General features: G+C 60.8%; 59 protein-coding genes (2 of these 59 running past the window's edge). 15 read left to right on the forward strand and 44 right to left on the reverse strand.

Going from position 1 to position 54,816, the window contains the following annotated elements; all coding sequences use genetic code 11:
• The 13 genes from argB to KI612_RS03605 form a co-directional block, all read right to left on the reverse strand.
• Positions 1-204, reverse strand: partial view of an acetylglutamate kinase gene (gene argB, locus KI612_RS03545; protein ID WP_226442463.1) — the 5' end (the start) only. The gene continues 684 nt to the left of window position 1, outside the view; the window shows 204 of its 888 coding nt (coding positions 1-204); its start codon is at positions 202-204; its stop codon lies beyond the left edge, outside the window.
• 84 nt (positions 205-288) lie between these two features.
• Positions 289-705, reverse strand: a complete 417-nt coding sequence (locus KI612_RS03550; protein WP_226442464.1) for an Hsp20/alpha crystallin family protein — start codon at positions 703-705, stop codon at positions 289-291.
• Positions 706-800: 95 nt separating this feature from the next.
• A complete protein-coding gene (gene nudB, locus KI612_RS03555; protein ID WP_226442465.1) occupies positions 801-1,247 on the reverse strand; it encodes a dihydroneopterin triphosphate diphosphatase in 447 nt (148 codons plus the stop codon).
• Entirely contained in the window at positions 1,244-1,669 is a 426-nt protein-coding gene (locus tag KI612_RS03560) for a barstar family protein (RefSeq protein WP_226442466.1), read from the reverse strand. Before KI612_RS03560 ends, nudB begins: the two co-directional genes overlap by 4 nt.
• A 3-nt stretch (positions 1,670-1,672) precedes the next feature.
• On the reverse strand, positions 1,673-2,035 hold the full coding sequence (locus tag KI612_RS03565) for a ribonuclease domain-containing protein (protein ID WP_226442467.1): 363 nt from the start codon (positions 2,033-2,035) through the stop codon (positions 1,673-1,675).
• Positions 2,036-2,041: 6 nt separating this feature from the next.
• Positions 2,042-3,841, reverse strand: a complete 1,800-nt coding sequence (gene aspS, locus KI612_RS03570; protein ID WP_226442468.1) for an aspartate--tRNA ligase — start codon at positions 3,839-3,841, stop codon at positions 2,042-2,044.
• Between the two features lie 21 nt (positions 3,842-3,862).
• Positions 3,863-4,477, reverse strand: a complete 615-nt coding sequence (locus tag KI612_RS03575; RefSeq protein ID WP_226444129.1) for a DUF502 domain-containing protein — start codon at positions 4,475-4,477, stop codon at positions 3,863-3,865.
• Positions 4,477-4,731: an FmdB family zinc ribbon protein gene (locus KI612_RS03580; protein ID WP_226442469.1), complete on the reverse strand. Its 255-nt coding sequence runs from the start codon at positions 4,729-4,731 to the stop codon at positions 4,477-4,479. The genes KI612_RS03575 and KI612_RS03580 overlap by 1 nt, the downstream gene beginning before the upstream one ends.
• Positions 4,732-4,801: 70 nt before the next feature.
• Positions 4,802-5,653, reverse strand: a complete 852-nt coding sequence (locus tag KI612_RS03585; RefSeq protein WP_226442470.1) for a prepilin peptidase — start codon at positions 5,651-5,653, stop codon at positions 4,802-4,804.
• A complete protein-coding gene (locus KI612_RS03590; RefSeq protein ID WP_226442471.1) occupies positions 5,653-6,879 on the reverse strand; it encodes a type II secretion system F family protein in 1,227 nt (408 codons plus the stop codon). The genes KI612_RS03585 and KI612_RS03590 overlap by 1 nt, the downstream gene beginning before the upstream one ends.
• Positions 6,880-6,894: 15 nt before the next feature.
• Positions 6,895-8,610 (reverse strand): type IV-A pilus assembly ATPase PilB, encoded by a 1,716-nt coding sequence (pilB, locus tag KI612_RS03595; protein ID WP_226442472.1) that lies wholly within the window; start codon positions 8,608-8,610, stop codon positions 6,895-6,897.
• 87 nt (positions 8,611-8,697) lie between these two features.
• Complete coding sequence (locus KI612_RS03600; protein ID WP_226442473.1) at positions 8,698-9,960, reverse strand: HlyC/CorC family transporter; 1,263 nt, start codon at positions 9,958-9,960, stop codon at positions 8,698-8,700.
• A gap of 5 nt (positions 9,961-9,965) precedes the next feature.
• Positions 9,966-10,805, reverse strand: a complete 840-nt coding sequence (locus KI612_RS03605) for a cytochrome C assembly family protein (protein WP_226442474.1) — start codon at positions 10,803-10,805, stop codon at positions 9,966-9,968.
• A gap of 29 nt (positions 10,806-10,834) precedes the next feature.
• On the opposite strand from KI612_RS03605, the gene ffh reads away from it, so the two are divergent.
• Positions 10,835-12,193, forward strand: coding sequence for a signal recognition particle protein (gene ffh / locus KI612_RS03610; RefSeq protein WP_226442475.1), 1,359 nt, complete (start codon positions 10,835-10,837; stop codon positions 12,191-12,193).
• Here the strand turns inward: ffh and KI612_RS03615 are convergent, their stop codons facing one another.
• Together KI612_RS03615 and KI612_RS03620 are read right to left on the reverse strand one after the other, a co-directional pair.
• On the reverse strand, positions 12,194-12,781 hold the full coding sequence (locus KI612_RS03615; RefSeq protein WP_226444131.1) for a lytic transglycosylase domain-containing protein: 588 nt from the start codon (positions 12,779-12,781) through the stop codon (positions 12,194-12,196).
• 11 nt (positions 12,782-12,792) lie between these two features.
• Positions 12,793-14,523, reverse strand: coding sequence for a proline--tRNA ligase (locus KI612_RS03620; protein ID WP_226442476.1), 1,731 nt, complete (start codon positions 14,521-14,523; stop codon positions 12,793-12,795).
• A 111-nt stretch (positions 14,524-14,634) separates the two neighbouring features.
• Between KI612_RS03620 and KI612_RS03625 the strand changes: the two genes are divergently transcribed.
• From KI612_RS03625 to coq7, 3 genes are read left to right on the forward strand one after another with little or no spacing between them, the layout of a single operon-like run.
• Complete coding sequence (locus KI612_RS03625; protein ID WP_226442477.1) at positions 14,635-15,189, forward strand: RNA pyrophosphohydrolase; 555 nt, start codon at positions 14,635-14,637, stop codon at positions 15,187-15,189.
• A complete protein-coding gene (locus tag KI612_RS03630; RefSeq protein WP_226442478.1) occupies positions 15,183-15,707 on the forward strand; it encodes a CNP1-like family protein in 525 nt (174 codons plus the stop codon). The genes KI612_RS03625 and KI612_RS03630 overlap by 7 nt, the downstream gene beginning before the upstream one ends.
• Positions 15,708-15,710: 3 nt before the next feature.
• Complete coding sequence (gene coq7, locus KI612_RS03635) at positions 15,711-16,334, forward strand: 2-polyprenyl-3-methyl-6-methoxy-1,4-benzoquinone monooxygenase (protein WP_226442479.1); 624 nt, start codon at positions 15,711-15,713, stop codon at positions 16,332-16,334.
• A gap of 4 nt (positions 16,335-16,338) precedes the next feature.
• On the opposite strand, the gene KI612_RS03640 is transcribed toward coq7, so the two are convergent.
• Positions 16,339-16,767, reverse strand: a complete 429-nt coding sequence (locus KI612_RS03640) for an OsmC family protein (RefSeq protein ID WP_226442480.1) — start codon at positions 16,765-16,767, stop codon at positions 16,339-16,341.
• 504 nt (positions 16,768-17,271) lie between these two features.
• On the opposite strand from KI612_RS03640, the gene rplM reads away from it, so the two are divergent.
• From rplM to erpA, 5 genes are all read left to right on the forward strand, one after another.
• Positions 17,272-17,700: a 50S ribosomal protein L13 gene (gene rplM, locus KI612_RS03645; protein ID WP_117607868.1), complete on the forward strand. Its 429-nt coding sequence runs from the start codon at positions 17,272-17,274 to the stop codon at positions 17,698-17,700.
• A 9-nt stretch (positions 17,701-17,709) separates the two neighbouring features.
• Positions 17,710-18,102 carry a 30S ribosomal protein S9 gene (gene rpsI / locus KI612_RS03650; RefSeq protein ID WP_226442481.1) on the forward strand — a complete coding sequence of 131 codons (393 nt, stop codon included), beginning with the start codon at positions 17,710-17,712 and terminating at the stop codon, positions 18,100-18,102.
• Between the two features lie 183 nt (positions 18,103-18,285).
• Positions 18,286-19,020 (forward strand): DUF6776 family protein, encoded by a 735-nt coding sequence (locus KI612_RS03655; protein ID WP_226442482.1) that lies wholly within the window; start codon positions 18,286-18,288, stop codon positions 19,018-19,020.
• Between the two features lie 11 nt (positions 19,021-19,031).
• Positions 19,032-19,433, forward strand: coding sequence for a bactofilin family protein (locus tag KI612_RS03660; RefSeq protein WP_226442483.1), 402 nt, complete (start codon positions 19,032-19,034; stop codon positions 19,431-19,433).
• Between the two features lie 63 nt (positions 19,434-19,496).
• Positions 19,497-19,847, forward strand: coding sequence for an iron-sulfur cluster insertion protein ErpA (erpA, locus tag KI612_RS03665; RefSeq protein ID WP_226442484.1), 351 nt, complete (start codon positions 19,497-19,499; stop codon positions 19,845-19,847).
• A gap of 1 nt (position 19,848) precedes the next feature.
• Here the strand turns inward: erpA and KI612_RS03670 are convergent, their stop codons facing one another.
• The 9 genes from KI612_RS03670 to KI612_RS03710 are packed head-to-tail and all read right to left on the reverse strand — an operon-like array spanning position 19,849 to position 27,053.
• Positions 19,849-20,175 carry a hypothetical protein gene (locus KI612_RS03670; RefSeq protein ID WP_226442485.1) on the reverse strand — a complete coding sequence of 109 codons (327 nt, stop codon included), beginning with the start codon at positions 20,173-20,175 and terminating at the stop codon, positions 19,849-19,851.
• A 3-nt stretch (positions 20,176-20,178) separates the two neighbouring features.
• Complete coding sequence (locus KI612_RS03675) at positions 20,179-20,994, reverse strand: M23 family metallopeptidase (protein ID WP_226442486.1); 816 nt, start codon at positions 20,992-20,994, stop codon at positions 20,179-20,181.
• Complete coding sequence (locus KI612_RS03680; protein ID WP_226442487.1) at positions 20,991-21,518, reverse strand: protein disulfide oxidoreductase; 528 nt, start codon at positions 21,516-21,518, stop codon at positions 20,991-20,993. The genes KI612_RS03675 and KI612_RS03680 overlap by 4 nt, the downstream gene beginning before the upstream one ends.
• Before the next feature lie 6 nt (positions 21,519-21,524).
• The gene (gene ypfJ, locus KI612_RS03685) at positions 21,525-22,391 is read right to left on the reverse strand and encodes a KPN_02809 family neutral zinc metallopeptidase (RefSeq protein WP_226442488.1); all 867 of its coding nucleotides are present in this window, start codon (positions 22,389-22,391) and stop codon (positions 21,525-21,527) included.
• An 18-nt stretch (positions 22,392-22,409) separates the two neighbouring features.
• Positions 22,410-23,039 (reverse strand): flavin reductase family protein, encoded by a 630-nt coding sequence (locus KI612_RS03690; protein WP_226442489.1) that lies wholly within the window; start codon positions 23,037-23,039, stop codon positions 22,410-22,412.
• Positions 23,040-23,050: 11 nt separating this feature from the next.
• The gene (gene pyrF, locus KI612_RS03695) at positions 23,051-23,863 is read right to left on the reverse strand and encodes an orotidine-5'-phosphate decarboxylase (protein WP_226442490.1); all 813 of its coding nucleotides are present in this window, start codon (positions 23,861-23,863) and stop codon (positions 23,051-23,053) included.
• Positions 23,860-25,041: an Eco57I restriction-modification methylase domain-containing protein gene (locus tag KI612_RS03700; protein ID WP_226442491.1), complete on the reverse strand. Its 1,182-nt coding sequence runs from the start codon at positions 25,039-25,041 to the stop codon at positions 23,860-23,862. Before KI612_RS03700 ends, pyrF begins: the two co-directional genes overlap by 4 nt.
• The gene (locus KI612_RS03705; RefSeq protein WP_226442492.1) at positions 25,038-25,244 is read right to left on the reverse strand and encodes a hypothetical protein; all 207 of its coding nucleotides are present in this window, start codon (positions 25,242-25,244) and stop codon (positions 25,038-25,040) included. Before KI612_RS03705 ends, KI612_RS03700 begins: the two co-directional genes overlap by 4 nt.
• 3 nt (positions 25,245-25,247) lie before the next feature.
• Positions 25,248-27,053 (reverse strand): glutamine--tRNA ligase/YqeY domain fusion protein, encoded by a 1,806-nt coding sequence (locus KI612_RS03710; RefSeq protein WP_226442493.1) that lies wholly within the window; start codon positions 27,051-27,053, stop codon positions 25,248-25,250.
• 250 nt (positions 27,054-27,303) lie between these two features.
• On the opposite strand from KI612_RS03710, the gene KI612_RS03715 reads away from it, so the two are divergent.
• A complete protein-coding gene (locus KI612_RS03715) occupies positions 27,304-27,579 on the forward strand; it encodes a hypothetical protein (RefSeq protein ID WP_226442494.1) in 276 nt (91 codons plus the stop codon).
• A 49-nt stretch (positions 27,580-27,628) separates the two neighbouring features.
• Here KI612_RS03715 and KI612_RS03720 read toward each other — a convergent pair whose 3' ends face one another.
• The 5 genes from KI612_RS03720 to trhA form a co-directional block, all read right to left on the reverse strand.
• A complete protein-coding gene (locus KI612_RS03720) occupies positions 27,629-28,066 on the reverse strand; it encodes an ankyrin repeat domain-containing protein (protein ID WP_226442495.1) in 438 nt (145 codons plus the stop codon).
• Positions 28,063-29,685 (reverse strand): nitroreductase family protein, encoded by a 1,623-nt coding sequence (locus tag KI612_RS03725; RefSeq protein ID WP_226442496.1) that lies wholly within the window; start codon positions 29,683-29,685, stop codon positions 28,063-28,065. Before KI612_RS03725 ends, KI612_RS03720 begins: the two co-directional genes overlap by 4 nt.
• Positions 29,686-29,856: 171 nt before the next feature.
• Complete coding sequence (locus KI612_RS03730; protein ID WP_226442497.1) at positions 29,857-30,117, reverse strand: hypothetical protein; 261 nt, start codon at positions 30,115-30,117, stop codon at positions 29,857-29,859.
• Between the two features lie 173 nt (positions 30,118-30,290).
• The gene (locus KI612_RS03735) at positions 30,291-30,908 is read right to left on the reverse strand and encodes a DUF1294 domain-containing protein (protein WP_226442498.1); all 618 of its coding nucleotides are present in this window, start codon (positions 30,906-30,908) and stop codon (positions 30,291-30,293) included.
• A 40-nt stretch (positions 30,909-30,948) separates the two neighbouring features.
• Positions 30,949-31,566 carry a PAQR family membrane homeostasis protein TrhA gene (gene trhA, locus KI612_RS03740; protein ID WP_226442499.1) on the reverse strand — a complete coding sequence of 206 codons (618 nt, stop codon included), beginning with the start codon at positions 31,564-31,566 and terminating at the stop codon, positions 30,949-30,951.
• Between the two features lie 272 nt (positions 31,567-31,838).
• Between trhA and hrpA the strand changes: the two genes are divergently transcribed.
• The 3 genes from hrpA to KI612_RS03755 are packed head-to-tail and all read left to right on the forward strand — an operon-like array spanning position 31,839 to position 37,205.
• On the forward strand, positions 31,839-35,717 hold the full coding sequence (gene hrpA, locus KI612_RS03745; RefSeq protein ID WP_226444133.1) for an ATP-dependent RNA helicase HrpA: 3,879 nt from the start codon (positions 31,839-31,841) through the stop codon (positions 35,715-35,717).
• Entirely contained in the window at positions 35,710-36,444 is a 735-nt protein-coding gene (locus KI612_RS03750) for an EI24 domain-containing protein (RefSeq protein ID WP_226442500.1), read from the forward strand. Before hrpA ends, KI612_RS03750 begins: the two co-directional genes overlap by 8 nt.
• Positions 36,441-37,205 carry a competence/damage-inducible protein A gene (locus tag KI612_RS03755; protein ID WP_226442501.1) on the forward strand — a complete coding sequence of 255 codons (765 nt, stop codon included), beginning with the start codon at positions 36,441-36,443 and terminating at the stop codon, positions 37,203-37,205. Before KI612_RS03750 ends, KI612_RS03755 begins: the two co-directional genes overlap by 4 nt.
• Positions 37,206-37,277: 72 nt before the next feature.
• Here the strand turns inward: KI612_RS03755 and KI612_RS03760 are convergent, their stop codons facing one another.
• The 5 genes from KI612_RS03760 to KI612_RS03780 all read right to left on the reverse strand — a co-directional run bounded on the left by KI612_RS03760 (position 37,278) and on the right by KI612_RS03780 (position 40,932).
• On the reverse strand, positions 37,278-37,844 hold the full coding sequence (locus tag KI612_RS03760; protein ID WP_226442502.1) for a phasin family protein: 567 nt from the start codon (positions 37,842-37,844) through the stop codon (positions 37,278-37,280).
• 76 nt (positions 37,845-37,920) lie between these two features.
• The gene (locus tag KI612_RS03765) at positions 37,921-38,481 is read right to left on the reverse strand and encodes a phasin family protein (protein ID WP_226442503.1); all 561 of its coding nucleotides are present in this window, start codon (positions 38,479-38,481) and stop codon (positions 37,921-37,923) included.
• Positions 38,482-38,706: 225 nt separating this feature from the next.
• Positions 38,707-39,309, reverse strand: coding sequence for a lipopolysaccharide transport periplasmic protein LptA (gene lptA / locus KI612_RS03770; protein WP_226442504.1), 603 nt, complete (start codon positions 39,307-39,309; stop codon positions 38,707-38,709).
• On the reverse strand, positions 39,306-39,896 hold the full coding sequence (gene lptC, locus KI612_RS03775) for an LPS export ABC transporter periplasmic protein LptC (protein ID WP_226442505.1): 591 nt from the start codon (positions 39,894-39,896) through the stop codon (positions 39,306-39,308). Before lptC ends, lptA begins: the two co-directional genes overlap by 4 nt.
• 37 nt (positions 39,897-39,933) lie before the next feature.
• A complete protein-coding gene (locus KI612_RS03780) occupies positions 39,934-40,932 on the reverse strand; it encodes a KpsF/GutQ family sugar-phosphate isomerase (RefSeq protein WP_226442506.1) in 999 nt (332 codons plus the stop codon).
• A gap of 52 nt (positions 40,933-40,984) precedes the next feature.
• On the opposite strand from KI612_RS03780, the gene KI612_RS03785 reads away from it, so the two are divergent.
• Positions 40,985-42,964 carry a monovalent cation:proton antiporter family protein gene (locus tag KI612_RS03785; protein WP_226442507.1) on the forward strand — a complete coding sequence of 660 codons (1,980 nt, stop codon included), beginning with the start codon at positions 40,985-40,987 and terminating at the stop codon, positions 42,962-42,964.
• Positions 42,965-42,976: 12 nt separating this feature from the next.
• On the opposite strand, the gene KI612_RS03790 is transcribed toward KI612_RS03785, so the two are convergent.
• The 9 genes from KI612_RS03790 to KI612_RS03830 all read right to left on the reverse strand — a co-directional run bounded on the left by KI612_RS03790 (position 42,977) and on the right by KI612_RS03830 (position 54,165).
• A complete protein-coding gene (locus tag KI612_RS03790; RefSeq protein ID WP_226442508.1) occupies positions 42,977-43,615 on the reverse strand; it encodes a prepilin-type N-terminal cleavage/methylation domain-containing protein in 639 nt (212 codons plus the stop codon).
• A 111-nt stretch (positions 43,616-43,726) separates the two neighbouring features.
• A complete protein-coding gene (locus KI612_RS03795) occupies positions 43,727-44,473 on the reverse strand; it encodes a type II secretion system protein (protein ID WP_226442509.1) in 747 nt (248 codons plus the stop codon).
• 9 nt (positions 44,474-44,482) lie between these two features.
• The gene (locus KI612_RS03800; RefSeq protein ID WP_226442510.1) at positions 44,483-46,648 is read right to left on the reverse strand and encodes a hypothetical protein; all 2,166 of its coding nucleotides are present in this window, start codon (positions 46,646-46,648) and stop codon (positions 44,483-44,485) included.
• 437 nt (positions 46,649-47,085) lie between these two features.
• Positions 47,086-47,457, reverse strand: coding sequence for a hypothetical protein (locus KI612_RS03805; RefSeq protein ID WP_226442511.1), 372 nt, complete (start codon positions 47,455-47,457; stop codon positions 47,086-47,088).
• Positions 47,454-48,008, reverse strand: coding sequence for a hypothetical protein (locus tag KI612_RS03810; protein ID WP_226442512.1), 555 nt, complete (start codon positions 48,006-48,008; stop codon positions 47,454-47,456). Before KI612_RS03810 ends, KI612_RS03805 begins: the two co-directional genes overlap by 4 nt.
• 38 nt (positions 48,009-48,046) lie before the next feature.
• Entirely contained in the window at positions 48,047-49,558 is a 1,512-nt protein-coding gene (locus KI612_RS03815; RefSeq protein WP_226442513.1) for a hypothetical protein, read from the reverse strand.
• Entirely contained in the window at positions 49,555-50,754 is a 1,200-nt protein-coding gene (locus KI612_RS03820) for a type II secretion system F family protein (RefSeq protein ID WP_226442514.1), read from the reverse strand. Before KI612_RS03820 ends, KI612_RS03815 begins: the two co-directional genes overlap by 4 nt.
• A gap of 2 nt (positions 50,755-50,756) precedes the next feature.
• Positions 50,757-52,508 (reverse strand): GspE/PulE family protein, encoded by a 1,752-nt coding sequence (locus tag KI612_RS03825; RefSeq protein ID WP_226442515.1) that lies wholly within the window; start codon positions 52,506-52,508, stop codon positions 50,757-50,759.
• Positions 52,471-54,165 (reverse strand): pilus (MSHA type) biogenesis protein MshL, encoded by a 1,695-nt coding sequence (locus KI612_RS03830; RefSeq protein ID WP_226442516.1) that lies wholly within the window; start codon positions 54,163-54,165, stop codon positions 52,471-52,473. The genes KI612_RS03825 and KI612_RS03830 overlap by 38 nt, the downstream gene beginning before the upstream one ends.
• Before the next feature lie 430 nt (positions 54,166-54,595).
• Between KI612_RS03830 and KI612_RS03835 the strand changes: the two genes are divergently transcribed.
• Positions 54,596-54,816, forward strand: partial view of an ISL3 family transposase gene (locus tag KI612_RS03835; RefSeq protein WP_226441412.1) — the start only. 991 nt of this gene lie beyond the right edge of the window; 221 of the gene's 1,212 nt are visible here — the first part of the coding sequence; the start codon lies at positions 54,596-54,598; its stop codon lies off the right edge, out of view.

Here is a 54,816-nt window from a genome sequence, read left to right on the forward strand (position 1 = left end):
GCCGCCATGCACGACAACGATGTTGAAGCCGACCAGCTCGAGCAGCACGACGTCACGCGCGAAGCAGCTCTTCAGGTGTTCGTCGGTCATCGCGTTGCCGCCGTATTTGACGACGATGGTCTTGCCGTGGAAACGCTTGATGTAAGGCAGTGCTTCGGCCAGAACGGCGGCCTTGATGCCGGGGGAGAGGTCTTCGATGCTCATGGCGGGCTCCAAGTGGAATCGCCGCGGATTGTACAAAGAAAAAGGCCGGAACGGGGTCCGGCCTTTGCTCGTCGCGAAACGGATTTATTCGATGTTGAGGCGCTTGTTCGGGCTGGCCTGGCGTTTGGGCAGGGTCAGTTCGAGCACGCCGTCGTTGAATTTCGCGATCGCCTTGCTGTCGTCGATTTCCTGGCCGAGCTGGAAGGAGCGCGATACCTTGCCGAAATAGCGCTCCGAGCGAAGCAGTCGGTCGCCTTCGCGGCTTTCTTTCTCCTGCTTCACTTCGGCGCTGAGCGACACCTGGTTGCCGTCCACGACGACATGGATGTCTTCCTTCCTGACGCCGGGCAATTCGGCATGAACCAGATAGTTGTCGCCTTCCTCGCGCACGTCCATTTTTATGCTCGGGGTTTGTTGCGGGCTGCCATTGAAATCAACGGGGCGAACGAAAAAGCCGCGGAACAGATCTTCCAGCGGATCGATGCGGGTGATGTTTGCCATGATGGTCTCCTTGCTGGTTACAACTTCCTGTGACCAATATGGATGACGAGTGGCAATTTTCAAGCCCCTTTTTTGGCGAGGCTTGCCTGTGCTTTTTAATTTGCTCCGCGCGTCGGCAGGGCCAGGATGGCGTCGCGATTACTCGTTGAAAAACAACGTGCTGCGGCTTCCTGCCAGGGGAGCCAGAGCTGGGCAATATGCTCGCCGGGTGCGAGCTTGACTGGCTGGATGGCCGGGATTTCGAGCGAGAAGACGTGCTCGGTGTTGTGTGTGACGCCGGGGGCGTAGCGGTGCCGCCATTCGGCAAAGATCTCATAGACGTTTTTCTGCTGCCAGTCGCTGAGCTTGCCGGCGGCGGCATCGAGTCCGGTTTCTTCCATGACCTCGCGGCAGGCGGTGGCGAGCAGGCTTTCATCGCCCTCCTGGCTGCCGGTGACCGATTGCCAGTAGCCGGGATGAGCGGCGCGTTCGATAAGCAGGACGTCGAGGGCCGGGGTGTGGATGACGACCAGCACGGAAACCGGTCGCTTGTAGTGGCTCATGCGACGGGCAGGGGCGCTATGCCGGGTGCGGGTGCGTCGAGCAGCAGGCACAAGGGATGTCTGCTGCCCGCGGCCTGGGTGGCGCTGCCCAGTACTTCGAGCAATGTTGCAAAGGTCTCCGGGTCGGCCTGGCGCAGCGTTGTCAGGCCGCTTATCAGAACGATGCTGCCGTGCGGGCTGCGCCATTCATCATCGGCCAGGCAGTCGTACAAGGCATCGAGATTGGCGCCGTACCAGTCGGGGAAGGCAAGCGCCTGGCCTAGCGTGTGCAGAACCAATTCGCGAGAGCAGGCGTGGCTGAGATCAACCGGGAGCAAGCGGCTACCTTGACGGCGGGCGATTTTTTCGATTTCGGGACGGTCGACCGGTAAAAAATGGAATAAACCGGAGGCGAGCGATTTTTTCGGTGCGTGCTGCGGCATCGGCTACTCCCGTATCCGGCGGAAAGTCCGGTAATGGTCGTCGGTGTAGTAGTACTCGCGCTGTTCGCCGGCAATGATGCGGCGTGGGCCACGGTCGCGGCGGCCGGGCGTCTTCACGGTGTATTCGGCGTAGTAGCCGCGCTGGCGTTGCGGCAGGCGCTTCTCGTAATTGCCGAAGACGATGCCGTCGCGGGCGTAGGGAAAAGGACCGCCGGTCTTGATCAGGGTCAGCGTGCGCTGCGCTTCGTACGGCAATTCTGCCGCTGGAATCGTGTCGACCGCCTGGCTTTCACGGTTGATGGTGAAAGCGGCTGCGCTGCCGATCGTCAGCCAGAAGACGACAAGGAGGCGCAGCCAGACTTGCATGCTGCTTTAGGCCTTGTCGATGTCGACCTGGGTTTCGACCTTCTGACGCAGACGGATGTGCAGTTCGCGCAGTTGCTTCTCGTCGACGCCGGACGGCGCGTCGGTCAGCAGGCACTGGGCGCGCTGGGTCTTCGGGAAGGCGATCACGTCGCGGATCGACTCGGCGCCGGTCATCATGGTGACGATGCGGTCGAGGCCGAAGGCCAGGCCGCCGTGCGGCGGAGCACCATACTTCAGCGCGTCGAGCAGGAAGCCGAACTTGGCCTGCTGTTCTTCCGGGCCGATGTTGAGGGCCGAGAAGACCTTTTCCTGCACATCGGAACGATGGATACGCACCGAGCCGCCGCCCAGTTCCCAGCCGTTCAGCGCCAGGTCGTAGGCCTTGGCCAGGCACTTGCCCGGATCGGTCACCAGCAGGTCGAGATGTTCGTCCTTCGGGCTGGTGAACGGATGGTGGCAGGCGCTCCAGCGCTTGTTTTCGTCGTCGTACTCGAACATCGGGAAGTCGACGACCCACAGCGGTGCCCACTTGGCGCCGGTGACGAAGCCTTTTTCGTGGCCGATCTTGATGCGCAGCGCGCCGAGGGCGTCGTTGACGATCTTGGCCTTGTCGGCGCCGAAGAAGATCAGGTCGCCGGATTGCGCGCCGGTGCGCTCGATGACGGCCTTGAGCGAGGCTTCGGACAGGTTCTTGACGATCGGCGACTGCAGGCCGGTTTCGTTGATCTGGGTGACGTCATTGACCTTGATGTAGGCCAGGCCCTTGGCGCCGTAGATGCCGACGAACTGGGTGTAGGCGTCGATTTCGCCGCGGGTCAGCGTGGCGCCGCCGGGGATGCGCATGGCGGCGATGCGGCCGCCTTCGCTGTTGGCAACACCGGCGAAGACCTTGAAGGCGACATCCTTGAAGGCGTCGGTGACTTCGGTCAGTTCAAGCGTGACGCGCAGGTCCGGCTTGTCCGAGCCGAAGCGGTGCATGGCTTCGGCGTAGGTCATGCGCGGAAATTCCGGCAGGTCGACGTCGATCGCTTCCTTGAATACCGTGCGGATCAGCTTTTCCATCAGGGCGGTGATCTCGTCCTCGCTCATGAACGAGGTTTCGATATCGACCTGGGTGAATTCCGGCTGACGGTCGGCGCGCAGGTCTTCGTCGCGGAAGCACTTGACGATCTGGTAGTAGCGGTCGAAGCCGGCGACCATCAGCAGTTGCTTGAAGAGTTGCGGCGATTGCGGCAAGGCGAAGAACTGGCCGGAATGGACGCGCGACGGCACGAGATAGTCGCGGGCGCCTTCCGGCGTGGACTTGGTCAGCATCGGCGTTTCGATGTCGATGAAGCCGGCGTCGTCGAGGAAGCGGCGGAAGGCACGCGCCGTCTTGTAGCGCAGCATCAGGTTGTTCTGCATCTGCGGGCGGCGCAGGTCGATGACGCGATGCGTCAGGCGGACGTTCTCGGAGAGGTTTTCCTCGTCGAGCTGGAACGGCGGCGTGACCGACGGATTCAGGACTTCGATTTCATGGCAGAGGATTTCGATCTCGCCGGAAGCCAGGTTGGCGTTGGTCGTGCCGGCCGGGCGCGGGCGCACCTTGCCGGTGATTTTCAGGCAGAACTCGTTGCGGACGGATTCGGCAATGGCGAAGGTGTCGGCGCGATCCGGATCGCAGACGATCTGGGCCAGGCCTTCGCGGTCGCGCAGGTCGATGAAGATGACGCCGCCGTGATCGCGCCGGCGATGTGCCCAGCCGCAAAGGGTGACGATTTGCCCGTCGAGGGCGGCGTTGAGTTGTCCGCAATAATGGCTACGCATGAAACTTTCCGTAAGTTCTAATCAGGTGTTGGTGGTGATGCGAGCGTGTGGCGGTGGCGCCACGACACCCATCGAAATAATGTATTTGAGCGCCTCGTCGACCGTCATTTCCAGTTCGACCACGTCTTTCGCCGGCATCATCAGGAAGAAGCCGGAGGTCGGGTTGGGGGTGGTCGGGACGTATACACTGACGTAATCGCCATCGAGGTGATTTATGACATCGCCGCCCGGTTGACCGGTCAGGAAGGCGATGGTCCAGCTGTTCTGGTGCGGATAGCGAACCAGGACGGCCTTGCGGAAGGCGTTGCCATTCGGCGAGAAAAGCGTGTCCGAAACCTGCTTGACGCTGTTGTAAACCGAATTGACGACCGGAATGCGAGCGAGCAGCATTTCCCACCAGACGACCAGTTTCTGGCCGATGAAATTGGCGGCGAGCAGGCCGGTGAGCAGGATCATGGCCAGGGTCAGCACGGCGCCGGCGCCGGGGATCGGGAAACCGACCAGGTTTTCCGGGTGAACCGATGCGGGCATCAGGCGCAGCGATTGGTCGAGCGTGCTGACGATCATCGACAGCACCCAGCCGGTGATGACCAGGGGCACCCAGATCAGGAGCCCGGTGATGAAGTAACGCTTGATCAGTTGGCCACGCACGACGAGCAGCTTCCTTCCCCGGTCTGGCAGGGAGGTGCGGCGTCAGCTTTTTTGCTGCCGCCCTTGAAATCGGTGGCGTACCAGCCGCTTCCCTTGAGCTGGAAGCCGGCGGCCGACAGTTGCTTGGTATAGCTTTCCTTGCCGCATTCCGGGCAGGTCGTGAGCTGCGGGTCGCTCATTTTCTGCAGATGTTCTTTCTGGAATCCGCAGGAGTCGCAGCGATATTCGTAAATCGGCATGGGAATCCTCCAAAACCTTGAATTATAACCGAGAGCAGGGAATGCTTATATCAGGCTTGCCGCCGATATTTCAAGAGAGCAGTCCGAGATAGCGTTCGGTAAGTGCCGGTCCCCAGAACAGCGCGATGCCACCGGCGGCCGCCAGGTAGGGGCCGAAGGGGATGGGGATGTTGCGGCCATGACGCCCGAAGACGATCAGTGCGATACCGACGCTTGCGCCAACGACGGAGGAGAGCAGGATGATGGTTGGCAGCATCTGCCAGCCGAGCCAGGCGCCGAGTGCTGCCAGCAGTTTGAAATCGCCGTAACCCATGCCTTCTTTTCCAGTCGCCAGCTTGAACAGCCAGAATACCGACCACAGCGCGAGGTAGCCTGCCATGGCACCAATCACCGAAGTTGCGAGATCGGTATAGGTTGTCCCCAGGTTGAAGGCCAGGCCTAGCCATAGCAGTGGCAGGGTGATGGCGTCGGGGAGCAGTTGGGTGTCGAAGTCGATCATCGCCAGGGAAATCAATGCCCAGACCAGCAACAAGGCACCTGCGGCCTGGATGGTCGGGCCGAAATGCCAGACGGTGTAGGCGGAGAGCAGTGCGGTCAGGGCTTCGATGACCGGATAACGCGCCGAGATCGGAGCGCTGCAGCCGGCGCATTTGCCCTTGAGAATCAGCAGGTAGCTGATGATCGGGATGTTTTCCAGGGCCGATATCCGATGGCCGCAGGCCGGGCAGCGCGAACCAGGTTTGGCCAGGGTCAGGGGCTCTTCATCCGGCAGTGTTTCTCCCCTGAGTTCGGCGCACTGAACCTGCCATTCGCGCTCCATCATCTTCGGCAGGCGGTAAATCACCACGTTGAGGAAGCTGCCGATGCACAAGCCGAGCAGCCCGGCCATAACAGCCAGGCCTGTCAGTGACTCGGGAAGCATCAGACGACGGCGCCCAGCTTGAAGATCGGCAGATACATGGCAATGATCATGCCGCCGATCAATACGCCGAGGACAACCATGATCATCGGTTCGATCAGGCTGGACATGGCGTCTACCGCATCATCGACTTCCTGTTCAAAAAAGTCGGCAACCTTTGCCAGCATGGAGTCCAGAGCTCCGGATTCTTCACCGATGGAAACCATCTGGGTCACCATGTTGGGGAAAATATTGACGTTCTGCATGGCGTTGGTCAGGCTGGTGCCGGTCGAAACCTCGCTCTGGATCTGCCGGGTGGCGAGTTTGTAGACATAATTTCCGGACGCGCCGCCAACCGACTCCAGCGATTCGACCAGCGGCACGCCTGCCGCAAACATGGTGGCCAAGGTGCGTGTCCAGCGGGCAATAACCGATTTGCGGATGATGTCGCCAAAGACCGGCATGCGGAGCAGAAGGCGGTCCATGACGATTTGCATCTTTTCCGAACGCTTCCAGCTTTCGAAGAAGGCATAGAAGCCGCCGCCGAGGATGCCGAAAATGGCCCACCAATAGGCAACAAAAGCATCCGAGACGGCAATGACCACCAGGGTGGGCGCCGGCAAATCTGCACCGAAGTTCTTGAAAACTTCCTTGAAGGCCGGAATGACGAACAGCATGATGACCGCAGTGATAATGAAGGCAACCACCAGAACCGCGATCGGGTAGAACATCGCCGCCTTGATCTTGCTCTTGATGGCGAGGATCTTTTCCTTGTAGGTGGCGAGACGCTCCAGCAGGGAGTCAAGAATACCTGCCTGCTCGCCGGCTGAAACAAGGTTGCAATAGAGAACGTCAAATTGCAGCGGGTATTTGCGGAAGGCCTGGGACAGCGAACTGCCGGTTTCGACATCGGACTTGATATCGAGCAGGAGTTTACCGACCGCCGGGTTGGCATGGCCGCGACCGACGATGTCGAAGGCCTGCAGGAGCGGGACACCCGAGCGCATCATGGTGGCCAGCTGGCGCGTGAAAAGGGCGATGTCCTTTTCGGTGATCTTGCCACCGCTCTTGAAGCGGACCTTCTTGATCTTGGCATTGGAAATGCCCTGGCGGCGCAAGGTGGTCTGGACCACAGTCTCGCTGGCGGCACGAATTTCGCCGCGCACGTTTTTGCCATCCTTGTTCCTGCCCTCCCAGAGGAAAGCGCTTTCCTTTACGGTCCTGGCCTTGGGCCTTGCGGCAGTCGCCATTCCACTTCCTTTGCTTTATATGTTGGTGGTGCTCAGCACTTCATCAAGCGAAGTCATGCCTTGCTTGACCTTGAGCAAACCGGATTCGCGCAGATTCTTGACGCCTTCGGCCGCTGCCTGTTTCCCCAGGTCGAGGGAGTTGGCGCCGCTCATGATCAGGCGTTGCATGGCCTCAGAGACCGGCATGACCTGATAGATGCCGACCCGCCCCTTGTAGCCACTGCCTTTGCAGCGTTCGCAACCGACCGGGCCGTAAAGCGTCCACGAGCCATCGAGATCGGACTCGGCAAAGCCGGCATCAAGCAGGGCCTGATTGGGGACCGTCATCGGTTTTTTGCAGGTGCATAGCCGGCGAGCGAGTCGTTGTGCCGTGATCAGCTGGATACTCGATGCGATATTGAAGGTGGGGACCCCCATGTTCATCAGTCGCGTCAGGGTTTGTGGTGCGTCATTCGTGTGTAGCGTGGAAAGTACCATGTGGCCGGTCTGGGCTGCCTTGATGGCGATTTCGGCCGTTTCGAGGTCGCGGATTTCACCGACCATGATGATGTCCGGATCCTGCCGCAGGAAGGCCTTGAGTGCTACCGGGAAGGTCAGGCCGGCGCGGTCGTCGACGTTGACCTGATTGACGCCGGGCAGGTTGATTTCCGCAGGGTCTTCTGCGGTCGAGATATTGACGCCATCCTTGTTCAGGATGTTGAGGCAGGTATAGAGCGATACCGTTTTGCCGGAGCCGGTCGGGCCAGTGACGAGAACCATGCCGTAGGGACGATTGACCGCATCAAGCAGGGCTTCCTTCTGTTCCGGCTCGTAACCCAGGGCCTCGATGCCGAGCGTCGCCGAGGTCGGGTCGAGAATACGCAGAACGATCTTTTCGCCTTGCAGTGTCGGCAGGGTGCTGACCCGGAAGTCGATGGCGCGGGTCTTGGAAAGCACCAGTTTCATCCGGCCATCCTGCGGTACGCGCTTTTCGGCGATATTCAGCCGGGAAATGACCTTGATGCGGGAGGCGATCTTTTCCTTGATGGCGAGCGGCGGCGTTGCAACTTCGCGCAGGATGCCGTCGACCCGGAAGCGGATGCGGTAATATTTTTCATACGGCTCGAAGTGGATGTCGGATGCGCCATCGTTGATGGCGTCGAGCAGCATCTTCTGGATGAACTTGACGACCGGGGCATCGTCGATTTCCTGTCCTGCCGCTTCGTCTGCCTTGGAAGTGGATTCTTCGTCGAGGAAGTCGAGGTTGATATCATCGCCGCCAAGATTCTTCAGGCTGTCTTCGGCGGATTCGGAGAACTTGCTGACCAGCGGGATCAGCTTGGGATGTTCGACAACAATCGGGTCGACCGCGAGACCTGTCTGGAAGCGGATTTCATCCAGTGCCCGCAGATTGGTCGGGTCGGAGATGGCAACCGACAGCCGGTTGCCGCGCTTGTTGAGCGGAATGACCTTGTGGGTGGCCATGAGCTTGCGGTCGATGGCCGTTGCCGGGATGTGGGCTTCATCGAAGGCATTGAGATCCAGAAGCGGATAACCAAAGGTATCGGCGACAAAGCGTGCGATATCAAGGGCCGAAGCCTTCTGGCTGGCGATGATCTGTTCGATCAGTGGGATCTTGGCTGAACTCGCTTGCGAGATCAGTTGTTCGGCCTCTGCCTCCTTGAGTTGCCCGGCTTGTACCAGTGCTCGTGCCAGGCCGCTAAGAGGAGTAGTTTGAGGTGTCGCTGCCATTAATTACAGTCAAATGCCGTCTAGATCGGCTGATGATGCTACGTAGGCGCATGTTTGTAAAGGCTGTTCGCCCGATGGGCTGGTTGTTCAGGGGCGATAGATCCTGACCGTTACGACACTGCGGTCCTTGGTTTGCAGAATCTCGACCGGGATGCCGGCCAGTTTGATGCTGACATCCGACTCGGGAATGTCCTGAAAGTGTTCCAGGATCAGTCCGTTCAGTGTTTTCGGGCCGTCCAGCGGGAAGTTCAGGCCGAGCATGCGATTGATCTCGCGCAATGGGCGGGAGCCTTCGACAATGACCTGGCCTTCCTGGGTCCAGTTGAGAGAGTTTCCCAAGCCGGGCAGCGAGGTGGTGAAATCGCCGACAAATTCCTCGATGATGTCTTCCAGCGTCAAAAGGCCGAGGATTTCACCGTATTCGTCGACGACGAAACCGATTCTCTGGCGGTTTTCCTGGAAGAAGGCCAGTTGTGAAAAGACCGGCGTGCCAGCTGGAATGTAGTAAGGCGCTTGCAACTGCTGCAGAAGTGCCGCTTCGTCGAACTCGGGGTCGCCGAGGCTGGCGAGCAGGCGCCTGACCGGCAAGATGCCGATCAACTGGTCGAGCGACTCGCGGCAAACCGGCAGGCGGCTATGGTGACTGGTGGCCAATTGGGTTCGGACTTCTGTCCAGTCCAGATCCAGGTCGAGAATCTCGATCTGGCCGCGCGGGGTCATCACATCCTCGACGGTGATGTTGGTCAGTTCAAACAGGCTGGATAGAATGGTCTGGTGCTTTTTCGGCATCAGGTGTGATGACTCCAGCACCAGACTACGCAATTCTTCCTGTGAGAGTTTGCTTTCGCCGTGCATGCTGCCGGGTGAAAGGCGAATTGTTTTCAGCAATGCCGTCACGAAAAGATTGACGAACCAGATGATCGGGTAGGCCAGACGCAGCAGGGGGGTGAGGACGTAGCTCAGTAGCGGGGCGAGTCGATCGGCGTGGGTGGCGCAAATCACTTTGGGTGATATTTCGGCAATGACGAGCAGGGCGAAGGTGATGCTGAGCGTGCCGATTTCCAGGGCCCATTTCGATTCGCCGAACAGGGCCAAGGCAATGTAGCCGGTCAGCGTGGCTGCTGCTGCATTGAACAGGGTGTTGCCGAGCAGGATCAGGCCAAGCAGTTTGTCGGTCTGGCTGAGCAGGGCAAGCGCCAGTTTGGCCCCCCTGTGTCCGTTCTGGGCGGCATGGCGTAGCCGGAAACGGTTGGCCGCCATCATGGCGGTTTCGGAGCCGGAGAAAATGCCGGACAGGATCAGCAGCACGAACAGTGCGCCGAACATGGCCGGCAGCGGTAACTCATCCATGGGGTTCAGATCCTGCCGAGTATCACTTCAGCAACGAAGCGGCTGCCCACATAGGCGAGAATGAGCAGGGCGAAGCCGGTCAGGGTCCAGCGCAGGGCGCGTTTGCCACGCCAGCCCCAAGCGTGGCGCCCGAACAGCAGGGTGGCGAAGATGCCCCAGGAGGCGAAGGCGAACAAGGTCTTGTGGTCGATGCTGAACGGCTTGCCAAACAGGGCTTCGGAGAAGAACAGGCCGCTGCCCACGGTCAGAGTGAGCAGGATGAAGCCCAGGGTCAGCATGCGAAAGAGCAGCGTTTCCATCGCCATCAGCGGCGGCAGGCTGGCCAGGCTGCGCTTGAGTGTGCGCTTGTGCAGGGCGTTCTCGGTGAAACCCATGAAAATGGCGTGCAGGGCCGATAGGGTCAGCAGGCTGTAGGCGAGCATGGCGGCCAGGAAATGCAGCTTGAAACCGGTTGCCGAGGCGTTGGCGACCAGATGTACGTTCGGGAAAATCACCGGCAGGAAGGTGCAGGCGGCGGCCAGTGGCAGGACCATGGGCTGCATGCCCTCCATGCGCGCCATGAAGCTTTCCAGCCAGTAGATGAGGACGGCCAGCCACATCATCAGCGACAGCGCGAAGCCGAACGAGAAATGCATGCCGGTTTCGCCAAACAGTCCCTGGTAGAGCCCGATTGCCTGGATCAGCAGGGCGGCAGCAATGGCCGCGCGCTCCCAGGTTTGCATGGGGCAGGCCACGGACTGGTGCTCGCCTTCGCGCCAGCGGGTGTTCCAGAAATGGAAAGCGAGCCCGGCATATAGCAGGGCAGCGAGGATGTGGGGCAGAAGCTGAATTACAATGTCGGCCATCCGCAGATTCTACTAGAAGCCAATCACCCATGCTCGATAACCTGACCAATCGCCTTGCCCGCGTCATGAAGACGCTCAAAGGCGAAGCTCGCCTGACTGAATCCAATATTGCCGATGCCCTGCGCGAAGTCCGCATGGCGCTGCTCGAGGCCGACGTCGCTTTGCCAGTGATCAAGGACTTCATTGCTGCCGTCAAGGAAAAGGCGGTCGGCGAGGAAGTCATCGGTTCGCTGAGTCCCGGTCAGGCACTGGTCGGGGTCGTGCATGCCGAATTGACCCGTTTGATGGGTGATGCGCACGAGGGCATCAACTTCAACACCCAGCCGCCGGCGATCGTCCTGATGGCCGGTCTGCAGGGGGCGGGCAAGACGACCACGGTCGGCAAGCTCGGCAAGTTCCTCAAGGAAAACCACAAGAAGAAAGTGTTGGTTGTCTCCTGCGACGTCTATCGTCCGGCGGCTATCGAGCAGTTGAAGTCGGTGGCCGGGCAGGCGGGGGTCGATTTCTTCCCGTCGACCATCGGCGAAAAACCGGAGGCGATTGCGCTCGCTGCTGTTGATTGGGCGAAGCGGCATTACCACGACGTGCTGCTCGTCGACACGGCTGGCCGTCTGGCGGTCGACGAAGAAATGATGGCCGAAATCAAGCGGCTGCACGCGGCAATCAATCCGATCGAAACCTTGTTCGTGGTCGACTCCATGCTCGGTCAGGATGCGGTCAATACGGCCAAGGCCTTCAATGAAGCCCTGCCGCTGACCGGCGTCGTGCTGACCAAGCTCGACGGCGATGCGCGTGGCGGTGCGGCACTTTCCGTGCGCCACATCACCGGCAAGCCGATCAAGTTCTCCGGCGTCGGCGAAAAGCTCTCCGGGCTCGAAGCTTTCCATCCGGAACGGATGGCGTCACGGATTCTCGGCATGGGCGACGTGCTGTCGCTGATCGAGGATGCGCGCAAGGGGCTGGACGAAGAAAAGGCCGTCGCCTTTGCCAAGAAGCTCAAGTCCGGCAAGGGCTTCGATCTCAACGACTTCAAGGAACAGATCGGCCAGATGCGCAGCATGGGCGGCCTGTCGGCGCTGATGGACAAGATGCCGGCGCAGATCGCCCAGGCCGCCGGTCAGTTGCCGGCCGGGGCCGAGAACAAGATGATCGGGCGCGTTGAAGGCATCATCAATTCGATGACGCCGCTGGAGCGTTCGAAGCCGGAGCTGATCAAGGCCAGCCGCAAGCGCCGCATTGCGATGGGTGCCGGCGTGCAGGTGCAGGACGTCAACCGCCTGCTCAATCAGTTCGAGCAGTCGCAGAAGATGATGAAAATGATGACCAAGGGCGGCATCGGCAAGCTGATGCGCGGCATGAAGGGCATGCTGCCCGGTATGGGCCGCTGATCAGCGGCCGGTTTGCGCCAGCCTGGGGGCGGCTTCGTAGCCCCAGTTGTTTTGCCAGGCGGCGCGCACCATGTTCGGGTATTCCGGCTTGCCCAGGCTGCCGTTGTAGCGGCCGAGGGCGCGGTAAAGGTCGCCCTTCTCGATATCCAGGTAGTGGCGCAGGATGGTGCAGCCGTAGCGCAGGCTGGTGCGCAGGTCGAACAGGTTGTCATCCGGTCGACCGATCAATTTGACCCAAAATGGCATGACCTGCATGTAGCCGCGGGCGCCGACCGACGACACGGCGTATTTGCGAAAGCCCGACTCGACCTGCATCAGGCCGAGGATCAGCTGCGGGTCGAGTCCGGCGCGGGTGGCTTCGTAATGCACGCTGCGCAGCAGGTCCAGGCGATATTCGCGATCCGGGATACGCTTGCTTAGCCGGCGCGACATTTCGCCTAGCCAGTCGGCAGCTTCCAGCGGATTCTTGAACGAACTGACCGTTGGCCGCGAGTCCGATACGGCCTTGTGCAGGGCGCCCTGCACGCTGGCCGCGAGCGGCTCGTATTTCTGCGCGCCGGCAAAGGCTGCCGACGCGCTGCACAGCATCAGCGCGGCAATCAGCCGGCGCACAGCTTTCCCTTGATGATGCCGACGATGTCGGCCTGCGGCAGCAGCGTCGCTTCGGCGTCGCGGCGGCCCTTGTACTCGACCTGGCTGTCCTTGAGGCCGCGCTCGCCGATGACGACGCGATGCGGGATGCCGATCAGTTCCATGTCGGCGAACATCGAGCCGGGGCGCTCGTTGCGGTCGTCGAGCAGGACGTCGATGCCGAGCGCCTTGAGTTCGCCGTAAAGCTGGTCGGCGGCGGCCTTGACGGCTTCGCTCTTGTGATAGCCCATGGGCACGATGCAGACCTCGAACGGCGCGATGCTGGTCGGCAGGATGATGCCCTTGTCGTCATTGCCCTGTTCGATGGCCGAGCCGACGATGCGCGAAACGCCAATGCCGTAGCAGCCCATTTCCATGACCTGGCTCTTGCCGGTTTCATCGAGGAAGGCGCAGTTGAGGGCTTCGGCGTATTTGGTGCGGAGCTGGAATATGTGGCCGACTTCGATGCCGCGGCAGATTTCCAGTGTGCCCTTGCCATCCGGCGACGGGTCGCCGGCGACGACGTTGCGGATGTCGAAGACTTCCGGTTCCGGCAGGTCGCGGCCGAAATTGACGCCGGTCATGTGATAGCCGGCTTCGTTGGCGCCGCAGATGAAGTCGCTCATGACGGCGACGGCGCGGTCGGCGAAAACGGCCACTTTTTCACGGTCGACCGCTACCGGGCCGATAAAACCGGGCTTGCAGCCGAGGCGGGCGATGACCTCTTCCTCAGTAGCAAAGCGGAAGGGATTGAGGCCGGCGATCTTGCTCGCCTTGATTTCGTTGAGTTCATGGTCGCCGCGCACCAGGAGCAGGGCAAAGGTCGAGCTGCCATCTTCCTTTTCGCTGACGACGGCGATGGATTTGACGATTTTGTCGAGGTCGACCGCCAGGAACTTGGCGACATCGGCACAGGCCATCTTGCCCGGGGTGTGGGTCTTCTCCATTGCCCTGCCGGCGGCCGCGCGCGGCGTCGTCGGGGCCAGCGCTTCGGCCAGTTCGACATTGGCGGCGAAATCGGAAGTCGGGCAGAAGGCGATGTCGTCTTCGCCGGAGTCGGCCAGAACGTGGAATTCATGCGAGCCGGTGCCGCCGATCGAGCCGGTGTCGGCTGCTACGGCGCGGAACTTCAGGCCGAGGCGGGTGAAGATCTGGCTGTAGGTGGCGTACATCTTGGCGTATTCGCGCTTCAGATCCTCGAAGGAGGCATGGAAGGAATAACCGTCCTTCATCAGGAACTCGCGGCCGCGCATGACGCCGAAGCGCGGGCGGATCTCGTCGCGGAACTTGGTCTGGATCTGGTACAGGTGCAGCGGCAACTGGCGGTAGCTCTTGACGTCGCGACGCACGACGTCGGTGATCACTTCCTCGTGCGTCGGGCCGATCACGAAATCGCGCTGGTGGCGATCCTTGAAGCGCAGCAGTTCCGGGCCGTACTGCTCGCCGCGGCCGGATTCCTGCCACAGTTCGAAAGGCTGGACGGCGGGCATCAGCAACTCAAGGGCGCCGGCCTTGTTCATCTCGTCGCGGACGATGTTTTCGACCTTGCGCAACACGCGCAGGCCGAGCGGCATCCAGGTGTAAATACCGGCGGCAGAGCGCTTGATGAAGCCGGCGCGCAGCATCAGTTTCTGGCTGATGACCTCGGCGTCGGCGGGGGCTTCCTTGAGAGTGGTGAAAAAGAACTGCGTAGTGCGCATGGGATGCTCTTGAATTCGTTGCTAAAAGGGCATTTTACACCTTGCACGTCCTTTGCATGCGGGGGGGCTTTGTGAAAGAATCGAGGTAACTATTAATTTTGCAGGATTCTTATGCTTGACCGTGAAGGCTATCGCCCGAACGTCGGCATCATCCTTTGTAACGCTAAGAACGAGGTTTTCTGGGGTAAGCGCATACGTGAACATTCGTGGCAGTTTCCACAAGGTGGCATCAAGCGCGGCGAAACGCCGGAGCAGGCCATGTATCGGGAGCTGTATGAAGAAGTCGGGCTGATGCCCGAGCACGTGCGCATCCTCGGGCGGACCAAGGGCTGGTTGCGTTATGAGGTGCCGACACACTGGATAAAGCGCGAATGGCGCGGTTCTTACAAGGGGCAGAAGCAGATCTGGTTTTTATTGCGCCTGGTAGGGCGGGATAACGACGTCTGCCTGCGGGCGACCAACAAGCCGGAATTCGATGCCTGGCGCTGGAATGACTACTGGGTGCCGCTCGATTCGGTAATCGAATTCAAGCGCAGTGTTTATGAGCAGGCGCTCAATGAACTTGTGCGTTTTCTCGATCTGGATCGGCGCGGCCGTCAACGCCGCGGTGATGTCGATTTTCCGGCCGGTGATGCGCTCGCGGCGGGCGGAGGGGAGTCATGCTGATGTTGCGCAAGATGCTGTTGCTTGGCTTGTCTGTTTGCCTTGCCGCAAATGTTTTTGCGGCGGTAGAGGTCGACGAAGAGGATGAAAACAAGCCTTGGCAGGAACTGGAGGTTCAGTTCCCCGCGCCGCCACAGGCTGAAAATCTCCAGTCATTTCATGTCAGTGCGACGACTGACAACAAGTTTTTCATCGACATGGCCTCGCTGAGTGTTGGCGATGACGGCGTTGTGCGTTACACGCTGCTTGTCATTGCGCCGGAAGGTGGGCGGAATGTGACTTTTGAAGGTATGCACTGCCAGACACGCGAGCGTCGAATTTATGCCTCCGGGCGGGCAGACGGTTCGTGGGTGAAATCGCGTAATAACCAGTGGATGCGGCTGCAGCCGGCGAGTGTGAATCGGCATCATGCGGCGCTCTTCCTTGAATATTTCTGTCCGACCGGCGGTATTCAGCGTGATGTCGAGGCGGTAAAACGTGCCTTGAAGCAGGGCGGTTACGCAGAAACCTGGGTGCGCTGAAGTATGTCGATTGATCGTCTGATTGTTGAATTTGATCTGGCGCTGCGTACGGTGTGCGCTTCGGCGCATAGTGTGCGTCCGCTGCCGGGGCGGGACTTGCCAGAGCGTGAGCTGGATGCACAGGAGCGGCGCCATGTGGTCGGCCTGATGCGGGTCAATCATTGTGGCGAAGTATGTGCGCAGGCGCTTTATCAGGGGCAGGCCCTGACTTCTCGCGATCCGGAAGTGCGTGAGGCCTTGCGCAGTGCCGCTCAGGAAGAAACCGAACATCTGGCCTGGACCGAGCAGCGGATTGCTGCATTGGGTGGGCGGAAAAGCTTGCTGAATCCACTCTGGTATGCGGGCTCCCTGTCGCTCGGCGTGTTTGCCGGTGCGCTGGGTGATCGCTGGAATCTCGGTTTCCTGGCTGAAACCGAGCGCCAGGTGGAGGCGCATCTCGATAATCATTTGCGCAGTTTGCCGGAGGGGGATCTACGCTCGCGGGCGATCGTGGATCAGATGCGCCTTGATGAAATCCAGCACGCAGAAACCGCGGTTCGCCATGGTGCTGCGGAGTTGCCGTCCTTCGTCAAGCAGGCAATGAAGGCGATGGGCAGGGTAATGACCGGAGTTGCCTACCGCCTTTGATTGCTCAGGCTTCTTCGATGATTTCGAAGTCGTGGGTGATTTCTGCCGTCTTGCCGATCATGATCGAAGCCGAGCAATATTTGTCTTTTGACAGCTCAATGGCGCGTGCCACAGCTTCGGGTTTGAGATTCCTGCCTTTGACCCGGTAGTGAAAGTGAACGCTGGTGAAGATCTTGGGGTCTGTTTCGGCGCGCTCTGCCTTCAGGCTGACATCGCAGCCGCTGACTGCGTGCCGGCCTTTTTTCAGGATCAGCACTACATCGAATGCGCTGCAGCCGCCTGTTCCGGCAAGAACCATTTCCATCGGGCGAAAGCCGAGGTTGCGTCCGCCAGCCTCTGGTGCGCCATCCATAACGACAGCGTGGCCGCTGCCAGATTCTGCAACAAACGACATGCCTGCGTCGTTGCCCATCCATCGTACCGTGCATTCCATCGGGGGTCTCCTTTGAAGATTGGCGATTCTAACGGATATCGCTTTGTTGCTGCGCCGCCATGCGTGTTGCTGCATTGCAGCATTTGCGTTCGTTTTGAGCGCTAAGCGATGGTAGGGTTTTGTGGTTAAACAATGTAATATTTGTGTTGAGATTTATTTATAAATCTATTTATATCAGTAATTTAAATTAAATTAATTAATTTTATTGATCGATAAAACATTTGTTTGTGCGGCGCACAAAAATAGCTTGCTCCCGATTTCGGTTTGGGGGAGAATGCAAAGCGTACGGACCGTAGTTGATAGTTGTGAATCTTCCCCGGTTCAGATTTGTCTCCTCCACCCTCCTCCTTTGGTGTGGATTTAACGCGGCTCAGCGAGCCGCGTTTTTTTTGGTATTTTTATCTGGTGTTTTGTTGTAATGGCATTGACACCTCGGCAGGAGTTCGGCTAGAATCCGCGCCTTTCTCCAATCTGCGCCCAAATTTTTCAGGACGGCACACTTATATGAAAACGTTTTCCGCCAAGCCACATGAGGTGAAGCGCGAGTGGTTTGTGGTAGACGCCACAGACAAGGTGCTCGGCCGCCTCGCTACCGAAATTGCTCGCCGCCTTCGTGGCAAGCACAAGGCTATCTACACGCCGCACGTTGATACCGGCGACTTCATCGTCGTTACCAATGTTGAAAAGCTCACCGTTACCGGTAACAAGGCCGAAGATAAGAAGTACTACCGTCACTCCGGTTATCCGGGCGGTATCTACGAAACCAACTTCAAGAAGATGCAGCAGCGTTTCCCGGGCCGCGCCCTCGAAACCGCCGTCAAGGGCATGCTGCCGAAGGGCCCGCTGGGCTACGCAATGCTCAAGAAGCTGAAGTGCTACGCTGGCGAGCAGCATCCTCACACTGCCCAGCAGCCCAAGGCTCTGGAAATCTAAGGGATCATCATGGCTGAAAGTTATTTCTACGGTACCGGTCGTCGCAAGAGCGCCGTTGCCCGTGTTTTCATGAAGCGTGGTTCTGGCGCCATCGTTGTCAATGGCAAGCCGGTTGACCAGTTCTTCTCCCGTGAAACCGGCCGCATGATCGTGCGTCAGCCGCTGGCTCTGGTCGAGCAACTGAACGGTTTCGATATCAAGGTCAATGTGATCGGTGGTGGTGAGTCTGGTCAAGCCGGTGCCGTTCGTCACGGTATCACCCGCGCCCTGATCGAATTCGATGCCGCCCTGAAGCCCGCGCTGTCCAAGGCTGGTTTCGTGACGCGCGATGCCCGTGAAGTCGAACGTAAGAAGGTCGGTTTCCACAAGGCACGTCGCCGCAAGCAGTTCTCCAAGCGTTAATTCGCTTGTCGCTGCGAAAAAGCCGCCATCTTGGCGGCTTTTTTGTTACTGGGCTGCGGAGTATCATGCTGCCATGCTTGGCGAGACAAAATCCTGTCTGCGCTTTTCCGCTGTTGCTGCTTATTTCCTCTGTGTCCGTGCGAGCCGCGAACCAGTTTCTTTCCTGAGTCAAGCAAAGGCCTGATGCCGACACCTGTTGTCACCTTGAAGTTGCGTAGATTCCGGCGCCGTTTCGGGATTGCGGCGCCGCGTGTCGTGGTGCGCAGCCATTTGCCCTGGTCCTGGCTGGCGACTGCCGCCGGCTTGTTGTTGCTCCTCGTGATTGCCGCTGTCTGGGCCGTCATGCAGCATAACGAAAGTGGTGCCCTGGGGCGCGAACTGGATAATCAACGCCAGATCATCCAGGAGCAGCGCGAAGAACTGCATTTGTTGCGGTCGACTGCCGGCACGGAGAAAAATGCCGCGCATATGGAACGGGCTGCCCAGCAGCAACTGCTCGCCAGGATTCGCGGGCTGGAGCAGGAGAATGCTTCGCTCAAGGAAGACATTCTGTTGTTCGAGCGCCTGATTCCGGTGGTGGGTGAGGAAGCGGCGCTGCGTATCGAGAACTTTCGCCTGACTCCGGAGGGCAAGGGGCGTTATCGTTATCGCCTGTTGCTGGCCTTTCAGCCAAGCAAGCAGGCACCGGATTTTCGCGGTCGACTGCAATTGGCTGTGGTTTTTGCGCTTGCCGGCAAGGAACAGCAGCTGTTGTTGCCCGAAGGGCGAGGCGAGGCAGCCGATTTTCATATTGAAATGAAGCACTTCCTGCGCCGTGAAGGGGTCATTGAGTTGCCGTCCGAGGCGCAATTGCGCTCCATCGAGGCGCGTATCCTGCTCGGTGATACACTTAAAGCCAAGCGCATGGCGCAACTTTAGGAGTTGATTTCATGTTCGGTAAAAAGACTGACAGCAAGCCGCAAGGTCGTATCGACAGCCTGATCGGGGCCGGAACCGTGGTCGAAGGCAATATCCGCTTCAGCGGCGGACTGCGCATCGATGGCGAGGTCAAAGGCAGTGTCGAGGCCGCCGAGGGCGCGACTTCCTCAACCCTGGTGCTCAGCGAGCAGGCGCGGGTTGAAGGTTCGGTAACGGTGGCGCATCTGGTCAGCAACGGTACCGTGGTCGGTCCGGTGACGGTCAGCGAGTCGCTGGAAATGCAATCGCGTGCCCGGATTGTCGGTGACGTCGATTACGCCCTTATCGAAATGCACCAGGGCGCCGTGATCGAAGGGCGTCTGGTCCATCGTGGCGCGAAATCGGTGGAACTAAAGCTCGCCGCTTCGAACTAAGTTGATTGACCGGGATTGCACTGGCTCTCATAATCTCGCAGAAAATTTTTCAGGAGTTTCCCCATGAATGCAGCAACTGATGTCGTTTCCCCCATCCTCTTCACCGACAGCGCCGCCAACAAGGTCAAGGAACTGATCGAGGAAGAAGGCAATCCGGGTCTGAAGCTCCGCGTTTTTGTGACCGGTGGCGGCTGTTCCGGTTTTCAGTACGGCTTCACCTTCGATGAAGAAGTTGCCGAAGACGACACCACGATGGAAAAGAACGGCGTGACCCTGCTGATCGATCCGATGAGCTACCAGTATCTGGTTGGTGCCGAGATCGATTACTCGGAAGGCCTGGAAGGCTCGCAGTTCGTGATCCGCAATCCGAACGCCACTTCGACCTGCGGTTGCGGTTCGTCCTTCTCCGCCTGATTCAGACGGCCGGGCCGAGCGGCTCGGCAGAGCAGTCGCAGCCCTTGCCCGCGGCGATCCAGCGGGCGAGGAGGCGGCTGGCCAGTGGTTCGGCTGCCCGCGGCAGCCAGCCCAGATAATTTCCCGGCGCGGTCAGCAGGCCGCAATGGTAGCGATTGGCCCCTGTTGACCAGCTGAGTGCCGGACAGGGGCCTTTCTTTTGCCGGAAGCGCAGGCGCGCTGCCGGGCAGGTTTCCAGCGCACAACAGGCACCGCAACCGTTGCACGGCTCGCCTTCGGCCGGCTTGGGCGGCGCGGCGTGGTGCAGGCGGATGATTTCCTGCGACATGCCTCAGGGATTGCCGAGAAACAGTTCCGGATCGACCGGTGTGTTGTTGAGAATCACCGCCCAGTGCAGGTGCGGCCCGGTGGCCCGGCCGGTGGCACCGACTGCGCCAAGGATTTCGCCTTTTTTGACTGGTTGACCGCTGCGCACATCGATGCGCGACAGGTGCATGTAGGCCGTGATCAGGCCCTGGCCGTGGTCGATGAAAACCGTATTGCCATTGAAGAAGTAATTGCCGGTATTGGCAACGACGCCGTCGTTCGGTGCCGTTACCGGCGCGCCGCTGCCGGCCGCAACATCGAGTCCGGCATGCGGGTTGCGCGGCAGGCCGTTGAAAATGCGGCGCAGGCCGAAGCGCGACGAGAGGCGGCCGCTGGCCGGCTGGACAAAATCGCTGAGCGGCATGGCCGGTGAAAAACTGCGCTTGATGGCGTCGGTCGTCGCCTGCTCGCGTTCGATGCGGACGAGATCGGCGGCATTCGGCTCGACCTTGCGCTGGTCGCGGATGGTCAGGCGCTGTTCCGGGTAATTCTTGAGCTGGATCGGGACGTTGAGTTTCGTAGCGGTCGACGCCCGTAAAACGACGATTTCCAGTTCGCCGGGCAGCGTGTCGAGCGGGATGCCGAACAATGCGAACCAATGATTGTTGTCGCGAACCACGGCGAGTTGCTGTTCGCCCCAGCGTGCCGTCGGTGCCGGCGAACTGGCCGGGCCGAGATCGATGACCGCGACGCCGCCCGGTACCGGGGCGTGTCGGGGCAGGGCGAGTGCAGTCGTGCTGCAGCAGGCCAGGGCAAGGCAGAGCATCCGGCAGGACTTCATGTGTTCTCCAGCCCGGCCCACCACAAGCGCAGACGCAGGCCGAGTTCGCTGGTGTAGCCGAGGGTGACGAAACGGATATTGCCGGCCGGGTCGAGTACGATGCAAGCAGGCACGCCGGGCAGGCCGTACTGCTGCATCAGGGCGCCGGTCGGGTCGGGGAGGGTCGGCCAGGCGTAGCCGCGTTCGGCCATCACTTTGCCGATCTGTGCCGCGTCGCCGGACTGGCTGGCAATGCTGAGCAGCGGCCATTCATCGGCGATGGCGCTGATGTTGCCGGCGGTGGTCCGACAGACCGGGCACCAGTCGGCCCAGAAATAGATCAGGACGGCCTCGCCGGGATGTTCGCGGCGCCAGTCAGTAAGTTGAAAAAGGCTGCCGTCGAGGCGTTGACCGCTGAACGCCGGCGCGGCGCCGCGTGGCGTGTCGCGCGCCTGCCAGAGCTGGATGCCGATGAAGATCGCGGCGAAGAGCAGGCCTTCAAGCAGCCAGCTACGCCAGCGCGGCGGGGGCTTTTTGTCGTTCAAGGTGGCCTAGAGCGGGTTGGCCTTGAAGGTATTGCACTGGTTCATGTCGCCGCTTTCGAAGCCGCGCCGGAACCAGCGTACGCGCTGCTCGGAGCTGCCGTGCGTAAAGCTTTCCGGGACGATGCGACCTTGTGCCTGCTGTTGCAGGCGGTCGTCGCCGATCGCCGAGGCGGCGGTCAGGGCGGCTTCGAGATCGCCCGGTTCGAGGACGTTTTTCATGGTGTCGGTGCGCTTGCCCCAGACGCCGGCCAGGCAGTCGGCCTGCAGTTCCATGCGTACCGACAGGGCATTCGCCTCGACCTTGCCGGCGCGCTGCTGGGCGTTGTGCACCTTGTCGGCAATGCCGAGCAGGTTCTGCACGTGATGGCCGACTTCATGCGCAATCACGTAAGCCTGGGCGAACTCGCCCGGTGCGTGGAAGCGGGTTTTCAGTTCCTGGTAGAAGGCGAGGTCGATATAGACCTTGTGGTCGCCCGGACAGTAGAACGGGCCCATCGCGGTCTGGCCGGTGCCGCAGGCGGTCGGTGTGGCGCCCGAGAAGAGAACCAGTTTCGGCTGTTCGTACTGGCGGCCGTTGGCGCGGAAAACATCCGTCCAGGTATCTTCGGTCGAGGCGAGCACCTTGGAGACGAAGCGTGCCATCTGGTCGTCGGCCGGCGGTCGGTGGGCGGCCGGGGCGCTTTGCTCGATGGCCGGCATGCCGCCGCCACTGAGCAGGTTGAGCACGGTCATCGGGTTGATGCCGAGGAAGTAGCTGGCGACCAGTGCGATGGCGATGCTGCCCAGGCCGAGACGGCCGCCGCCGAAGCTCAGGCCGCCGCCACCGCGCCGGTCTTCAATATTGTCACTTTCCCGTTGATCGTCGAGACGCATGGTGAATTCCTCGGTAGCTCAGGTATTGATCACTGGGCGGGGCAGGGAGAAACGATTGGCGGTATCAGCGTAAGCGTCGCCGCCGAGCTTGCCGATCGAGTCCAGCTTGGCCGGATCAGGCATGCCATTCGTGAGCACAGCATCGTCAACATGTACATGCAGCACGTCAAGCAGGGCCACATGGCTGCTGCCGGGGCCGTCGCCGAGCGGAATGAGTTGGCGCAGGCGGGATTCGAAACGCACTGGCGAAGCCGCCACGCCGGGCGATGCAACTTGCCGGCTGGGGGTGGTCGCAATGGACAGGGCATCGATTTCACTGATCTCCGGCGGGTAGTCGCCGCAGGTTTGGTTCATCTGTGCGGCCAGTGCTTCGGTGACGATGTTGATGACACATTCGCCGGTTTCACGCAGATTGCGTAGCGTGTCCTTTTCCGGCGACAAACCGCTGTCGGAGCGGCGCCAGGTGATGGTCACGCTGAGTACCGGAGGGTTGATGCAGGCAACGGTGAAAAAGGAAAAGGGGGCGAGATTGGTTTTGCCGGCAGCACTTTGGCTGCTGATCCAGGCAATTGGACGCGGCTGGATGGCAGCTGTGCTCAGCAGGTAAAAAACCGGCATCGGTGGTGTCTGGCTGAGATCGTATTCCATGGGCGGTCTGCTTAGCGGTAAAGATTGATCGCGTCGCGGGTTTGCTGCGCGACGACACGAGAGGCGGCGGCGAAGTTCTCGTCCTTGCCGGCATAGAGAATGGCGCGCGAGGAATTGATCATCAGGCCGGTGCCGTTGGCGGTGCGGCCGGCGCGCACGGTGGCTTCGATGTCGCCGCCCTGGGCGCCGATGCCGGGCACGAGCAGCGGCATGTCGCCGACGATTTCGCGGACGCGGGCGATTTCGGCCGGGAAGGTGGCGCCGACGACCAGCGCGCACTGGCCGGTCGTGTCCCAGGTGTGGGAAGTCAGGCGGGCGACGCGCTCGTAGAGCTTTTCACCGCCGACATCGAGGAATTGCAGGTCGGAGCCGCCGGCATTCGAGGTACGGCAGAGCAGGATGACGCCCTTTTTCTGGTAAGCCAGGTAAGGATCGACGGAATCGCGGCCCATGTAGGGGTTGACCGTCACGGCATCGGCCTGGAAACGCTCGAAGGCTTCAATGGCGTATTGCTCGGCGGTCGAGCCGATGTCGCCGCGCTTGGCGTCGAGAATGACCGGGATGCCGGGGTGCTTGGCGTGGATGTGGGCGATCAGCGCTTCAAGCTGGTCTTCGGCGCGATGCGCGGCGAAGTAGGCGATCTGCGGCTTGAAGGCGCAGACCAGATCGGCGGTGGCATCGACGATGTCGGCGCAGAAGGCGAAGATCGCATCGTCGCGGCCGTGCAGGTGGGTCGGGAACTTGGCCGGATCGGGGTCGAGGCCGACGCAGAGCAGGGAATTGTTCTTTTGCCAGGCGGCGGCAAGCATCTGGATGAAGGTCATGGGGCGTCCTTGGGCTTTGCAGACGGGAGGTAACGGGAGAATTTTTCCGGCAGCAGGCAGTTCTGCAGGCTGCGCTGGGTGAAGATGAAGCGGCCGTCGCAGACGAAACCGAGCTGCTGCCAGTCCACTTCCTTGTTGAGCATCATCGTGCATTCGATCAGGTCGCGCCGGCTGATCCGCTGGTTTTTCGGAAACAGGGCGAGGATGGAGCCGTCGAAGCTGTTGCAGTCGTGCAGGAAGAAGGGCTCGGGCTTGCGCGTGCGGCCATTGACGTAGATGCGCGGGTGCTCGCTGATCGGGAAGGCGCGGCCCCACTGCCACCAGTTGCTTTCGTCGAAAACCTTGACGCGGCGGGCGAGCAGCTCGGCCTTGTGCTTGTCGAGATGCGGGTGCTTGATGCCGTAGAGCATGCGGCGGGTGGCGCCGGTTTCGACGGTTTTCGAATACACGAATTCCATGTTGCCCTTGGCGTGCGTGTAGATCTGGTCGGCCCCGGAGACGGCGCCGACCTTGACCGCGAAGACGTCGGCAAAGCGCACGCTGTGATCGTCGCGCAGGAACATCAGCTGGCCGTCGGCCTCGACGCAGCGGCGGCCGTCTTCCATGCGGCGGTCCATGCGGCCCTTCTCGAAGCGGAAGATGGCGCAGTTCGGGGTGTGTTCGTCGAAGACGCGGACATCGCCGGTCTCATAGAAGTGCGTGATGCTGCCCTGCGCGTACAGCCAGGCATTGAGCTTCTTGGCGGCGGTCAGTTTGATGAATTCGCGCGGCACGATGAAGACCAGTTCGCCGCCCGGCTTCAGGTGGCGGATGCATTTCTCGATGAAGAACAGGAAGAGGTTGCTGCGCCCGTCGAACAGTTCGGATTTGAGCTTTTTCTTGGTGTCGACCGCTACGTCCTGATAGCGGACATAGGGCGGGTTGCCGACGATGCTGTCGAACAGCTCGTCCTGCGGGTAGTCGAAGAAATCGCAGACACGGGCGCCGGGCGGCGCGACGCGCGCATCGACCTCGATGCCGACGCAATCGGCCTGGCGCGCCTGCAATTCCTTGAAAAAGGCGCCGTCGCCGGCCGAGGGCTCGAGTATGCGGCCCCGGTTGCGGCAAAGCTTGAGCATGAAGTCCACGACCTTGGGCGGCGTGAATACCTGGCCGAGCTGGGCGACGTCGCGGCTCATTCCGGCTTGTTATCCGGGGTGGCGGGCGGACAGGCGTCGGCTGCGCGCGCCTTCTTTTCCCAGTAGCGCGTGTTCTTGCTCTCGTCGGCGAAGCGGAAGCGGCCGTACAGCTCGCAACCCTTCATGCCCGGATCGCACGGCAGGTTGTTGATCTTCGTGCAGCGATCAGCAACCTCGTGCGGACAACCCCAGCCGCCGGCCATGCCTTAGCCCGCCTTGCCCCAGGAGTCCTTGAGCGTGACGGCGCGGTTGAATACCGGCCGGCCGTCCTGCGAGTCGACGCGGTCGGCGACGAAGTAGCCGTGCCGTTCGAACTGGAAGCGCTCTTCCGGCTTGGCATCGCGCAGGCTGGGTTCGAGCTGGGCGGTGATGGTCTGGCGCGAGGCGGGATTGAGGTCGTCGAGGAAATCGCGCTCCAGTTCCGGGGCGTCGCCTTCGCGGCGGGCGCCGGGGGCGGGCACGGAGAACAGGCGCTCGAACAGGCGTACCTCGGCGGCGTAGGACTGGGCAGCCGACACCCAGTGCAGGTTGCCCTTGACCTTGACGCTGTCGGCGCCCGGCGTGCCGGACTTGGTTTCGGGCAAATAATTGCAGTGGACCGCCACGACCTTGCCGTTTTCATCCTTGTCGCAACCAGTGCATTCGACGACGTAACCGTAGCGCAGGCGCGCCATGTTGCCGGGAAAGAGGCGGCGGAAGCCCTTGCTCGGGACTTCCATGAAGTCCTCGCCCTCGATCCACAGCTCGCGGCTGAACGGAATCGAACGCTGGCCGAGTTCCGGGTGCAGCGGGTGGTTCGGCGCGAAGCATTCCTCGACCTGGCCTTCCGGATAGTTATCGATGATCAGCTTGACCGGATCGAGCACGGCGATGCGGCGCTGGTCGGATTCGTTCATGACTTCGCGCATCGCATCTTCGAACAGCACGTAGTCGATCAGCGAGTCGTTTTTCGAGACGCCGATGCGCTCGGCAAAGAGGCGGAAACCGGCAGCCGAATAGCCGCGGCGGCGAGCGCCGACCAGGGTCGGCATGCGCGGGTCGTCCCAGCCGGAAACATGCTTCTCTTCAACCAGCTGGATCAGCTTGCGCTTGGAGAGCACGACATAGGTCAGGTTGAGGCGCGAGAACTCGATCTGCTGCGGTAGCGGCCGTTGCAGCAGGCCGGCTTCGGCGAGGCGTTCGAGCAGCCAGTCGTAAAACGGGCGCTGGTCTTCGAATTCCAGCGTACAGATCGAATGCGTGATGTTTTCCAGCGCATCCTCGATCGGATGGGCGAAGGTGTACATCGGATACACGCAGTACTTGTCGCCGGTGTTGTGGTGCGTTGCGTGGCGGATGCGGTAGATGGCCGGGTCGCGCAGGTTGATGTTGGGCGAGGCCATGTCGATTTTGGCGCGCAGGATGTGTTGACCGTCGGCGAACTCGCCGGCCTGCATGCGTTTGAACAGATCCATATTTTCCGCAACCGAACGGTCGCGGAACGGCGAATTCTTGCCCGGCTGGGTCAGCGTGCCGCGATTGGCGCGCATCTCGTCGGCCGACTGGCTATCGACATAGGCGTGGCCGGCGGTAATCAAGGCTTCGGCCGATTGCAGCATCCAGTCGAAATAGTTCGAGGCGTAGTAGAGGTTGGTTTCGCCATCCTTCTCCCACGAGCAACCCAGCCATTTGACGGCATCGATGATGGAATCGACGTATTCCTGGTCTTCCTTCTCCGGATTGGTGTCGTCAAAGCGCAGGTGGCAGCGGCCACCGTATTGCTCGGCGAGGCCAAAGTTGAGCAGGATGGACTTGGCGTGGCCGAAGTGCAGGTAGCCGTTCGGCTCGGGCGGGAAGCGGGTACGCAGCTTGGCCGCGTCGAGCGGGGCGGCAGCATGGTCGGCGGCGGTGCCGGGCTGGCCGGCCCAGTGGCGCTGCGCGTGTTTGCCGGCAGCGAGGTCGGCCTCGACGATGTTCTTGATGAAATTGGCGGCGGGAGCCGGGGTGTTGGCGGGCTGATTCGGGCTGCTCACGGGAAAACCTCTGATTTCAATCCCGCTATTTTAACCGGCAGCGGCCGCCTGACCGCGAAAAAAAGCCCCGCCGCAGCGGGGCTGGTTCCATTTTCAGATCCGGAAGCGTTCGGTTGCCGTTTTCAGGGCTTGTGCCGATCATGGCTGCGAGATATTTCGGCTGGCGCGTTCCGGCGGGAGGTTCTGCAATCAAACTGCAACAAAAACTTCAGAGAATGGCCGCTCCGAATTCATCCCGATGGAGATCCCCATGCGTTCCCTGTTTCTGGTTGGCCTTTCTGCCCTGACCCTTGCCGCCTGCGCCAGCTCGGCTCCCGCTCCTGAAAAAGCAGCAGCCTCCATGCCTGCTCCCGCCGTCGCTGCCGCACCGGCACCGGCCAAGAAGGCACCGCAGTGTTACTCCGGTGATCACGGCAAGTTCTTCGATCTGGGTGCGCGCACCTCGATTTCCGGTGTTGACGTTGTTTGCCAGGCAACCAGCGATGGCAAGGGTGGGCAATGGATGGGCGCCAAGGCCAAGCACTGATCTGCTTCCGTCTCTCGCCAGGCCACCTTTCCGGTGGCCTTTTTCATTTTCAGCGGGCCGTCTTGAGCAATTGCAGGCAGGTGCGCGAGGCGGCCAGGTCGAGCGCACTGAAATCGTCGAAATTCTTCAAGGCCGGATTGGCGCCCTTGTCGAGCAGCAGTTTGACGAGATCTGGCTTGCTGTTCGAGGCGACGTACATCAGACAGCTTGCGCCGTTGCCGTTCTGGTTATCGATATCGACGCCGGCCGCGAGCAGGCGTTCGATCAGGGCATGGTCGCCGTTGTAGCAGGCCAGCCAGAGGGCGTTGCAACCGTCGGCATTGCGCGCATTGAGCTCGGCGCCAAGTGCGAGCAACTGTTCGACGATGTCCAGGCGGCCGAGTTTGGCGGCGCGCATCAAGGGCGTGAAGCGGCCGTCGGCCGATGCGGCATTGATGTCGCCGGCAAAGCCGTGCTCGGCGAGAAAGGCGCTCAGTTCGGGCGTCATGCGGGTTCCTTGCAACGTTGGGGATAGGGTGGCCCGGTTTCGATGCGGGCATCGTTGACCGGCAGGCCGACCGTGAAGTGATAAACGCTCTGGTAGCGCGTGGCGTCCACGCCGAACAATTCATGCACCGGGTCGTCGAAGAAGCAGCCGATGCCGGTGCCGCGCACGCCGACGGCTTCCGCTTCGAGATAGAGCGCCTGGCCGACCAGCCCGGCCTCGCGCAGCAATTCGCGGTAGCCGTGGGCGTCGACCGTGGCGGCGGCGAATTCGCCGAGCATGCCGAGCGAAAAGGCGCTGGTCGCGGCGATGTCCTGGTGGCAGGAGAGTGAGCGGGCCAGTCTTTGCAGTTCCTGCAGGTCGGCGGTGCACAGCTGGATCAGGCCGAGATGCTGCGGGCAGTTGGCATCGAATTCGGCAACCGGACGCTGTTGCGCAAAGCGGGCCTCGGCCGGTGCGAGCGCGGCGGGCAGGGTGCCGGCGGCCGCCGGTGTGCGTGGCAGCAGGTAGAGGCCGCTGGCCAGGCCATCGACACGCAGCACGAAGAGCAGCAGGTGGATGCGGCTCGGCGCTTCCTGCGCCAGCCAGGGGGCCTGCGGGCGCGGCAGGACGCCGTCGAGCAGGCGGTAGAAGGCAGTCTTGCCCAGGCTGTGTTTGGGATCAAAGCGCTGCGCACTGCGTCGTTGCCGGATCAGCGCCGCGGCGCCGAGCGGAGCTGGCGGCGGCGCGAGTGGCGGCAGCGGGGAAAATGCCACTTTTTGCGTGGTCGACCGCTGCGCCCGGCTGGCGCTGGCGGCCTGGTCGATGGCCGGCCAGCGATAGCCGGGGGCGGCATCAATGCGGCTCGGCGTGCCGTGCCAACTGGCGTCGCGCAGCCAGCCGATCAGTTCGTCGCCGGCCGGCGGCAGTTGCAGGCCGGGGGCGCGCAGGGCGACGAGAATCTCCGGCTCTTCGCGTTCGGTAAAGGCGTAGCGCGAAGGCGGGAAGTCTTCCGGACGATCCAGCCCGAGGCAGTGCTGCAAGGTGCTCGCATCGACAGCGAGCGGCACCACTTCCCAGCCGAGCAGCGCCGCCGCGTAGCCGAGGGCGCCGAGCGCATGCCCGACGTCGAGCTGGCAGTAGCGGAAGGCGCGTTCGCCGTATTTCCAGGCTTCGCGCCACATGATGCTGGACAGGCCGACGGCCAGCCAGGGCTTGTCCCCGGTCGCAACAGCGGCACGGCCTTCGAGGGCGTGATTTTCCGGATCGTAGTGCTGCACGCCGGCCGGTATGCCGGGCAGGCCGGCGCTCAGCACATAGGCTTCAACCGGGTGCAGGTTGCCCGACGAAGGATTGCAGCGTAGTGCCCAGCGGTTCGGCCCCCAGCTTTTCCAGGCGGAGAGGCCGAAGGAAAGTTCGAGCAGGGCACCCAGGCTGGCAAGATCCGGGGTGATTTGCTTTTCGGGTTTTTCCGGCAGTCGACCGTATGGACGTTCGAAGCGGTCGGCGCTGAGCGGCAGTTCGAGCACCGGCGCGCCCGGATAGTGACGAAAGGCTGCCGGCTGGGCATCCCAGTCGAGCTGGCCGGGGCCTTCGGCGTAGGCGGCGAAGCGATGCTTGCTGCGCGCGTGGTAGGCACGCACGACGTCTTGTGGGGTATCCGACACGGTCAGCTGGCTTTCTCAATGATCAATTCGGGGGCGGCGGCGCGTGGCCTGTCGCAAGCATGCGCGGCGAGAGGCCGTGCATGAAAACAACGCGCCGCCTGCACTCAGTGCTGCCAACCGGATCGCAGGAAGTCTCCGGCGCCCTGCTCAGGCAGCGACTTTCTCGATTTGTTCCGGTGCCAGGCCGGCCTGGGTGATCAGGCTGCCTTCGCTGGTGTTCCACCAGACGACGACCCAGGCGGTGCCGTCCGGGTCGATGCGCTCGACCTCGCAGCGCGAGCCGACCATGTTCATGAACATGTCGAGGTCGTCTTCATCGAGGTCGGGGTCAGGCGTGATGTCGAGAATGCGGATCTTGTCGCCGGGGGCGACGCTCAGGCCCTTGCAGTCGATAGTGGTGGCGCTCATGGCAGACTCCGTTGGCAATGTGTTCCGGGTTCGCGGGCGTGTCGCAAAGTCGACAGGGCCGGCCGGGTTTCCTGTAATGTGCAACAGGCGTGCCAGGGCGATCTTGCGCTCGAGGCTGCGCATGCTGGCGTCGATTGCCGTACGCAAATCAACGCCGCCCCTGCTTCCTTGTCTCAGCCTATGCCGAGCGCGGCGCGCAGCGTTTTGCCGCCGGGGGTCAGCAGGAGTATCAGCATGCCGCTGTTGAGCAGGACGCTTGTCCAGAATGTCGCAAGAAATGCGCTCTTGCCCGATTTGTGACGCAGGCGGTGTTGCGCCAGCAGCGCGCCCGGCCAGCCGCCGATCAGGGCCAGCAGGTGCAGGGTGCTTTCCCTGATGCGCCAGCGCTGGGCGCGGGCGGCCGATTTGTCGTGGGCGTAGACGCCGAAGGTGAGGAGACTGGCAGCGAAATACAGGGCGGCCAGAAGGCCTGGCAGCTTGCCCGCCCAGGCCGACAGCGCAACAAAAGTCAGGAAGCCGCTGGCGAGGATGGGCGGCAGGGGGCTCGGGCCGGTCGACCAGCTATTTCGGGCAGATTTCCGGCCGTCGACGAAGTCGACCGCTGCGGCCCGCGCTCGACCGCGCTCGTCGCGGCTCAGTTCGTAGGTCACGATCTGCTCGAGTGCCGGCCGTTGCCGGCGACTGACGAAAGACTTGATATGGACGAAGACCTTGTCGCCGCCGATGTTCGGCGTGATGAAGCCGTAACCCTGGTCATCCTTCCAGGCGGTGATTTTTCCCTGATAACGCATGCATGCCGGTTGTGCTTAAGTGCCGCTCATTGTCCTTGATTCACAGGACGTAAAACAGGACTGCAATGAAATGCGCCAGGCTGCCGGCAATCACGAACAGGTGCCAGATGCCGTGCCAGTGCCGGAAGCGCTCGTCGAAGGCGAAAAAGATGATGCCCACGGTGTAGAAAACCCCGCCGGCGGCCAGCCAGGCAAAGCCGGCGAAGCCGAGGGTGGCGAGCAGCGGCTTGACGGCGACGAGAACGATCCAGCCCATCACGGCATAAATGACCAGCGACATGACGCGCGCTTCCGAGCGCGGCTTGATCTCCTGCAACATGCCGATCACGGCCAGAGACCACACCACGCCGAACAATGACCAGCCCCACGGGCCGCGCAGGCTGATCAGGCAGAACGGCGTGTAGCTGCCGGCGATCAACAGGTAGATCGACAGGTGATCGAGCTTGCGCAGGATGGTTTTCACCCGGCCGCGCACGCTGTGGTAAATGGTTGAAATGCTGTACAGCACGACCAGCGTGCTGCCGTATATCGCGGCGCTGACCACCTTCCAGGCATCGCCACTGGCCGCCGCCAGGACGACCAGCCAGATTGCACCAGTGGCAGCGAGCAGGGCGCCGATCAGGTGAGTCCAGGCGTTGAAACGTTCTCCGTAGTACATGGCGGCCCTTTCTTGCAGGCAGCGAAATGATCCGGACATACTAGTCCCGATTGTGCTTTGGCTGCGTTGCAACTCTGTAACGCCTTGTGTCTTTCATGGCTTAAGGCCCCGATTTGCTGCAAAATTCGCCGCTTAACTTTTGCAGGAAAAGGATGGCGCCGAAATCTGGCGCGATCTGGAAGATGGCACAGAACAACGAACAGAAACGATCCCGGTCGGAGAACAACGAGCGCCTGCTCTGCCTGAGCGCCGATTACGGCCGCTTGCGCGGCATGCAGCGCAATCTTTTGCGGTCGACCGGTGAAAAACGGGCAAAACTGCAGGCCGATTTTGCCGCCCTGCTGGAAAAGTCGCGCGCCGGGCTGGAAAAGCGTCAGGCCAGCCTGCCCAAACCCGAGTTCCAGGCCGATCTGCCGGTCAACGAGCGGCGCGAGGAAATCGCGGCGCTGATCAAAAAGCATCAGGTCGTCATCGTCTGCGGCGAAACCGGTTCCGGCAAGACGACGCAGTTGCCGAAAATCTGTCTCGAACTGGGCCGCGGCGGCGCCGGGCTGATCGGCCACACGCAGCCGCGCCGGCTGGCGGCGCGTTCGGTCGCGACACGGCTGGCGCAGGAGCTGAAGACGCAGGTCGGAACGGGCGTCGGCGTGAAAATCCGCTTTCAGGACAAGTCGACCGCCGACAGCTGGGTCAAGCTGATGACCGACGGCATCCTGCTCGCCGAGTCGCAATCCGACCCTTATCTCTCGGCCTACGACACGATCATCATCGACGAGGCGCACGAGCGCAGCCTGAATATCGACTTCCTGCTCGGCTACCTCAAGCAGTTGCTGCCCAAGCGCCCGGACCTGAAAGTCATCATTACCTCGGCGACCATCGATGCCGAGCGCTTTTCGCAGCATTTCAGCGGTGCACCGGTGATCGAAGTGTCGGGCCGGCTTTACCCGGTCGACGTGCGTTACCGGCCAGTCACCGATCTTGAGAAGGATGATGACGAGCGCGATCTCTACGACGCCATCGTCGATGCCGCCGACGAGTTGTCGCGCCTGGGTTCCGGCGACATCCTCGTCTTCCTGCCCGGCGAGCGGGAAATCCGCGAGGCGGCGGAAGCGCTGCGCAAGCACGCGCTGGCGCGGCCTGGCCTGTCGACGGCGCATGCGCCGGAAATCCTGCCGCTCTTCTCGCGCCTGTCGGCCGGTGAGCAGGACCGCATTTTCAAGCCCTCGGGCAACCAGCGGCGCATCGTGCTCGCCACCAACGTCGCCGAAACCTCGCTCACCGTGCCGGGCATCCGCTACGTCATCGACACCGGCCTGGCGCGCGTCAAGCGCTACTCCTACCGCAACAAGGTCGAGCAGCTGCAGATCGAGAAGATTTCGCAGGCCGCGGCCCGCCAACGTGCCGGGCGTTGCGGCCGGGTGGCGGCCGGCGTCTGCATCCGCCTGTACGACGAGCTGGATTTCAACGCGCGGCCGCCGTTCACCGATCCGGAAATCCTGCGCTCTTCGCTGGCCGGCGTCATCCTGCGCATGAAGTCGCTGAAGCTGACCGATGTCGAGAGCTTTCCCTTCCTCGAACCGCCGCCGGCCAAGGCCATTGCCGACGGCTACGCGCTGTTGCAGGAACTCGGCGGGCTCGACGAGGAAAATCGTTTAACGAAGGTCGGCGACGCGCTGGCCCGTTTGCCGCTCGACCCGCGCATCGGCCGCATGCTGGTCGCGGCGCGCGATCTCGGTTGTCTGAAGGAAGTCATGGTCATCGCCGCCGGCCTGTCCACGCAGGACCCGCGTGAGAGGCCGCAGGAGCGTCAACAGGCGGCGGACGAGAAGCACAAGCTGTTTGCCGATGAGAAATCGGAATTCCTCAGCTGGTGGAAGCTGTGGAACTGGTTCCAGAACGCCGTCGAGCACAAGAAGTCGAACAAGCAACTGGTCGATACCTGTCACGCGCATTTCCTGTCCTACCTGCGCCTGCGCGAATGGCGCGAGGTGCATAGCCAGCTGCATTCGATGATCGGCGAGCTGGCGGCCAAGGACGGCGGCTGGAAGGAAAGCGAGATTCCCGGCACCTACGAAGCCATCCACCAGGCGCTGCTCTCCGGCCTGTTGGGGAATATCGGCTGCAAGGCCGATGAATCCGGCTATTACCTCGGCGCGCGCGGCATCCGCTACCTGATCCACCCGTCGTCGCCGCTGCAAAAGAAGGCCGGCAAGTGGATCATGGCGGCCGAGATCACCGAGACGACGCGCCTGTTCGGGCGCTGTGTCGCTCGCATCGAGGATGGCTGGATCGAGAAAGTGGGCGCTCACCTCATCAAGCGCCAGTATTTCGACGCGCACTGGGAAAAACGCTCGATGCAGGTGGCCGGCTGGGAGCGCACGACGCTCTACGGTATCGTCATCAATCCCAAGCGGCGCATCCATTACGGCCCGCTGGCGCCGGCCGAGGCGCGCGAAATCTTCATCCGCCAGGGCCTGGTCGGCGAGGAAATCGACGAGGCCTACGCCAAGCGCTGGCCCTTCTACCAGCACAACCAGAAGCAGATCCGCGACATCGAGCATCTCGAGCACAAGCAACGCCGCCAGGACGTGCTGGTCGACGACGAGCTGATCTTTGCCTTCTACGACTCGATCATTCCCGAAGGCATCCACAACGGCGCGACTTTCGATCACTGGCGCAAGGAGGCTGAGCGAGACAACCCGAAGCTGCTCTTCCTCGCCAAGGACGACCTGATGCGCCACTCGGCGGCCGGCGTGACGACCGAGGCGTTTCCGCATCATCTCAAGCTGGGCGGCGTCGAATACGCGCTCACCTACCATTTCGAGCCCGGCTCGCCGCGCGACGGCGTCACCCTGACCCTGCCGCTCGCCCAGTTGAACCAGATTCCGGCCGGTCGCATGGAATGGCTGGTGCCCGGCCTGCTCAAGGAAAAGCTGGTGCAGCTGATCAAGACGCTGCCGCAGCGCATCCGCGCCAAGCTGGTGCCGGTGCCCGATTTTGTCGAGGAATTCATCGCGGCGACGGCCGGCAACGACCGCAAAATGGCTCAGGGCCTGATCGCACCGCTCATCGACTACATCCTCGAAGCGCGCGGCCTGAACGCGCGCGGCTGGGCGGTGACGCCCGATGCTTTCCGGCCCGATGCGCTGCCCGCCCATTTCTCGATGAACTACAAGCTGATCGACGAACACGGCCGCCAGCTCGACATGAGCCGCAGCCTGGTGCAACTGCGCGCCGACTGGGGGCGCGAAGCGAAGCAGGAATTCGCCGAGCTGCACGAAACGCCGTCCGAATTCACCAAGCTGACCGACTGGACTTTCGGCGAATTGCCGGAACTCATGGAAGTGCCGGTCGCCGGGCAGACCGTGCTCGGCTATCCGGGGCTCAGCGACGACGGCGAAACGGTCAGCCTCAAGGTATTCGATTCGCCCGAGGAAGCGGCCGAAGCGCATCGCGTCGGTCTGCTGCGCCTGTTCATGCTGCAGTTCAAGGAGCAGGTGAAGTACTTCGACAAGAACGTGCCCGGCCTGACCCAGATGGCCATGCAATACATGGCCTTGGGCAGCAGCGACGACCTGAAGAACCAGATCGTCGCCCTGACCTTCGAGCGCGCCTGCCTGACCGAGCCGCTGCCGACGACGCCGGATGCCTTCAAGAGCCGCTGCGGCGACAGCAAGGCGCGCCTTGGTCTGGTCATGCAGGAAGTCTGTCGCCTGGTCGGCACGGTACTCACCGAATGGCAGGCGGTCGTCAAGAAACTGCCGGCCTTCAAGGCGCATGCCGCGGCAACGCAGGATATCGAGGCCCAGTTGAAGCGCCTGATGGGCAAGAACTTCGTGTCCGACACGCCTTTCGAGCGCCTGGCGCATTACCCGCGTTACCTCAAGGGCATCCAGGTCCGTCTCGACAAGCTGAAGTCCAATCCGGCGCGCGATACGCAACTGATGGCCGATTACGCGCCGCTATGGACCAACTACGAACGCCGCGCCATCCAGCTCGCCAAGCAGGGCACGTTCGATCCGCAGATCGATCAGTTCCGCTGGCTGCTTGAGGAGTTGCGCATCAGCCTGTTCGCGCAGGAACTCAAGACGCCGGTGCCGATGTCGGTCAAACGTCTGCAAAAGCAATGGGAAGGGATTCAATATGGCTGAGGTAATGCTTGCCCTGATGCGCACGCTGGCCAGCCTGCGCGACGGCCGGGTCTGGCGCTACCTGCTGTTGCCGGCGCTGTTCTCGCTGCTGCTGTGGATCGCACTGGCTTTCTGGGGGCTGGGTGCGCTGGTCGACTGGCTGCTCGGCCATCCGCCGATGACCCTCCTGATCGGCTGGGGCGTCGCCTGGTTGGCCTACATCCTGGCCTACCTCGGTGGCTGGATGGCGATCTTCGCCTGTGCCTACCTGACCGCGTCGCTGCTCACCGCGCTCTTCGTCATGCCCTTGCTGCTCAAGCACCTGGCCGCAACCGAATATCGCGACGTGGCGGCGATGGGCAAGGACAGTTTTGTCGCCGCAGCGGTCAACAGCATTTTTGCCTCGATTTTGTTCGTGGCCGGCTGGTTCCTGACCCTGCCGCTGTGGATCGTGCCGGGCCTGTCCTTGTTGCTGCCGATGCTGCTGATGGCCTGGCTGAACCGGCGGACCTTTGCCTACGATGCGCTGTCCATGCATGCCACGGAAGAGGAGTGGCGAAGCATGCGCCGGCAAGCGGGAGCGCCGCTGTTCATGCTCGGCCTGATCATGGCGCTGCTCGCCCATGTGCCGGTGATCGGCCTGCTGGTGCCGACGCTGGCGGCGTTGTCATTTGTTCATTTCGGACTGGAAAGCCTGCGCCGCTCGCGCGGTGGGGCCGTCGTCACCATAGAAGGAGAAAGACTGTGAGTAGAACTTTTGGCGCCGTCATCATTGGCGACGAGATCCTGTCCGGCAAACGCCAGGACAAGCATTTCGAGAAAATTGCCGGCATGCTCGGCGTACGTGGCCTGCGCCTGTCCTGGGTCGAGTATCTGGGCGATGACCGCGAGCGTTTGGCGGCGACCTTCAAACGCACGATGGCGGCCGGTGACGTGGTGTTTTCCTGCGGCGGTATCGGCAATACGCCGGACGACCATACGCGGCAGGCCGTGGCGCTGGCGCTGGGTGTCGATCTCGAACTGCACCCGCAAGGTTTCGAGGAGCTGAAGGTGCGTTTCGCCAATGAGGAAATCACCGACAAGCGCAAGCTGCTGGTGACCTTCCCGCAAGGCGTCAACATCATTCCCAACCCGTTCAACCGCATTCCCGGCTTCATGGCCAATGATCATTATTTCGTGCCGGGTTTCCCGCAGATGGCGCACCCGATGATCGAATGGGCGCTCGATACTTTCTACCGTGACGAGTTCAAGGCAGTCGGCGGCATGGTCGAGAAGGCCTTCCTGCTGACCGGGCCGACCGCCTACGAAAGCGCGCTGCTCGACCTGATGGAGCGCATCGTCAAGGATTACCCGAGCCTGCGCCTGTTCTCGCTGCCTTCCTTGAACGGCCAGGAGCGCCGCCATCTCGAACTGGGCGTCGAAGGCGAGCCGGCTTTGGTCGATCAGGCGATGGAGGAAATCCGTCAGGAGGTCGAAAAGCGCGGCATCACCTGGGTGTGGCGCGCCTGAGTCGTCCGTAGCGGTAAACGTAAAAAACCCGGCCATTTTGCCGGGTTTTTCATGTGCAGCGGAAGGTGCCGATTACTTGGCGGCGGTCTTCTTGGCAGCGGCGCTGGTAGCGCTGGTGGTCTTGGCCGTGGTCTTGGCGGCAACCTGCATGTTGGCTTCGGCGATGTCGGCCAGTTGCTTGGCCATGCCGGTCATGTTGCCGAAAGCCTTGGTCGAGGCGTCGAGCATGGATTGCATCGTGGCGGCGAACACTTCACCACCGACCGGAGCCGAGCTCTTGGCCTTGGCAACGGCGCTGCTGGCGTTCTTGCTGAAGGTGCTGTACTGGGCTTCCATGACCGAAGTGACTTCCTTCTGCATTTCGGCAACCAGATCGTAAACATTGCGCGAGTAGTCCATCCACTTGTCGACGCCCGGCTTGGCGAGTTCGCTGTTCAGCTTGGCGACTTCGCTGGCATCCTTGGCTGCCATCAGCTGCTGGGTGCTGGCGACGGTGTTGTTGAATAACTCGCGGGTGGCGGCCAGGTTGAGGGCGGTCAGACGCTCGACGCCATTGAAGGCGGTGCGTACGAGGGCCATCATCACTTCCGCGTTGGCTTTTTGTGCGGCAGTCAGTTGTTCAATATTCGGGTTGCTCATCATCATCTCCAGTCAGTTTTGGTCAGTGTGGATGAAACAAAGCCCCCGCCCTGAGGCGGGGGCCTTTTGAAGCTGATTACTTCTTCTTGCTGGCAGCGGCGGAAGCGCCAACAGCCTTGACCGTTGCGTTGGTTGCAGCAGCAACGTTGGCTTCGGTGATTTCAGCAACTTGCTTGGCAGCCTTGTTCAGGTTGTCGAAAGCAGAGTTGGCAGCAGCGATGGCAGACTTGACGGCAGCAACGGCAACGTCAGAACCGGCCGGGGCAGACTTGGCAGCCTTGTCGAGCAGGTCGGCGACTTGCTTCTGGAAACCGCCGAACTGGCCTTCCAGGGTCTTCGACAGTTCTTCTTGAGCCTGGGCAGAGATTTCATAGACAGAACGCGAGTAGGCAACGGCCTTTTCAACGTTCGGCTGGGCCAGGGAGGCCTGGATGGAGATGGCTTCTTGCACGTCCTTGGCGCCGAGCAGGGCCTTGGTGCCGGAAACGGAATCTTCCAGAACCGAACGGGCGGCGTTCAGGTTCAGGGCAGCGATGCGCTCGGCCGAAGCCAGGGCGGTGTTGGCCAGGGACAGCAGGGAATCAACAGCGGTCTTGTTGGCGGAAGCGAACTGCTCGGGGGTGTTGAAGAAAGTCATGGGTATATCTCCTGGAAAATGTTGCGAACTTTGGGAACAATTTTGCGGTGCGGTGTCTGATGTTGCACTGCACCATGTCTCGAATTATAGAAGTGATTGTTGCATTGTCAACAATTATTTTGTGCGGTGCACCAACGGCTCGCAATCACTTTTAAATCAGTTCGTTAAGTTGTTTCCGAAGGCTTGTCTGATGCGGCTTTCGACGGAATTTGACGAGTCGATGCACTATTCGCGTGCAGGCGTGTCGGTCAAGCCGCCTGCACCCTTCAATTCAAGGCGTTCGCCGCGGCCAGCCGGTTGCATTGGCTGGCTTCCCTTGCTCTTCGGCTGAATGACGGCGCGTACCCGGGCCGGCGGACCTTTCGGATCGCGCGTTTCACCGGCAGTGACGAGATATTTCTCGCTGACCGCGTCGTACCAGATGTAGTCGCCACGTACCTGATCCTCGCCGCTCTTCACCCAGGCGCGGTGGAAGAATTCGGCAATCTCGCTATTGGTGTTGTATTCGATGCGTTCGGCTTCACCATCAGTGAACTCGTCGCGCCCTTCGCGTTTCTGGCGGAAACGGGCCAGACCGTTCTTGCCGCCGAAGGCTGCGCCTTTCTGGAAGCCGTACTGGTCTTCGGTAATCACCACCCGGTCAGCCTTGAGAATCATCGTTCCCTTGATGATCACGACGTCGCCTTCAAGAATCTGGATCTTCTTGGCATCGTCAATGGAAATGCGGTTGGCTTCGAGTTGCATCGGCTTGTCGCGGTCGGCCTTTTCGGCAAAGGCGCTCGACGCGGCGAACAGGCAGAGGGTGAGAGTGGCGAGACGAAGGTTCATGGCGTAGCCCTGGGTCGGATGTACAGGCCGGTAACCTGTGATTGCAGCACGAAGGTGGAGGCGTTGTTGTCCAGCTGCGCCCCAACCCCCTTGATCCAGGACTGGCCCTGGGTGATTTCAACCGGACTGTTGGTGAACGCCGTGCCGGCGTCCGGGTTTGCGGTCAGGTCGGGCATGCGTGCCACCATTTCGGCCCGGTCGGCCCGGTCGGGCAGGGCGGCGCGAGTCACGCTGACATTGTCGCGCAGGAAGATGGTTTCACCCTTGGCGGTGACCGTCGCCCGGTCGCTGGTCACGGTGACCGGTGGCGAGTCCGGGCGGAAACTGATCAGGGTGGGCGACTTCAGTTCCGAGCTGTCGTCGTCGCCGTAATGGACGAGGTAGGGCGAGGTCAGACGGTATTTGACCTTGCCGGTGTTGTCGAAGCGGCGCACGACAAAGTTCTCGGCATAGGCATCCGGGTCGTGACGCAACTTGGCGCTGGGCTTCGGCTCCTCCCGGTCGACTGCTCTTTGCAGCCAGAAACTGAACCCTGCCAGCAGAGCCAGCAGAATGACGGGGATGACTTGGCTGGGCCAGTTTTTCATTGCGTTTCGAGATTGGTGGCGCGGGCTTGGGTATTCATCAGATGACCTTGGCCGTGAACAGGTCATGCATGTTGAGGGCGCCAACCAGGCAGCCATCAGTATCGACGACGAGCAGGGCGTTGATGTGCAGGCGCTCCATCATCTCGACGGCTTCGACGGCGAGGCGGTCGGGGCTGATGCTGCGCGGCGCCGGATGCATTACCGAGGCGATGTTGCCTTGCTGCAGGTCGAGACGTTTTTCGAAGGCGCGGCGCAGGTCGCCGTCGGTGAAGATGCCAAGTGCCTTGCCAGCTGTATCCGTGATGACAACCAGGCCCAGACCGCCGCGCGACATGGCGATGATCGCATCGGTGATGCCGGTTTCCGGCCCCACGCTGGGTACTTGCTCACCGGCGCGCATCACGTCGCGGACGTGGGTCAGCAGGCGCCGGCCAAGCGAGCCACCCGGGTGCGAACGGGCGAAATCTTCCGGGCTGAAGCCGCGGGCGTCGAGCAAGGCAACAGCCAGGGCATCGCCAAGTGCCAGCGCAGCCGTGGTGCTGGCAGTCGGGGCCAGATTGTGCGGGCAGGCTTCCTGGGCGACACCGGCATCGAGGTGAATGTCGGCTTCGCGGGCCAGGGTGGAGGTCGGCACACCGGTCATCGAAATCAGGCGGGCGCCGGAACGCTTGACCAGCGGCACAATGCGCAGCAGCTCTTCCGATTCTCCGGAGTTGGACAGGGCAAGCAGCACGTCCTCTCGCGTAATCATGCCGAGGTCGCCGTGGCTGGCTTCGCCCGGATGAACGAAGTAGGCAGGGGTGCCAGTGCTGGCCATGGTCGCCGCGATCTTGCGCGCGATATGGCCGGATTTGCCCATGCCGCTGACAATCAGGCGGCCCTTGCTGGCAAGAATCAGTTCGACCGCTTTTGCGAAGTCGTCGTTTATCCGGTTTTTCAGGGCGTCGACCGCTGCCGCTTCAATGCTCAGGGTCTGGCGACCCAGTTCCAGAGCGCGTTCCGGTGAAAATCGAGAGGCTGTTTGGCTTGGGTTCATGGGCTGGCTGCGGTTATGATGGCCGAAGTATACCTGAATCGCGAAAACGGCCTTGAGCGCACTCTCCCTTATCCTCCTGCTGCTTGGTGCATCGGTCCTGGCCGTGATCGTCTTTCGCCGCTTCAACCTGCCGCCGGTGCTCGGCTATCTGCTGGTCGGCAGCATCATCGGGCCGCATGCGCTGAATCTGTTGCGCGATGTGCATCGCGCTGAATATCTGGGTGAATTCGGGGTCGTCTTCCTGATGTTCTCGATTGGCCTGGAATTCTCGCTGCCCAAGCTCTATGCCATGAAACGCATCGTGTTCGGCTTGGGCTTGCTGCAGGTGCTACTCAGTCTGGTATTGATTGCAGCGCTGGTCATGTTCTTCGGCGTGAATTGGCAGCTCGGCATTGCCCTGGGCAGCGTTTTTGCAATGTCATCGACGGCGGTCCTGACTAAGTTGCTTGCCGAGCGGATGCAGCTCGACTCTGCGCACGGGCGCGAAATCATGGGCGTCCTGCTCTTCCAGGATCTTGCCGTGGTGCCCTTGCTGGTCCTGATCCCTTCGCTGACCCAGCCGCCGGAAAAGCTCGCGATTCTGCTCGGTATCGCCTTGCTCAAGGCGGTCGTCGTCCTTGCCGTGATTCTGGTCTTTGGCCAGAAGCTGATGCGCAAATGGTTTTATTTCGTCGCCCGCGCCAAGTCATCCGAGGTGTTCGTCCTCAACGTGCTGCTGATCACGCTGGGGCTTGCCACCGTTACCGAGCTGGCCGGTCTGTCGCAGGCGCTGGGCGCCTTCGTCGCCGGCATGCTGATTTCCGAGACCGAATACCGCCTGCAGGTGGAAGAGGACATCAAGCCTTTTCGCGATGTGTTGATGGGGCTGTTCTTCGTCACCATCGGCGTCAAGCTCGATCTCAATATCGTTGTTGGTTTGTGGTGGCAGGTGCTGCTCGGCCTGGTCGCCCTGCTCGTCCTGAAAAGTGCGGTGGTCGGATTGCTCTCGTGGCGCCTGGGTTCGACGCCCGGCAATTCGATCCGTGCCGGTCTCTGGCTCTGTGCCGGTGGCGAATTCGGTTTCGTGCTGCTGGGCGAAATTGCTCATATACCGAAAGTCATCGAACAGCTGGCTCTGACCATTCTGGTGCTTTCCATGCTGGCTGCGCCGTTCGTCGTCCAGTACAGCGAGAAACTGGTCATGCGCTTCGTTGCCAGCGAATGGCTGTTGCGCTCGATGCAACTGACGCAAATTGCCGCACTATCCATGGGAACGGACAAGCACGCCATCCTCTGCGGCTTCGGTCGTAGCGGTCAGTATCTGGCACGTTTCCTGACCCAGGAAGGCATTCACTACATTGCGCTCGACCTCGACCCGGATCGCGTTCGCGAAGCCGCGGCGGGTGGGGAAACCGTGGTTTTTGGCGATGCCGGCCGCAAGGAGGCACTGATTGCCGCCGGCCTGATGCGGGCCAGTGTTGTCATCTTCACGATGAGCGACACGCCACTCGCTGAAAAGGTGTTGCACCACGTGCAAGAGTTGCGGCCCGATTTGCCGGTGATCGTTCGGACCTCGGACGAGCGCGACATGGGCCGTTTATCCAAGGCCGGTGCCGCCGAGGTTGTTCCGGAAACCCTGGAAGCCAGCCTGATGCTGGCCTCGCATGCGCTGGTTCTGGTGGGCGTGCCGCTTAATCGTGTTCTCAAGCGCATCCGGATTATCCGTAGCCAGCGCTATCGCCTGTTGCGCGGCTTCTATCGCGGGCTTTCCGACCGCGAGGAGGAAGACGAGCATCAGCCACGCCTGCATTCGATCTGGTTGACGCCGGGGGCTGCAGCCATTGGCCAAACCCTGGGCGAACTGGATCTGGAGAGCTTTGGTTGTGAAGTCAGTGCGATCCGGCGGCGTGGCATCCGCGCCGTCGAGCCCGCACCGGAAACGCGCCTGGAAGAAGGTGACGTCGTCGTCGTGCTGGGCGATCCGGAAATGGTCACTGCGGCCGAAGAGTGCCTGCTCAAAAATGAAAAAGCCCGCCGCAGCGGGCCACGCTAGGTGTTGCCGGTTTCAGAAGCCGAGGCAGACTGTGTAGAGTTTGCTGCTATCGAATGCAGTTGCGGCAGTTGTGCCGCCTGTTACTACAGCCCGTAATGAGCCGCCGTCTGCGCTGCCATCATCAATTGTAGTGTCCAGTTGTTGCGCCAATTTGCCGTTAATACCCCCACTACAGGCAAAATAAGTGCCGCTCAAGTTTGTGATTGGTGGTGTTCCCATCTGGATGCCAACACGTCCACCCTCTGCATTCGTCGGCAGGCTTGCCTTCGCACTGGTTGTGAAGTCAGTACTGCCGTTGGCGAGTCCGGCTAAACGGATGTGTTGCCAGAACAAGACGTTCTCGTTCTTGATGTCGTCTGCATCCCAGTTGCCTTCGATGCTGCCGTTGCCTGGCGTATGGGTGGTTAAGCTAGCCTTCGTACCTCCGGGCAGGTGGGTTGTTGCACTTATGTCATCCCCCGGCAGCGCCTTGAACTTGTCCTGATAGCCGTAAATGAAAAGCGGGATGGCACGCAGGTCGCCGGCCAGATTCTTGACCTTGGCGCTGTTGACCATTTCCTGCCCTTTAAGGACGCCACCGAGCAAAAGGCCGATAATGACCAGAACAATTGCTATTTCGATCAGGGTGAAACCACGTTGACTCCTTTGCATAATTTCCTCCGGTATTGATTGGCGGGAATATTCCCTTTGGAATTATACATATGGAATATTTTGTGGTTGTCTTGGTATTGTAAAAATCATGCAATTTGTATTTTTCAGGCGTCAAGGCAGGCGTCCTGCCGCAAACAGGCGACTGTAGAGAACATTGGACGAGAGCCAGAGCAGTTGGTCGTCAAATTGCCGTGGACTGCTACTGAATGTGCTTGCAACAAAAAGGCGGTCGCCGTTCTGGTTGGCTATTTCGTCCTTGTCAGTCGGTGTCTGACCGCCATTCTTGCCCAACGAAAAGATGATGGCGGCCGCATCCTTGGTGAGGGCCGTATCGCTGGCGCATTCGGCGCTGCCTGAGCTACCTGTGCTGTTGTTTGCGGTATTGCAGACGCGAAGGTCGGGGGCGGGCGTTACGTTGCTGTTCCACGCGTTACGCAGGCCATACCCGGTTGCCAGACAATGGCCTGTGCCGCATTCCGGGCTTTTGAAAGTTGAGATGGCATAGCGGATCGGATTTCCCCAGGGGTCAATGGCATAGCCTTGCGCGTTGACCGGCTGAATCCCCAATGTGACTGCGGGCAGGTAGCCATCCCAGGGATTGCTGCAGTCACCCCCTCCCTCCGGTGACTCAATGCCGCTTTTTCCCGGTGAGGCGGGGCAGGGCAGGCGATTCCGGGTGATTGCGAAGCCAAGCAGGGCCTCCCTCGCTTCATCCAGGCGCTGACGGGCTTCGAGATTGGCCGCGTTGTCCTGCTGGGCGGCAAAGTTGAGCATCAGGCCGCTTGCGAGCAGTGCAACAACGATCAGCACGATGCTCAGCTCGATCAGCGAAAATCCGTGGTTGTTGAATAGGCGCATCGGGCATTCTCAGTAGGCAAGACGATCATTGAAGGTAGCGGATGGTGCGTGTTCCGAAAACTCAGGCGAGGGACTTGTGGCATCTGCGTTTCGCGAGCTGTGGGCGTTCTGCTCCTCAAAAAAGCCGGCGATCTCCGGTGGCGTGCGTTCCTGCCCGGATAGTCTTGCTCCAGCGGCAATCACGACCAGATGGTGCGTGCCGCTGCCATTGACTTTCAGCTTGCCCGGTGCGGTCTTGAGCGGGTTTGCGATCTGGTAGAAGAGTGTCGCAGCCCATGCGTTTTGTGCCCACCAGTCATTCCGGGCGGGCAGCAAGAAGTCACAACTGCTGCTGGCCCAGACCATGCTCTGGGCGCTGGCGATCGTGCCGGGGGTCGCCTTTTGGACTGACTGCGCCTTCGCGAGTAGTCGGTCGAGTAGCATGGTGGTGTTGCTGACGGCCTTCTCCGCACTGGCTTGGGTCGCGCTCCCCGGCTTGTCGAGGTAGTTTTGCAGTAATTCGCTGGCGCCTTTTTTTCCGGTGATGCTGCCGAGCACATCGGTCGCGGCTTTGTAGGCGGATGCATCGAGGGCGCTGGCTTTGCCGGGGTCTGCCCCCTCCACGGTTGCTGTGGCCTTGGCAAGGGGGGCGCTGATGGCCGCATTGTCGGCAATGATTTTTGCCCAGAAAGCGACGTTGACCGCTGTGCGGCCAACTGTTTCGGCATAAGGGACAATGGCACTCTGCAGCGGTCGAGGTGTAGCCGTGTCAATCTGCACGAAGGCATTGCCGGCATTCCGGTAGGCAGAAAGCTTAGCCAACAGGCTGCTGCGGGTCAGGTTGTTGTCGACAGCCTCATTGTTGCCGATGGCGGTGGCGAGCAGCCCGAGTTTTTCGCTGGCCTGGCTGGTCTGGTTTTCTATCAGCCGATCATCCGGAAACGCGGCGCGGGTTGCCAGAACGGCGGAGTTCAGGGCTGCCAGCGCGTTGTTTTTGCCGTCATTGATACTGTCCGTGCCGGATGTCAGGTCGGTGATTGACCTGCTGATGGTTTCGAGGCCGAATGCCAGGGCTGCCCGGTTGGCCGGGGTGGGTTCCTGGTGCAGTGCCATATTGAGAAGGGTGAGTGCCTTTGCCTGTTCGTCAATTTCGCTGGCCAGTCGGTTGCTCCGGCTGGCGGCAATGCGGGCTTGCAATTCGTCAATGCGCGTCAGCAAGCTCGCTATTGCCGTTCTGGCTGCATCAATGTCGAGTGGTGCATTCGTGTTCGTGGCCACCGTGCCTGCCTGTCCGGCTTGCATGGCAGCATCGGTTGTTGCAGAAAGGGCGGGCTGGATATCCGGGCGGTCGGTGCTGGTTGCCAGCAATAATTCCTGAATGCCTTGCACGGCGGTGGCTGACTCAGGCGTCGAAGCCGCTTGGGCGAGCATGCGGCTGCGGCGTTCGAGTTCGGCCGGAAAGACATCGCTGCCCAATTGGCCAAGCAACTCGGGGAGTTCTTCGCTCACTCGTTTGCTGCTCTCGTCGAGTGCGCGAATGCTGCTGCCTTCGGCGCGGCTGATACGGTCGTTGGCAATCGCCTCGCGGACGGTCGTGTCGATTGTCTGGAGTTGGGCGAGTAGTGCGTCAGCCCGCTGTTTCAATTTGCTGGCATCAAAAAATATGCTGTCGAACAGATTTCTGGCCAGAACGAGTTCGTTGCCAAGTGTCTGGAGGGCGGCGAGTTGTTCTTTTGCGTTGCCTGTCTGCGCAATCGCTGTCCCGATCTTTTCGAGTCGGGCAATGCTGTCGCGCAGCATGGCTTCGGAGCCAATACCGGGTTGCGAGACGGGTAGCCGGCCAAACAGGCTGCCCGCTTTGCCTTGTCCGGAACTGGAGGTGAGTGGTGCCGGCCAGGGGTAGCGATGATCGGTATTGCCTGGCGCATCCGCGTGCCGGTCGAGACAGTTCCTGACTTCGTTGGCCACCCGTTTTTCGACCGCTGCCATCAGCTCCTGACGGCTGATGACCAGCAAGCGATCATTGAATCGGGGGCCAGGAGGGCCGCTGACATAGGTGTGATCGTCGCCATTGCCATTTTCGTCATCCAGATAGTCGGCAGGCCTGTTCGACGGGCGTTGCTGGCCGGCGAGGGGCGTTTGCGGCGCGAAGATGATGGCAGCAATATCTTTCTGGCTATCGACCTGCAAAGCCATGGCGCTCTCACTGTTGATCGGCTGGGCGCTGTCATCGTCGCGCAGGGCCGGTGACAAGGCATACCAGAGGTGATTGTTGCTGTCGTCACGGAGTTCGGGCAGATCCAGATTCAGCCAGGGCAGGCGGCCGATATAGCTTGGGCAGCGGGTCATGGTGAACATGTCTGCCCTGCCGTCATCCGGATAGTTGTTCCAGCCGCTGCTGTCAGTGACCAGGTCGGGACAGGGCAAACTGCCCGGGCGGTTGTCATCGGTCACGGCGCGGGCAATCAGGGCTTCCCGTGCGTGCATCAGTGTTTCACTGAGTGTTTGCTGCTTGTTGCGGCCGAGAGAATTGTGAGTCTTCGCAAAAAGGATGTAGCTGCCGAACAGGCAAACGACGACCAGCAATAGCCAGAGCGCCATGCCCTTTTGGCCGCTTGCATATGTCTTTTTCTTCATTGCGCAGTGTCGCCCCGCCGAATGCTGATTTTTCCGTCGCGGAGCAGGCTCTCTCCGGTGCCGCTGTTGCTGTCGTAGCGGTCACCAACGGCAACCGGGGGTTTTCCGGTGTCGGCGTCATGACTTGCAGTGCCGTTGATCCAGTAAGTGTTTTTGCCGGAGCTGCGCCTGACCTCGCCGTTGAAGATCAGCTTGGCATCTCTTTGTTCCGAGTCGGAAACCGGTGCGGCTCTGCGTTGTTGTTCCAGCGTTTTGCGTTGTTCCGGTGTCAGCAGAAGGCGTCCCAATTTTTCTTGCCCGATCGCATTGCTTGCGCTGCTGAAAAGGAGGAGCGCCGTCAGGGGCGTCAGGATTTGTCGAAATATCATCGTTCCCCCCTGTCTTGCTGGGCGGTGAGCCACTGCATTTTGCAGTCAGCGCTCAATGGCCGTAGCGCTCCCTCGTCAGGCGTTGGACTGCGGCTCAATTGGCAACTGTTTAGCAGTACCAGAGCCGGTGCCCGCCGCTGTATGTCGGCGAGGATGGCCAGAAACTCTGCCTCATGCAGTGGCTTGAACTGCAGATGCAAGGTGCTGCTGAAATAGGGCCAGACATTTCCCGACGTTTTGTCGAGGGGGACGCGGGGGGCGAATTCGTAGCTGATGTCTTGAGTCTGGAAAGCCTTGGCGACGCTGTCCATGACTTCCGCCCAAGCCAAGCGGCTGTCCTTGCCGGTGATGCCGATGCGTTGTAGCTCCCGGTACAGGACCGCCCGTTCGCCGAGTTCGCCTTTTTCCGCAGCGGCTTGTTGCAGGCGCAGTTCGATCTGGTTTTTGCTTTTCCGGGATGTATCACGCGCTTGTTCGGCCTGCGAAGCCAGGTTGTGGCTCCAGAGTGCCAATGCCAGTGCCAGTAGGAGCGATGCGGCCAGCCCGAGCAACGGTTTCGCCAGTCGGACGAAATTGTGTTGGCTTCTGTTCACAGTGATCCGGGGCGGCTCAAAAACAAGGAAAAATGCCCGGTCTGCGCATCTCGCTGCTCGTTGCTGCGCAGGACTTGATCTGGCGAGATTGCATAGGGCTGGCGGGTGAGTGTCAATTGGGTCGCCGGTATGCTGCGTAGTTGTTGGACGAACTGTTCAAGGCTGACCTGGGTTTGCTGCCGGGGCGAATGTTCATCGGCCCGAATCCAGCCACTGATGCTGGTTATTTCTTCTGCAGCAGGGTGGTTGCCAGCGGTCGACGTCTCGGGAATGGCAATTTCCCATTTGATGTTTTCAAGTTCGATGCGTGGATGCTCGTCCATCACCTGGCCGAGAAGTTGAAACATTGCCTCGGGGCTGGCCTGCCGGCGTTGCAGTTCGCGATGACGATTGGTCAGGTGGCGCAGGCTTTCGTTGTCGATATCGAGTTGCGGAAAGGTGGCTGCAATTTCTGCGTAGCGCGCCTGCAGTTGCATTTCGCTGCTGGCGTATTCTGCGCTTTCCTGATGCAGGGTCTGAGTCCGCCAGCTTTCTTCGCCGGCATAGAGGGCGCTGCCAAGCAGGATGCAGAAGCTGGCTGCAGTCAATGCGCGCCGGGTTTGCCAAAGGCGGAAGTCCTGGCGCTGGGCTGCGGTCGCGAATTGTTGCCGGGGCGGTGCATGCGCAAGCAGGGGCAGGAAGAGATGTTCGCATCCGGCGTCTGTTGATGCGTGATTCAGTTTGAGTTGGCGAGCTGCGCTCGGGATGTCGGTGAGCGTGAGTTGCCGGTTTGCATCGTTTTGCTCGCTTGCCCGCAGGGCCTCGATGATTTTCGGGCTGGCAATGATGTGGACCGCCAGGCGGGCATCGTGCTCGATTTGCCGTTGTCCGACCAGGTATTGCTGCAGTCTGGTCGCTTCGCCGGTGATCAGAAGGGCGGCGCTTTTGGCGTCTGCGTTGCCCAGCGCTGTCGTGCGCGAAAAAATGGTCTGGCCGTGTTTCAGATAGCTTTGCCGCAAGGTGTCTGCCTGTTGGGTTAGCAGCAGGCAATGCGGGTTGTGCCCGGTGAGCTGGCGCAGTAAACGGCCGTTCAGCTGCAGAGGCGAGTAAATGCCGGCAAGCGGGGCTTCAGTTGCGGCGATTCGTTGTAGCCAGGGGGCAAGGTGCTGCACCTTGTTCAGCCCGGTGAAGAGAAGGCTTTCTTCCTTGCGTCGTCCCTTGATGTGGCCGAGGGAAATCACCGTGTGCAGCTGTGCGCCGTTCAGGTATTGCTGAATCCTGCGCTGGATCAAGGCCTGCCTGTCTTTGCCGCGGAGGAAGGGAATGTTGTCGACGACCAGTTCCTCGTCAGCGAGGTCGCTCAGGAGTCGATAGGGGGCATCCTGGTGGCTGTGCAAGTAGGCAGAAAAATCGTTCAGGCCGGCTTCGTCAGCAGTGAAGCAGCCTTCCTGAAGCAAGTCGTCGTTTTGCCGGCGATAGGCTGTCAGTGTCTGATGACGGTCGAGATGGAGCAGGCGGCATCGGCTCATAGCTTGATCCGGCTGATCACGTCATAGATGGGGGCGATGACTGCCAGCATGATCCAGCCGAGCAGGAGCCCCATGACGACGGTCAGTGTCGGTTCGATCATGGCTTGTGCCTTGCCGACCGATTCACGGACGTCGCGGTTGTAGAAATAGCTGACATTGCGCAAGGCGGTATCGAGCCGGCCGGTGTTTTCGCCAACCCGCAGCATGCGGATGACCAGAGGCGGAAAGAGCCCTGTGTCGAAAAATGCGCTGGCGACATTGCGACCTTCATGGATGGCCTGTTCTGCCTGCGCTACCGCCTGGCTCATGGCGCGGTTGCCGAGGGTGTCGCGGGTGGTCCGGATGGCTTCCTGGATGGGAATGCCTGCCGCGTATAGCAGGGCAAAGGTGTTGGCAAAGCGGGAAAGTATGATTTTTTTGAGGATGTTGCCGATAAGCGGCAGGCGCAGTTTGGCAGCGTCGAGGTAAAGCCTGGTGTTAGGGGTGTGGCGGCGAAGTATTTGCCAGGCGAGAACAGGGAGCAGCGGCGCGAGCAGGAAAGCCGGCCAGTAGTTAACCAGAAGCTCGGAAATGAAAAACAGCAGGCGGGTTTGTGGCGGCAAGGTCTGGCCCATGTTCTTCACGAACGGCTTCAGTTGCGGGACCAGGTAAATCATCAGGAACAAGGTGGTGGCGGTGATGATCGTGGCGACCAGGCCCGGATAGATCAGCAGCTTTTTCGCGTGGGCGGCGAGTTCGTCTTCCCAGCGCAGTGATTCGCCAATACTGGCCAGGGTTTCCGGTAGCTGGCCGCAACTTTCGCCGGCTTGGACAAGGTTGGTGAATACCTGATTGAACGTGCCGCCTTGTGCAGCCATTGCTTGCGACAGGGTCTGGCCGCCTTCGATCCGTTCGATCAGGCTGCTGACAATCTCGCGCCAGTGAGCCTGTTCGAGCGAATCGCGCAGATCTCTCAGGCCATCGAGCAGAGGGACGCCGGCGCGGGTCAGTTGTTCGAGATGGAAACAAAAGTTGATCAACTCGGGGCGAGCAATGCCGCGCCGGATTAAAGCCGGGCGAGCTCGGGCTGGGGAACAGTCGATGAGTTCCAGTGCCATGCGTTTGAGTCGCATCTCCAGATCAAGGGCGTTGGCAGCCTCCTGTCGGCCGACTGAACGACGTCCCGCTTCATCGATGGCCCGGTATTTGAAGAGCATCGCTACATCCGGCTGCTCAGATCGATGACGCGGCCGAGTTCGGCCAGCGATGTGCTGCCATCAAGGACGCGGCGGCAGCCATCGTCGATCAAGGGAGTGAATCCGCTTTGCAATGCCTGGTTGCTGATCTCGTGGACGCTTGCCTGGCGGGCGATGAGTTCGTCAATCGCGGTATCGACGCGCAGGATTTCCATGATGGCAAGGCGACCGCGGTAGCCCTGGAAGTCGCAGTGCTTGCAGCCGGCTGCGCGGAAAATTGTGGTTTTTTCGGTGTCGACCGGTAGGGCGAGTAGTCGCATTTCATCCGGTGTTGCCGAGTAAGGAAGCTTGCAGTGGGCACAGAGGCGGCGGACCAGGCGCTGGGCCACGATGCCGATCATGTTGCCGGCGATGATGCCGGGTTGGACGCCGATGTCGAGTAGCCGGGGGATGCTGCCAATCGCCGAGCCGGTATGCAGGGTGGAGTAGACTTGATGGCCGGTCATGGCTGCTCGCATGGCCATTTCGGCTGTATCGGCATCGCGGATTTCGCCGACCAGAATGATATCGGGATCCTGCCGCATCATTGACCGGATGCCGTTGGCGAAATCAAGGCGGGCTGCTTCAGAGATCGATGTCTGGCGGACCAGCGGCAAGGGATATTCGACAGGGTCTTCCAGCGTCATGATATTGACCCCCTCGGCATTGAGATGGTTGAGCACCGAGTAGAGCGTCGTTGTCTTGCCGCTGCCGGTTGGTCCGGTTACCAGGATGATGCCTTCCGGGCGCGCGATCATGGTTTGCAACAGCGTCAGCTGTTTTTCGTTCAGGCCGAGCTGGTCGAGCGGGACGATGCCTTTTTGGCGATCAAGGATGCGCAGCACAATGTTTTCGCCATGCAGGGTCAATTGGCTGGCAACCCGGAAGTCAACTGGTCGTCCGGAAATGCTCAGACTGATCCGGCCATCCTGTGAGGCGCGGTTCTCGGCAATATTCATTCCGGCGAGCACCTTGATGCGTACGATCATGGGTGGCCAGCAGGCGTTGTGCAGGACACGAATCTGGCGCAGCATGCCGTCGATTCGATAACGGATACGCAGGAAGCTGTTTTCCGGTTCGAAATGGATGTCGGATGCGCCTCGTTTGACGGCATCACTGAGGATCGCGTCGACCAGACGGACGACCGGCTGGCGGTATTCGTCGCTGGCGGTCGACAGGCTGGACCAGTCGATTTCGCCTGTTTCGAGCTCGTGCAGAATGCCGTCTATCGATAACTGGTGTCCGTAATGCCGGTCAATGGCGAGGTCGATTTCCGACTCTCCGGCGAGCCAGGTTTCGATCTCGACTGTTTCTGCGAGTCCGCTCTTCACCTGATCAAGGGCAACGATATCGTGGAGATCGGGAATGGCCAGCGTCAGGCGCTGCAACTGTTCGTCGTAAGCCAGCGCGAGGACGTGATGACGTTTTGCCACGGCATGGGGAACCAGCCGGATGGCCAGTGGATCGATAATGGCCTTGCCTGGGTCGATGCTGCGTTGGCCCAGTGTCTCCGACAAGGCTTCGCGGAGGACGGCTTCCGAGATGAAACCAAGTGCGACCAGCTGTTTTCCGAGCGGCAAATCCCGCTGCATTTGCTCCAGCAGCGCGATGCGTAGCTGGTCTTCGGAGAGTAGTCCCTTCCCGATCAGCTTTTGACCAAGCGGCAGGTGAGCGCCACCTGATTTGCGAGAGCCTCCCTCAAGGGTTGGGGATGATGGTGAAAGGTCGGGCTTCATCGGGTTGCTTGAAAAAGTTTTTCTCGGGAAGCATTTCGCGCAGGCTCCGATAGTCGCCATGAATGTCAGCATCCTTGACGATGATCGGGCGCAGGAAGATGACCAACTCCGATTTCTGGCTCTGATTGTTGCGGTTGTTCAGCAATTCCCCGGCGAGCGGTATTTGCCCAAACAATGGAACGCGCTGCGTCTGATAGTCGACCTTGTCCTCCATCAGGCCGCCCAGAATCGCGATGTCGCCATTCGCAACGCGCATCACTGATTCGACTTCCCGGGTGCGAATCATGGGAACGAGGTTTTCGATGCCGTTTTTGCGTAGATCCGGGTTCGGGTCGGCTATTTCGCGGCCAACGCTGGTGATCGTTGGTCGAATGTTCAGGGTAACCATGTCGTTGGCGCTGATTTGCGGTGTCACGCCCATGACCAGTCCGACCGATACGGTTTGCGGTGTCGTCGTGTACGTGATTGATGTGCCAACGTTGGCGGTGCTGGTGGTGTCCGCCTTGACCGTAAAGTAGACATAGTTCTCAACAACCTTGAGCAGTGCGGTCTGATTGTTGAGTACCGAAAGGCGGGGGCTGGAGAGTACTTTGGTCGTTCCGAAGGTTTCGAGCAGGCTGATCAGCGCGTTGGGATTCTGATCCCGGGTGTAGCGCATGTTGACGGTGCTTTTCAGGGGATTGCCCAGATATTCGATGAGGCCTTTGCCGCCCAGTTGTGTCCAGTCGATGCCCTGCTCGTAGCCATTCTTCAGCGTAACTTCGGCGATGGTGGTCTCGATCAACACCTGGCGCTGTGCCGTGTTGGCCACCTGTTGAATGAATTCCTGGATACGCTCATGCTGGCGTTGCGTTGCTCGCACGGCAATGACCCCGCTTTCCGCATTCATGATTACGGATGCTGCTTCGCGAAAGGTACTGCGGCGCAGTGTGGTGTTGCCGCTGGCTTGAGCGCTGGTGTTGGCGGTTGGTGCGGATTGAAGCAGTTGGCCGTGTTGGGTGCCGCGTTTGCCGATGCCATTTGTGAGAGCAACCAGGCCGGTTGCGGACTGGTTGCTGCTCTGTTCGATCTGCGTTTCGCTGGAGCCCTCCGGGAATACCTTGTCGGTTTCGCGCAGGATGTCCTTGATGTTTTGTTCCAGCGATTCCCAGAACTGGTTTTTCGACGTGTTTTCTATCCGGGTGTTCGAAACGTTGCCGGCCGAGTTGCCTGAGCTGGATGGCGTTGCGGTGCTTCCGGGCAAGCCGCTTGTGATCTGGCTATTTGCGGCGATGGTGCCGCTCATGTTGCGGGAAATATTTACGTAGTCGACGCTGTAGCGGCGCAGGAAAGGTGTGTCTGGCATGATCACCAGATTTTTGCCTTCCATCTCGAAGCGCATATCCACCTGCTTCGTGATCCGGGTCAGTAATTGCGGCAGTGTCTGGTCGATGGCATTCAGTGTGACGAGGCCAGTGATGCCGGGGTGGATGTCAATGTTGATCTTTGCATCTCTGGCCAGCGCAAACAGCAGGTCGTGCACGGCGACGTTGTTGACGATCACGCTGTAAGTTTCTGCTGAGGGAAAATCTTCCCGACTTTCTGCAGAAGGTGCTGGTGCTGCTGGCTGGTAGGGTTGAGCTTGCACTCGAGTTGGTGCCGCAAGCTCGGCGCTCAAGTGTCCTTTGTGTGGCGTGTGTGGCGCGGGGCTCGAACAGGCGATCAGCATCAGGCAATGAGGCGCCAAAGTGGTTACGCCGACTCTCATCGGGCTTGATCTCATCGGAAAGAGGTTTTGTGACGGAGTTACTTCCTTGTTGAAATTTATATCTTTGTCATAAGTTTATGTATTTGGAATTTGTAAAATTTTGTGGCGCTCTCGCTGCTCGTGCTGTCCGAATGAATCCGGCGAAATCCTTCCCTTTATGCTTTCCCGGAGTCCCCATTGATACCGGCTCCAATTGGCGGCGTTGGCTACCCAAATTTTCAGGTTCATCGCGCTTTACCGGGGAAGCGGGGCTTGACGGATTGAAGCGGAGATAGGAGGCAGGGGTTCGGCGTTGGTAGATTGATCGTCGCCAAACAAGTCAATCTTCCAAACCCCTGCCATGTCGAATGCTATGTTGGCCCTTCAATTCTGGGAAGGGCATGTTGTTGATTCGTGTTGCGAAGAGGCCGACGGCTCTCTGCTGATCAGTCTCTCCGAAGCACCAGAAATACTCGCCTGTTGCGGATCCTGCCAAGCCCCTTGCGTTCTGGTTCACGAACGGAATCGGCGACGCATCAGAGAGCGCGACTGGTTTGATCGTCGAGTCTGGTTGGATGTGCC

Origin of the sequence: Quatrionicoccus australiensis (assembly GCF_020510525.1) — a bacterium.
GTDB lineage: Bacteria > Pseudomonadota > Gammaproteobacteria > Burkholderiales > Rhodocyclaceae > Azonexus > Azonexus australiensis_B.

Excerpts from the sequence above, each read along its gene's own strand:
- KI612_RS03750 (WP_226442500.1), top strand. The coding sequence starts at position 35,710 with ATGGCTGAGGTAATGCTTGCCCTGATGCGCACGCTGGCCAGCCTGCGC.
- KI612_RS03640 (WP_226442480.1), bottom strand. The coding sequence starts at position 16,767 with ATGGAATGCACGGTACGATGGATGGGCAACGACGCAGGCATGTCGTTT.
- KI612_RS03795 (WP_226442509.1), bottom strand. The coding sequence starts at position 44,473 with ATGCGCCTATTCAACAACCACGGATTTTCGCTGATCGAGCTGAGCATC.
- trhA (WP_226442499.1), bottom strand. The coding sequence starts at position 31,566 with ATGTACTACGGAGAACGTTTCAACGCCTGGACTCACCTGATCGGCGCC.
- KI612_RS03625 (WP_226442477.1), top strand. The coding sequence starts at position 14,635 with ATGCTTGACCGTGAAGGCTATCGCCCGAACGTCGGCATCATCCTTTGT.
- hrpA (WP_226444133.1), top strand. The coding sequence starts at position 31,839 with ATGCAGCGCAATCTTTTGCGGTCGACCGGTGAAAAACGGGCAAAACTG.
- KI612_RS03765 (WP_226442503.1), bottom strand. The coding sequence starts at position 38,481 with ATGACTTTCTTCAACACCCCCGAGCAGTTCGCTTCCGCCAACAAGACC.
- pilB (WP_226442472.1), bottom strand. The coding sequence starts at position 8,610 with ATGGCAGCGACACCTCAAACTACTCCTCTTAGCGGCCTGGCACGAGCA.
- rpsI (WP_226442481.1), top strand. The coding sequence starts at position 17,710 with ATGGCTGAAAGTTATTTCTACGGTACCGGTCGTCGCAAGAGCGCCGTT.
- KI612_RS03615 (WP_226444131.1), bottom strand. The coding sequence starts at position 12,781 with ATGCTGTGCAGCGCGTCGGCAGCCTTTGCCGGCGCGCAGAAATACGAG.
- KI612_RS03585 (WP_226442470.1), bottom strand. The coding sequence starts at position 5,653 with ATGCTTCCCGAGTCACTGACAGGCCTGGCTGTTATGGCCGGGCTGCTC.
- KI612_RS03780 (WP_226442506.1), bottom strand. The coding sequence starts at position 40,932 with ATGAACCCAAGCCAAACAGCCTCTCGATTTTCACCGGAACGCGCTCTG.
- KI612_RS03705 (WP_226442492.1), bottom strand. The coding sequence starts at position 25,244 with ATGGCCGGCGGCTGGGGTTGTCCGCACGAGGTTGCTGATCGCTGCACG.
- KI612_RS03825 (WP_226442515.1), bottom strand. The coding sequence starts at position 52,508 with ATGAAGCCCGACCTTTCACCATCATCCCCAACCCTTGAGGGAGGCTCT.
- KI612_RS03620 (WP_226442476.1), bottom strand. The coding sequence starts at position 14,523 with ATGCGCACTACGCAGTTCTTTTTCACCACTCTCAAGGAAGCCCCCGCC.
- aspS (WP_226442468.1), bottom strand. The coding sequence starts at position 3,841 with ATGCGTAGCCATTATTGCGGACAACTCAACGCCGCCCTCGACGGGCAA.
- KI612_RS03660 (WP_226442483.1), top strand. The coding sequence starts at position 19,032 with ATGTTCGGTAAAAAGACTGACAGCAAGCCGCAAGGTCGTATCGACAGC.
- KI612_RS03565 (WP_226442467.1), bottom strand. The coding sequence starts at position 2,035 with ATGCAAGTCTGGCTGCGCCTCCTTGTCGTCTTCTGGCTGACGATCGGC.
- KI612_RS03760 (WP_226442502.1), bottom strand. The coding sequence starts at position 37,844 with ATGAGCAACCCGAATATTGAACAACTGACTGCCGCACAAAAAGCCAAC.
- KI612_RS03580 (WP_226442469.1), bottom strand. The coding sequence starts at position 4,731 with ATGCCGATTTACGAATATCGCTGCGACTCCTGCGGATTCCAGAAAGAA.
- KI612_RS03805 (WP_226442511.1), bottom strand. The coding sequence starts at position 47,457 with ATGATATTTCGACAAATCCTGACGCCCCTGACGGCGCTCCTCCTTTTC.
- KI612_RS03790 (WP_226442508.1), bottom strand. The coding sequence starts at position 43,615 with ATGCAAAGGAGTCAACGTGGTTTCACCCTGATCGAAATAGCAATTGTT.
- lptA (WP_226442504.1), bottom strand. The coding sequence starts at position 39,309 with ATGAACCTTCGTCTCGCCACTCTCACCCTCTGCCTGTTCGCCGCGTCG.
- rplM (WP_117607868.1), top strand. The coding sequence starts at position 17,272 with ATGAAAACGTTTTCCGCCAAGCCACATGAGGTGAAGCGCGAGTGGTTT.
- KI612_RS03820 (WP_226442514.1), bottom strand. The coding sequence starts at position 50,754 with ATGCTCTTCAAATACCGGGCCATCGATGAAGCGGGACGTCGTTCAGTC.
- KI612_RS03730 (WP_226442497.1), bottom strand. The coding sequence starts at position 30,117 with ATGAGCGCCACCACTATCGACTGCAAGGGCCTGAGCGTCGCCCCCGGC.
- erpA (WP_226442484.1), top strand. The coding sequence starts at position 19,497 with ATGAATGCAGCAACTGATGTCGTTTCCCCCATCCTCTTCACCGACAGC.
- KI612_RS03560 (WP_226442466.1), bottom strand. The coding sequence starts at position 1,669 with ATGCCGCAGCACGCACCGAAAAAATCGCTCGCCTCCGGTTTATTCCAT.
- KI612_RS03800 (WP_226442510.1), bottom strand. The coding sequence starts at position 46,648 with ATGGCTTTGCAGGTCGATAGCCAGAAAGATATTGCTGCCATCATCTTC.
- KI612_RS03670 (WP_226442485.1), bottom strand. The coding sequence starts at position 20,175 with ATGTCGCAGGAAATCATCCGCCTGCACCACGCCGCGCCGCCCAAGCCG.
- KI612_RS03715 (WP_226442494.1), top strand. The coding sequence starts at position 27,304 with ATGCGTTCCCTGTTTCTGGTTGGCCTTTCTGCCCTGACCCTTGCCGCC.
- pyrF (WP_226442490.1), bottom strand. The coding sequence starts at position 23,863 with ATGACCTTCATCCAGATGCTTGCCGCCGCCTGGCAAAAGAACAATTCC.
- KI612_RS03700 (WP_226442491.1), bottom strand. The coding sequence starts at position 25,041 with ATGAGCCGCGACGTCGCCCAGCTCGGCCAGGTATTCACGCCGCCCAAG.
- KI612_RS03655 (WP_226442482.1), top strand. The coding sequence starts at position 18,286 with ATGCCGACACCTGTTGTCACCTTGAAGTTGCGTAGATTCCGGCGCCGT.
- lptC (WP_226442505.1), bottom strand. The coding sequence starts at position 39,896 with ATGAAAAACTGGCCCAGCCAAGTCATCCCCGTCATTCTGCTGGCTCTG.
- KI612_RS03600 (WP_226442473.1), bottom strand. The coding sequence starts at position 9,960 with ATGGATGAGTTACCGCTGCCGGCCATGTTCGGCGCACTGTTCGTGCTG.
- KI612_RS03735 (WP_226442498.1), bottom strand. The coding sequence starts at position 30,908 with ATGCGTTATCAGGGAAAAATCACCGCCTGGAAGGATGACCAGGGTTAC.
- nudB (WP_226442465.1), bottom strand. The coding sequence starts at position 1,247 with ATGAGCCACTACAAGCGACCGGTTTCCGTGCTGGTCGTCATCCACACC.
- KI612_RS03590 (WP_226442471.1), bottom strand. The coding sequence starts at position 6,879 with ATGGCGACTGCCGCAAGGCCCAAGGCCAGGACCGTAAAGGAAAGCGCT.
- KI612_RS03550 (WP_226442464.1), bottom strand. The coding sequence starts at position 705 with ATGGCAAACATCACCCGCATCGATCCGCTGGAAGATCTGTTCCGCGGC.
- KI612_RS03675 (WP_226442486.1), bottom strand. The coding sequence starts at position 20,994 with ATGAAGTCCTGCCGGATGCTCTGCCTTGCCCTGGCCTGCTGCAGCACG.
- coq7 (WP_226442479.1), top strand. The coding sequence starts at position 15,711 with ATGTCGATTGATCGTCTGATTGTTGAATTTGATCTGGCGCTGCGTACG.
- KI612_RS03630 (WP_226442478.1), top strand. The coding sequence starts at position 15,183 with ATGCTGATGTTGCGCAAGATGCTGTTGCTTGGCTTGTCTGTTTGCCTT.
- ypfJ (WP_226442488.1), bottom strand. The coding sequence starts at position 22,391 with ATGCGTCTCGACGATCAACGGGAAAGTGACAATATTGAAGACCGGCGC.
- KI612_RS03720 (WP_226442495.1), bottom strand. The coding sequence starts at position 28,066 with ATGACGCCCGAACTGAGCGCCTTTCTCGCCGAGCACGGCTTTGCCGGC.
- KI612_RS03690 (WP_226442489.1), bottom strand. The coding sequence starts at position 23,039 with ATGGAATACGATCTCAGCCAGACACCACCGATGCCGGTTTTTTACCTG.
- KI612_RS03815 (WP_226442513.1), bottom strand. The coding sequence starts at position 49,558 with ATGAGCCGATGCCGCCTGCTCCATCTCGACCGTCATCAGACACTGACA.
- ffh (WP_226442475.1), top strand. The coding sequence starts at position 10,835 with ATGCTCGATAACCTGACCAATCGCCTTGCCCGCGTCATGAAGACGCTC.
- KI612_RS03605 (WP_226442474.1), bottom strand. The coding sequence starts at position 10,805 with ATGGCCGACATTGTAATTCAGCTTCTGCCCCACATCCTCGCTGCCCTG.